Genomic DNA, 56,145 nt, shown 5'->3' with positions numbered 1-56,145 from the left:
CGGAGACATGCCGTGCCGCCATGCCGTCAATGCCTCGGCAACCGCCAGCGCGTGCGGCACGATCTCGGATGCGCCGGTCACTTCGCCCAGGCTGCCGCGGGTCGGCGGCCCGACGACGAACAGGGAGGTGACCGGCCGGCCACCGGCATCCAATGCCCGGTGCCGCCGGTCCACCTCCACCCCCAGACCAAGCGGATCCGGCCGGATCAACCCTTGGGCGGTCAGGGTCGCCAGCAGCGGGTTCCGGCCGAAGGAGGCTCCATGGCCGGCGCCGGTGCAGTTCACCAGGGCATCGTAGGTTCGCCCGGTCAGGGCGTCGCCGCCGCGCGGCCGATAGAGAACCCACAGACCGCCACCCTCATCACCGCGGGTGCCTGACGAATCGGCGTCGGCGTTCGCCCCGACCAACCGTCCGGCCAGGACCGAAAGACGCCCGTCCGTCTGCGCGGACGCCAGCAGCCGGGCAACCTGCGGGGCCGCCTGGAAGCGGTGGGCGTCCCACCAAGGCCGCAGATGGCGCTGGAACCGCCGCTGTTCGTCAACGGGAAGGGCCGCCCACAAGGCACCATTCTGAAGGCGCAGGCTTTCGAGCACATCGGTCCAGGGCCGCCCCTGCCTGCCGGCGTCAGCGACGGTGGCACGCACCCGGCGCAGCAGGTCACGGACACTGGCAGGCGGATTGGCGGCGAAGTCGGTCCAGGATTCAGCCTGCCCGGCCGGACGCGGTCGCGGCACCAGACCATGGCGCGACAGGGCGGTCAGCGGTCCGCGATGGCCCCGGCCAAGCAGGGTCGACACCACGTCACCCATCGTCAGGCCGGTGCCAACGATCAGCACACGGTCGGTCCGCCCGATGGTGTCGAGCGCGCCCGGCGCCCATGGATCGGCGACGACCCGCCCGTGCCCGGCCAGCCCGGCCAGCACACCCGGCAGTTCGGGCCTCGGGTTGCCGGTGCACAGCACCAGCGCATCGGCCTCCAGTACCCTGCCGCCGGCAAGCTCGACGACAAACCCGCTTCCCTGCGGCGATGCCAGCCGGCGGGCGGCGACGGCACGGTCGCGCCGGTGGGTCACCCGCACCGGCCCGGCCGCGGCGAACAACGCGCGCAGCCTCTCGTCGAGATACCGCCCGAACACCGACCGCGCCGGATAATGCAGCCCGTCCGCCCAACCGTCCGGATCGGCCTCCAGCACGCCGCGCTCCAGGCACCAGCGATGGAAATCCTCCTCGCCATCCTCCCCAGCCGACCGGCCGGTCACCGCCGCCATGCGGATGGAGGGAACATTCACCCGGTGGCGCGGGTCGCCGCCCGCGGCGTAGGTCAGTCCGGCCCCGGGCGACGGCCGCGGGTCCACAAGCTCCACCTCGGCGGAGAAGCCACCGGCGGCACCGGCGCGCACCAGCCCGGCGGCGACGCCGCTGCCCGACACGCCGGCACCGACGATGACGATCCGCAACGGCCGCGGCACGGTCACAGCCCTTCGCGATGGACGATCCGTCCGCCGACCAGCGTCAGGCGGCAGCGCAGATCGCGCAACCGGTCCGGGTCGATGGCGGTGGGATCCTCCGACAGCACCGCGAGGTCGGCGGCGAAGCCGGGACGCAGCGGCCCTTTCCATCCCTCGTCGAAGGTCAGGGCGGCGCCGGCCACGGTGAACAGCCGCAGCGCCGTTTCGGCATCCAGCCGCTGGTCGGGGCCGATGACCCGGCCGCTGGACCGTTCCAGCCGGTTGCAGACCGACCACAGGGTGAAGAAGGGATCGTGCGGGATGTTGTCGGTGGCGATGGCGGTCGGAATGCCCAACCGCAGCAGATGGGCGTGCGGCACCACCAGATCGCCGCCATCCGGCTCATCCAGATAGGCGGCACCGCCCTTCCACAGGAAATAGGTCGGGATCGTCGTCACCAGCACGTCCAGCCGCTTCAGCGCCTCAAGATCGGCAAGCCGGGCGCGGCCGATATGCTCGATCACCCAGCGGCGGCCGGACAGCGGATGGCGCTGGTTGACCGCCTCCAGCACCGGCACCACCTCGTGCAGCCTGTCGCTGACGATGGTGTGCAGGCGCAGATCGTGCTCGGCGGCCAGAAAGCAGGCCTCGCGGAAGTCGGCCGGGGTCAGCGCCTGCTCGACAAAGCCGGACCAGCCGGTGTCCGGCAGATTGTCGCGGGCGCAGCAGGCGACCGCCGGGTCGCCGCCATAGGCGATGTGGACGCCCGACAGCCGCAGCCAGGGATCGCCCAGCCCGGCTCCGCGCGCGTGGGCCAGCCAGTCGCGCATGGCGCGGCGCGCCTCGGCGATGTCGGCCCAGCTCGGGCTCACCACCAGCCCGACCCGCACCGTCAGCTCCCCCAGCTCCCACAGGCGGCGGTAGACCGAGATGGTCTGCGGCGCGGAGCCGTGCCCCTCATAGATGCTGGTGGTGCCCTGGGCGTTGTAGAGCCGCTGGGACAGACGCACGCCTTCCAGCCGTTCGGCGAAACCGAAGCGGGGAACCGCCGGCAGCAGGTCGAACTCGACGGTCGGGCGGCTGTTGTGCTCGACGATCACGCCGGTCGGCTCGCCGTGGGAGTCCTTCAGGATCTCCACGCCGCCGCAGGTCGGCACGCTGGCCGCGGTGATGCCGTTCAGCGCCAGCGCCCGGCTGTTCAGGGCGCTGTGCCCCGGCGGTTTGCCCCAATTGCCGAACAGGCCGGGGATGTAGACGGGGTGGTCCGGTGCTGCACGGTCCAGCTCGTGCCGATCCGGCGGCCTCCCCTCGGCCAGCGTCGCCGCACCGTCGAAGAAGAAGGGCGGCGTGCCGATCGGCATGGTGACGATCCACTGGCCGGGCGGCGTCTCCGCCGCAACCGCCCGCACCCGCTCCAGAATGTCGCCGACGCTGCGGGCACCGGCCAGCGAGGGGCGCAGGCGCTTCAGCCCTTCGCGCTCCATATGGGCGTGGGCGTCGTTGAAGCCGGGGATCAGCGTCGCGCCGCCGAGGTCGATCGCCTCGGTGGCGGCGGTGGCGAGTGCCGCGACCTCCTCCCCTCCGACCGCAAGGATGCGGTCGCCGGCCAGCGCCACCGCGCTGGCGCGCGGCCGGGCCGGATCGAAGGTGAGGATGTTGGCGTTGCGCAGGATCAGGGTGGGTGAAGAACTCGGTCCGCTCATCCGGCGACCCTCACGAGGCGGTGGTGTACCAGGGGAACAGGCGGCGGATCAGCGCCACGAACAGGCGGTCGGCGATGAAGCCGAAGGTGCCGAGCAGCACCAGCCCGATCAGCATGATGTCGACCCGGAACATCTGGTGGCCGGTGGACATCATGTAGGCGACCCCCTCCCGCGCGCCGGACAGCTCGGCGGCGACCAGCAGGATCAGCGAGACGGCGATGCCCTGGCGCAAGCCCGCCAGGATCATCGGCAGGGCCGCCGGCAGCACCACCAGAAGCAGCGTCGCCAGCCGCCCGGCGCCCAGGCAGGCGGCGGAGCGCAGATAGGCCGCCGGCACGTCGCGCACGCCGATGAAGGTGGTGATCCAGATCGGGAAGAAGCTGCCCCAGGCGACCAGCGCCACCTTCGAGCCTTCGCCGATGCCGAACCACAGGACCGACAGCGGCACCAGCGCGATGGAGGGGACGGAGCGGAAACCGTGCAGGATCGGCTCGCTGACATGGTGCAGCAGGCCGATGCGTGCGGTCAGCAGCCCGGCCGTCACGCCGGTCGCCGTCGCGATGCCGAAGCCCAGCGCCGCCCGGCGCAGGCTGGCCAGGATGTTGGCCGGAATCTCGCCGGACAGCAGCATCGGGACGAAGGTGTCGAACACCACCGACGGCGGCGGCAGCAGCACCGGATTGACCCAGGTCCCCAGCCGCGGCACCGCCTCCCAGACCGCCAGGAATAGCAGGATGCCGGTCACGTTCAGGAGGGCGCGCAGCCAGGCCGCCCGCCGCAGGCCGCGGCGATGGGCGCGGCGGAACTCTTTAGCGAAGGCGTCCCTGTCGGACGGCGCCTCCAGCGCCGGGCGCCGGGAGGAAGAAAGATCGTTGCCGGTCACGTCATCCGTCGCCGCCGTCACGCCGCTCTCCGTTCACCGTCGCTCTGGTCGGTTCCCCGGCTGCCGCGGGCCAGCGCCGCGGCGATGCGGGCATATTCCCGGCCGAACTCCGCCGAACCGCGGTCGCGCGGATAGGGCAGATCGACCGCCAGATCCTCGCGGATCACCCCCGGCCCGGCCCCCATCACCACGACGCGCTGGGCGAGGAACACCGCCTCGTCGATGTTGTGGGTAACGAACAGCACCGACACCCCGGTCTCCCGCCACAGCCGCAGCAGATCCTCCTGCAGGGTGGTGCGGGTCATGGCGTCGACGGCGGCGAACGGCTCGTCCATCAGCACCACCTCCGGCTCCACCACCAGGGCGCGGGCGACGGCGACGCGCTGGCGCATGCCGCCGGACAGCTCGTGCGGGTAGCGGTCTGCGGCATGGCGCAGCCCGACCCGGTCGAGCGCCTCCAGCGCCCGGCGCCGCCGGACGGGGGCGGAGACCCGCTGCATGCGCAGGCCGAACTCGACGTTCTGGCGCGCGGTCATCCAGGCGAACAGCGCATATTCCTGGAACACCACCCCGCGGTCCGGCCCCGGCCCGTCCAGCGGCCGGCCGCGGAAGCGCACGGCGCCGGACGTCGGCTTGAGGAAGCCGGCCAGCAGATGGATCAGCGTGGACTTGCCGCAACCGGACGGGCCGATCAGGCAGACGAACTCGCCGGCCTCCACCCGCAGCGACACGTCGCTGAGCGCCCAGACCGGAGAGCCGTCGCGCGCCGCATAGATCTGCGACACGCGGTCGAAATCGATCAGCGGCCCGCTCATGACAGGGTGACCCGGTCGGGTGCGACCGCCTTCAATGGGGAATCGACGATCAGGCCGCGGAACAGGGCCCGCAGGTCCCCCGCCGGACGCTTGGCGAGGCCGGTGGCGATGGCCCATTCCGCCTCAGCCACCAGATCGTCGACGAAGCGGTCGTCGAAGGCGATCTTGAAGGTGAACTCGGAGGTCGCCTCCAGAATCTCCTTCGGCGGCGTGTGGATGCGGCGCGAGATCAGGTCGGCCCAGCCGCCGTCGGCCAGGATGCGGCGTTCCGCCCCCTGCAACGCCCGGATGGCGCCGGTCACCAGCTCCGGCTTCTCCTTCACCACCTTTTCGGTGGTCAGCAGCAGCTGGTGGCTCTGGAAGAATTTCTCCAGCCCGTCCTGGGTCATCACCGCGGTCTTGCCGCCGGACTGGCGCTCGGCCACCGCGGCGGACTGGCTGCTCCAGGCGAAGCCGTCGATGTCGCCGCGAACCAGGGCGGAGGTCATGTTGTTCGGGGTGAGGTCGACCACCTCGACGTCGCCCGGCGCCAGCCCGGCGAATTCCAGATATTTCGCCAGCATATATTGCCCGGAGGTGCCGACGCGGGTGGCGATCCTGCGCCCCTTCAGGCTGGCCGGCTTGGCCGGATCGATGCCGCCGTCCTTGCGGACGACGATCTTCATGTCGCGCGAATAGCGGCTGTAATTCACCAGAATCAGCGGCCGCAGCCCCTGCAGCACCGCGAACACCACCGGCGTGTCGGTCGAGGCGGAGAAGTCGGCCGAGCCGGCGAGCAGCGCCTGCATCGAATCGCGCCCGCTCTCGAACTCCATGGTGCTCAGATCGAAGCCGGCCTCGGCCCAGGTGCCGGCGGCCTCGGCGACGAAGGGCACCGCCCAGGTGTAGCCGGTGCTGCCATAGGCCAGCGTCGCCTTGGCCGCGGCGGCCTGCGCGCGGCCGGCCCACAGCGGCCCGGCGGCCAGCGCGCCAGCGGTGACAGCGGCACCGGTCAGCAGGCGGCGGCGGTTCAGGCGAATGCCGGAGGGATCGGACACGGTCATGATCGAAAGGCTCCTGTCGAATGCGGCCGGGCGCTCAATGGGGCGCCAGCAGCCGGAAGGTCTGGTCGGCGGAACGGTTCTCGCGATGGGCGGCAGTCCAGCCGATGGCACGGCGGTAGCTGCCGAACAGGCCGGCGGCGGCGACCGCTTCCTCGGTGATCCCCGTCACCGTTTCGGCATCGGGAGCGACATAGAGGGCGTCGTCCGGGCAATGGGCTTCGCACAGGAAGCAGGTCTGGCAGTCGGACTGCCGGGCGATGACGGGGGCGGCCCCCTCGGCCCGGCCGCCACCGGTCGGCTGGAACACGTCCATCGGGCAGACGGAGACGCAGATGTTGCAGCCGGTGCAGCGGGTCGGGCTGATCAGCTCGATCATGCGGCCAACTCCCGGCCGGCCTCGGCCCGATCCAGGCGGACCGGATCCGCGCGGACCGGCGCCGGGCGGGTCGAGACATGCACCTCGTCCAGGCCGCCGACCGTCAGCAGATGCCGCTGGGCCGGGTCGAGGGCGGCATGGTCGATGCGGCGATGCATGCCGCGCGATTCCGTGCGGGCCAGCGCCGAACGGTACATCCAGCGGGCGGTCGCCAGCATCGCCGCCGCTTCCCGCACGCGCAGGACTGTGTCGGCGGAGGCCGGCATGGCCCCGGCGGCATCGGCCCACAGCCGGTCCAGCCGGCCGAGGGAGCCGGTCAGCCCCTCCTCCGTACGGAAGTAATTGAGGTCGTAGGGGAACACCTCGGCCTGGACGGCACGGGTCAGAGTGCCGGCATCGACCGCAGCACCATGTCCGCCCCGTGGCCTGTCCTGCAATCCGGCACCGCCCGCCCGCCGCAGGGTGCGGGTTCCATTTCCCAGGGCGCGGACCCCCAAGGCGCGGGCATGATCGGCAGCCCCGAGACCTGCCCAATGGCCGGTCGACATCGCCCAGGCGGCGTTGTGGCTGCCGCCGCCGGTGAAGCCGCCGCAGATCGGCTCGCGCGTCGCGGCGTCGCCGGCGGCGAAAAGTCCGGGGACAGCGGTGGCGCAGGTCCCGTCCACCAGCCGCAGGCCGCCGGTGCCGCGCACCGTGCCCTCCAGCCGCAGGGTCACCGGGAAACGCTGGGTGAAGGGGTCGATGCCGGCGCGGTCGAAAGGCAGGAAGAAGTTCGGCTGGGCCTGACGCATCGCCGCCCACAGTTCCGGTTCGGCCCGGTCGAGGCGGGCATAGACCGGTTCGGTCGTCAGCACGCGTGCGATGACGGAGCGGCCGCCCTTGGAGGCCGCCCCCGGAATGGCTTCGCCGTCGGCACGGGTGAAGCTGGCCCACTGGTAGAGCAGCGTCTTGGTCACCGAGCCGAAGGCCGGGGCGATGGCGTAGGCGTTGGAGAACTCCATCCCCGACAGATCGGCCCCGGCCTCCGCCGCCATCAGCAGGCCGTCACCGGTCAGCACGTTGCAGCCCAGCGCCTTGCTGAGGAAGGCGCAGCCGCCGGTGGCGATGACCACCGCCTTCGCCCGCACGGTCCAGCGCCCGCCCTTTTGCCGCTGCAAGCCGACGGCGCCGGCCACGGCGCCGCTGTCGTCGACCAGCAGCTCCAGCGCCGGGCAATGGTCGAGGATCGTCACGCCTGCCTGTTTCACCCGGCGGCGCATCAGCCGCATATATTCCGGCCCCTGCACCGACACGCGGCGCTCACGCCCGTCCGCATCGCGTGGAAAGGGATAGCCCCAGTCGGCGAGCTGGCCGACCGCCGCATGGGTGCGGTCGAGCACGCGGTCCATCCAGCCATGGTCGGCAAGATGGCCGCCCAGCCCTTCGCGCGATGCCTTGGCCGCAGCGCGCTTGGCCGGATCGGGATCGACATACCACAGCGTGGTTCCGGACGCGGCGGTGGCGCCGGACGTGCCGCAGAATCCCTTGTCGGCCAGAATGGTGCGGGCACCGCCGGTTGCAGCGGCGATGGCGGCCCAGGTGCCGGCGGGACCGCCCCCCAGTATCAGGACATCGGTCTCAAGGTCGAGGGATGCGGCGGATGAACTGACAGGAGCGCCGGGCACGTTGGCCATCGGAAAAACCCTCCGGGACTGTCGATCATGCGGATTGAGCGAATCGGCGATTCCGAAACAGCTTTCTATTACTGCTTTCGGTCGCTCTTTCTTCCTGAAATCATACTTACACACTAGAGATAGTGCGCATACCAAAATATGCACATCTGTGAAAAATTTCGGCCAGCACCTCCCGCCGAGGGGATGGTGCCGGCCGCGCAGTGAGACTCTGAACCGCGAGAGACCGCTACCGCTGGACTATGGGCGAGGGACGATGGGCCTTACGCCTCGGCCAGTGCCTGCTCCAGGTCGGCAATGATGTCGTCGGGATGCTCGATGCCGACCGACAAGCGGACATAGCCGGGGGTGACGCCGGTGGCGATCTGGTCTTCCGGCGACAGCTGGGAGTGGGTGGTGGTGGCGGGATGGATCGCCAGCGACCGGGCGTCGCCGATGTTGGCGACGTGGTAGAACAGCTTCAGCGCGTCGATGAAGCGCCGCCCCGCCTCAGCCCCGCCGGCCAGTTCGAAGCCGACCAGCCCGCCATAGCCGCCCTTCAGGTAGGTGTCGGCGCGCCGCCGCGCCTCGCCCTCCTGCAGGCCGGGGAAGATGACCGACGTCACCTTGGCATGCGTCTTCAAATAGTTCGCGACGATGCCGGCGTTGACGTTGTGCTGGCGGATGCGCAACGGCAGCGTCTCCAGCCCCTGGATCAGCTGGAAGGCCGATTGCGGGCTGAGGGCGGCACCGATGTCGCGCAGCAGGGTGACGCGGGCACGCAGCGCATAGGCGATGGGGCCGAGCGGTTTGGCCGCCTCCGTCCAGATCGCACCGTGATAGCTAGGGTCGGGCTGGGTCAGCAACGGGAAACGGGCGGCATGCGCCTCCCACGGGAAGGTGCCGCCGTCGATCAGCACGCCGCCGATGGTGGTGCCGTGGCCGCCGATGTATTTGGTCGCCGAATAGATCGTCACCGCCGCGCCATGGTCGAAGGGCCGCACGGTCAGCGGTGCCGCGGTGTTGTCGACGATCAGCGGCACGCCCAGTTCGAGGCCGATGTCGGCGACCTCGCGGATCGGGAAGACGTTCAGCTTCGGGTTCGGCAGCGTCTCCGCATAATAGGCGCGGGTGCGGTCGTCGGTGGCGCGGCGGAAATTCTCCGGGTCGGCCGGATCGACGAAGCGCGCCTCGATGCCGATCTGCTTCAGCGTGTTCGCGAACAGGTTCCAGGTTCCGCCATAGAGATCGGTGGAGGTGACGATGTTGTCGCCGGCCTGCGCCAGATTCAGCACCGAATAGAAGGATGCCGCCTGTCCGGACGCGACCGCCACCGCCGCCGCACCGCCTTCCAGCACGGCGAGCCGCTGTTCCAGCACCTCGACCGTCGGGTTGGTGACGCGGGTATAGATGTGGCCCAGTTCCTGAAGCGCGAAGAGGCGCTCGGCATGGGCGGTGTCCTGGAACTGGTAGGAGGTCGTCTGGTGGATCGGCACGGCGACGGATCCGGTGACGGGATCGGCGCGGAAGGCGCCGCCATGGACGGCCAGGGTTTCGAAATGCGGCTTGCGGTCGGTCATCGGGCGGTTCCTCTTTCTCGGTTCTTGCTGTCGGTGCCGGTCAGGCGGAGGCGCCGACCAGATCGGCGTAATGGCGGCGGGCCACGTCGGGGTGGGAGCGCAGGCGGCTTTTCAGCGTGTTTTCCCCGACCGAGCTGTAGAGCGGGTTCAGCGGGTCGCGCTCGGGACCTCGCGCTTCGGCGGCGAGATCGTCCGGCAGCGGCAGCACCGGCACCCGGACATCCAGGCCGGCCCCCAGGAAGAAGGCGGTCGACAGCCGGTCCACCCCCGCCGGCGGCGTCACCACCCGGTGCACGGCGGCGCGGAAATAGCCGTCGGTCGCCAGTTCCAGCAATTCGCCGGCATTGACGACGAAGGTGCCGGGGACCGGCGGCACATCGGCCCAGCCGCCATCGGTTTCGATCTGCAAACCGCTCTGGCGGTGCTGGAGAACCAGCGTCAGCAGGCCGCTGTCCTTGTGCGGCCCGACGCCCTGCCCTCCGGCATCATCGGCGGGGGCATCGTCGGCGGGAACCGCGTCATGGCCCGGATAGCGGATCAGCTTGACGAGCTGCGTCGGCTGGTCGGTCAGGATCGGATCGAAGGCATCTTCCGGCAGGCGCAGGGCCACCGCCACCGTCGACAGGATGCGCCGCGACACCGCGGTCAGGTGGTCCTGGAGGCGCAGGACCGCCGGGCGCAACTCCGGCAGGGTCTCCGGCCACTGGTTGGGGCCCTGCAGGCGGACCCAGGGCGGCTGGTCCGGACCTTGGGGCAAGGCCGGCCGTTCCGCACCGACATCCAGCTGCTCGCGCCAATCGGCCAGACCGCGCGTGCGCTCCCAGCCGGCGCGGGTATAGCCGCGGAAATGGGGCGAGTTGACCATCTCGATGGACAGCTTGTCCTGCTCCGGCAGGGCGAAGAAGCCGCGCGACAGGTCGAAGACGGAGTCGATGAAGGCCGGATCGACCCCATGGCCGGTCACATAGAAGGCGCCGAAGCGGCGGATCGCCGCCCGCAGCTCCGACAGGAACAGGGCGCGGTCCGCAGCAGCGCCATCCAGGCGGGCGAGATCGAGAAACGGCAGCGGCGGCCGCTCGGCCGAAGAGGGAAGCGCGGTCACAGGACTCTCCTTTGCGGACATGCGTTCGGGAACGCCCGCTTCGTGCAGCGACATGTGAAATCGGATTTTGTAGAAGCGGGTGCGGCCGCTCAGTCGGTGCGGCTGCGCGCCTTCAGCCAGGTGCCGCGCATCTGCGCCCAGAGCCGGCTGACCGGTGCCTGCGGCGACAGCCCGTCATTCACGGCACACATCCCCATGGCTTCCGGAAGCGGGATCCAGACCATGGTCTGTTCGGACGCTGCGGAGGCGGAGGCCCGGCGGGCGGTCTGAGGATTGGCCATGATAGCGTTCCAGTACAATGACTTGGGAGGTTAGGGCTTGAGGCTTGGCACGGCCGCCGGGGTCACGGAACTCCGGGCGGCCTCCCGGTTTCACATCCGATCATTACGCGGAAGACTCTTATTGTCTACAGAAATTGTGGATTTATGGGCCGGGAAAATTCGTAATCAACAATTTAATGAAGTTAATTTATAGATTTTCACAAAGCCATTGACAGGCGAATTTCCCTATCTGCTAATTAGGGAATAAGCGCTGCCCCTTCGCGGCTGCCCGCCAACCGCCGGTCCGCAAACGGGTCCGGCAGGTCGGGCGCCTTTTCACTGCGGCGCTCCGCGTCTTTCACAAAACAACAAACTCATTGCGGGAAACCACCATGCGCACTCCCTCGCAGGCTCCTTCGCGTCCGTCCTCCCGAAGCGGCCTGTCGCCGCGCTTTCTGATCGCCGGCGCTCTCAGTCTCGCCATCGGCCTCGCCCTGACCGGCGCCGCCAAGGCCGGTCCGACGCTGGACGCGATCAAGGCGCGCGGCAGCATCAAGGTCGGAGTCGGCACCCAGCCGGGCTTTTTCGCCCCCGACAGCAACGGCCGCTGGCAGGGCTTCTTCGTCGATTTCGGACGGGCGCTGTCCATCGCCGTGTTCAACGACCCGGACAAGGTGCAGTTCGTCTCCTCCTCGCCGCAGCAGCGCCTGCCGGCCCTGCAATCGGGCGAGTTCGACATCCTGCTCTCCGGCGTGACCCAGACCTTCACCCGCGCCACCAAGCTGGGCTTCCATTTCGGCCCGGTGGTCTTCTATGACGGCCAGGGCCTGCTGGTGCCGAAGAAGCTGGGGGTGAGCAAGGGCAAGGATCTGAACGGCGCCACCGTCTGCGTCCAGACCGGCACCACCGGCGAGCTGAACATCACCGACTTTTTCCGGCAGAACAAGATCGCCTTCAAGCCGGTGGTGATCGAGGAAACCGCCGAGAACCAGAAGGCCTTCTCCAGCGGCCGCTGCGACGTGCTGACCCAGGACGCCTCCGATCTGGCGATCACCCGCACCCAGCTGCCCAAGCCCGACGATTACGTCCTGCTGCCCGAACGCATCTCGAAGGAACCGCTGGCCCCTGCCATCCGCTACGGCGACGACCAGTGGCTGGAGATCGTCAACTGGGCGGTCTACGCCACCATCCAGGCGGAGGAGCTGGGCATCACCCAGGCCAACATCGACAGCTTCCTGACCAGCGCCGATCCGACGGTCCGCCGTTTCCTGGGCGTCGATCCCAGCCTGGGCGAAGCGGCCAAGCTCGACCCGAAATTCGCCTACACCATCGTCAAGACCGTGGGCAATTACGGCGAGATCTTCGACCGCAACGTCGGGCCGGCGACCAAGGTTGGGCTGGACCGCGGCTTCAACAAGCTGTGGACCCAGGGCGGCCTGCTCTACGCCCCGCCCTTCCGGTGAGCAGCCCCGCGCCGTCCGGCGCCCTGCGCTCCGGTCCGGTCGCCGCGGTCACCCTCTGGTGGGGTGGCCGTAGCGGCCTTCAGGCGGCGATCCTGGCGCTGGTGTTGCTGGGCGGCTTCCTGCTCGGCTCCAACACGCTGGCGAACATGGAGCGCTTCGGCATCACGCCGGGCTTCGCCTTCCTCGGCCGTCCGGCGGGCTTCGAGATCGGGGAGGCGCTGCTCGACTACCGGCCGCAGGACAGCTACGCGCTGGCCCTGCTGGTCGGGCTGCTGAACACCGTCAAGGTCGCGGTGACCGGTTGCCTGATCGCCACCGTCCTCGGCGTGCTGCTGGGGGTGGCGCGGCTGTCCGGCAACGCGCTGCTCTCGGGGCTGGTGCAAGGCTATGTCGAGCTGGTCCGCAGCACGCCGCTGCTGCTGCAACTCTTCTTCTGGAGCGCCACCTTCCAGGCGTTGCCGGCCCCGCGCCAGGCGCTGAACCCGCTGCCGGGCATCTTCCTGTGCAACCGCGGCATCCAGCTGCCGGCCTTCGCCGACGGGCGGGCGGGCGGATGGCTGCTGGCGGCCATCGCCCTTGCGCTGGCGCTCGCCCTTGCCGGGACCGTGCTGCGCCGGCGCTTCTGGCTGCGGGATGCGCTGTCCGGAGTGTCGGTCGCGGCGGTCGCATGCGGCCTGCCCGCGGCACTGCTGCTGGCATCGGGCGTGCCGTTGCAGGTCGAGGTTCCCGAACTGGCCGGTTTCAATTTCAGCGGCGGGACGACGGTGTCCCCGGAATTCTCCGCCCTGCTGGTCGGGTTGGTCGTCAACGCCGCGGCGATGATCGCGGAGATCGTGCGCAGCGGCATCCAGGCGGTGCCGGCCGGGCAGTGGGAGGCGGCGCGCGCGCTGGGCCTGCCGCGCCGCCGGATCATGCGGCTGGTGGTTCTGCCCCAGGCCATGCGGGTGATCGTGCCGCTGCTGACCTCCAGCTATCTCAACCTGACCAAGAATTCGAGCCTCGCCGTCGCGATCGGCTTCCCCGATCTGGTCAGCGTCATCAACACCAGCGCCAACCAGACGGGCCAGGTGCTGGAAACCATGGCGATCATGATGGGCGCCTATCTGACGGTGAATCTCGCGGTCTCGGCGGCGATGAACCTGTACAACCGCCGGCTGGCGGCGAGGGGGGCGCGATGACCGACGGCGTTCTGCAAAGCGCCCCGCCCCTCACCTCGCCACAGCCGCGCTGGCAGCGCCTGTGGGCCGGCCTGTTCGGCACGCCGCTGAATGCCGCGGTGACGCTCTGCTGCCTCGCCCTTCTCGGCTGGGCCGTGCCGCCGCTGCTGCGCTGGACCCTGCTGGATGCCGTGTGGGTGGGGCCCGCCGACCGCTGCGCCGACGCGGCCGGCGCCTGCTGGGCCTTCATCGGCGAGAAGCTGCGCTACATCCTGTTCGGCTTCTACGACCAGGACCGGCAGTGGCGCCCTGCGGCGGCCGGCGCCATCCTGCTGGCGCTGGCCGGGCTCAGCGGCATGCCGCTGTTCTGGCGGCGGGCGACGCTGTGGCTCTGGCTTTTCGGGCTGGCCGCCGCCCTGCTGCTGCTGACCGGCGGTCCCGGCGGACCGGCGGTGCCGACCGAGCGCTGGAGCGGCCTGCCGGTCAGCCTGCTGCTCGCCGTCGTCGGGCTGGTCGGCGCCTTCCCGCTGGCGGTGCTGCTGGCGCTCGCCCGGCGCAGCTCCATGGGCGGGGTGCGGACGCTGGCCGTCCTGTTCATCGAGGTGACGCGCGGCGTGCCGCTGATCGCGGTGCTCTACGTCGCGACCCTGCTGCTGCCGCTGATGCTGCCCGCCGGTGCCGCCATCGACAAGCTGCTGCGGGCACAGATCGCCATTGTCCTGTTCGTCTCCGCCTATCTGGCGGAGATCGTCCGCGCCGGCCTTCAGTCCATCCCGGCGGGTCAGTATGAAGCCGCCCAGGCGCTGGGGCTCGGCTACTGGCAATCGATGCGGCTGGTGATCCTGCCGCAGGCCCTGCGGACGGTGATCTCCTCCATCGTGACCCTGGCGATCGGCCTGTTCCAGGACACCACGCTGATCATCGTCATCGGCCTGTTCGACCTGCTGAACACCGCGCGCACCGCCGCCAAGGACCCGGCATGGCTCGGATTCTACGATGAAGCCTTCGGCTTCGCGGCGCTGATCTACCTGACGGTCTGCGTGATCGCGTCGCGCTACAGCCTGTGGCTGGAGCGCCGGCTGCGGCGGTGAGGCCGCCGCGACCGGCCGGTTCAGGAAAAGGCTCAGGAATAGAAGCCCGGTTCCGGCAGCGCGCCGGTCAGGGCGTGGACGCCCAGCTCCTTCAGCTTATAGTCAAGCGGGTCGTGCAGGGAGTGGGTGCGGACATTGCGCCAGAAGCGGTCGAAGCCATAGCGCCCGGCGGCCCCCCGCGCGCCCGTGATATCGAACAGCCGGCCGGCGGCATCCAGACCGGCACGGGCGGCGGCGACCTTGAAGGTGGCGACGGCGAGGGAGGTTTCGCCCCGCTCCTGCGCCCCCAGCGACCGCCCGCGCTCCCATGCCCGCTGCAGCCGGTCGAGCGCCAACCCGCCCAGCGCGTCGGCCGCGGCGACAGCAAGCTGCACTTCGCCGAAATGATGCAGCAGATAGGGATCCTCGGCGGCGCTGGCCACGCCCGACGCCCGCCACGGCCGCCCTTCCGTCAGGGTGAAGCCGCGCGCCGCCGCCAGCGCCCCTTCGGCGATGCCGAGATAGAGGCTGGCCAGGATCGACTGGGCGATGCAGGGGCGCAGGCTGGAGGCGACGTCGCCGAACGGCCCCGGCGGCCCCAGTATGTCGGCAGCCGACACCGCCACATCGGTGAAGGTGACGGTGCCGCTGTCGGTCTGGCGCTGGCCGATGGCGTCCCAATCGTCCAGCACGGCGATGCCGGACCGGTCGGTCGGCAGAACCATCACCCGCAACACCCCGTCCGGCCCGTCCGCCGACACCAGCAGCAGGTCGGAATCGCTTGCCCCGGAGCAGAAGCTCTTGGTGCCGTTCAGACTCCAGCTCTGCGGCTCCTCCCCGTCCTCCGCCAACTCCCCGGCCGGCGTCAGGTGGGTGCGGCGGTCGAGCGGGTTCAGCGCATTGCCCCAGAACAGGCCGCGCCGGGCGGTTGCGGTCAACAGGCCCGCCCGCTGGGTCGGATTGCCATAGAGCAGGATCGAGGCGACCATCAGGTGATGGAAGGCGAAGAGATGGGCCAGCGAGGAATCGACCTGCGCCAGGTCCCGCACCGCCCCCAGGATGGCCGGCCAGCCTTCCCCCTGCCCGCCATAGGCCGCCGGAACCGCCAGGGTCAGCAGGCCGGACCGGCGGATGGCGTCGCGTTCCGCCTTGGCGGTGCCGCCGGCCCGGTCGCGGGCGACGGCATTCTCCGCCAGCAGGGTCTTGAGGTCGGCCAATGCCCCGCGCAGGGCCGGGCTGGACAGCGGAGCGATGCTCATGAGGCACTCCTGGCCGGCTGGAGGTCGCCGAAGGGGCTGATGAAGGCGACGTCGGGTGCGGCCTGAGCGACGGGCGGCGGGGCCGTCACCGGCAGCAGCGGGAACAGCAGGTCGGCGACGCGGTGCGCCTCCTCCAGATGCGGGTAGCCGGACAGGATGAAGCTGTCGATGCCGAGATCGCGGTATTCCAGCAGCCGATCAGCCACTTGCCGCGGGTTGCCGACCAGCGCGGTTCCGGCGCCGCCGCGCACCAGCCCGACGCCGGCCCACAAATTCGGCGCCACCACCAGATCCGCGCGGGAGGCAAGCTCGGTCATCCGGCGCTGGCCTTCGGATTCGAAGCGGCGGAAGGCGCCGTGCGCGGCCTCGACCGCGCTGCGGTCGATCTTGCTGATGAGTTTCTCGGCGGCGGCCCAGGCTTCCGCCTCGGTCTCGCGCACGATGATGTTGACGCGCAGGCCATAGGACAGGGTGCGGCCACGCGCCGCCGCCCGCGCCCGCACATCCGCGATCTTGGCGGCCACCGCGTCGGGCGGCTCGGCCCAGGTCAGGTAGCTGTCGAAATGCTCGGCCACCGCGGCATGGCCGGCGGGCGACGAGCCGCCGAAGAACAGCGGCGGATGGGGGCGCTGCACCGGCCGCAGCGGCACGGTGGCGCCCTTCACCGTCACGTGGCTGCCGGCGAAATCGACGGTCTCGCCGGCCAGAACCCGCTTCCACACCGTGAAGAACTCGGCCGCCTGGGCGTAGCGGGCGTCATGGTCGAGGAAGACGCCGTCGCCGGCCAGCTCCGCCGCGTCGCCGCCGGCGACCACATTCAGGTAGAAGCGCCCGCCCGACAGCCGGTCTAGTCCGGCGGCGAGCCGCGCCGCGAAGGTCGGCGTCATCGAGGACGGCCGGGTGGCGACCAAGAAACGCAGCCGCTCCGTCGCCGCGATCAGCGCAGCCGACACGATGTAAGGCTCCTCGCAGGCCTTGCCGCAGGGAACCAGCACGCCGTGATAGCCGCGCCGGTCGGCAGCCTGGGCGATCTCCGTCAGATAGGCCAGGGTGGCGGGCCGGCTGTCGACCTGGCTGCCCAGATAAGGGCCGTCGCCATGCACCGGCAGGAACCAGAAGATGTCCATGGATCGGTCCTCCGCTCAGAGATCGAGCGCCAGCAGGCGCCGGGCGTTGTCGAACAGCAGCCCGTCGAGCACCGCCCCGTCGAAGCCGAGTTTCAGGAAATCCTCCACCGTCTGCTTCATCGGGCGGAACGGGTAGGAGCTGCCGAACAGCAGCTGGTCGCGCAGGAAGCCGTTGGCGGCCTCGACATAGAGGCGGCTGCCGGGCAGGAAGAGGTACATGTCCGGCACGATGTGGACGTTGGGATAGCGGAAGGCGATCCCGACGATCTCCGCCACATGCGGCCAGAAGCCGTGGTGGATGACGATGTTCAGGGTCGGGAACGAACGGGCGATGCGGCCGACCGGGGCCGGATCGTTGAAGCGCGGGTCCGGCGTCGTCGGCCCGGTCATCAGGAAGACCGGCACCTTCAGCTGGTCGCAGGCGTCATAGACCGGCAGCAGTGACGGATCGTCGAAGGCAATCGCCGGGTCGAGGAAGCCGGGCTCCAGATTGATGCCCTTCAGTCCCAGCGCGGCGATGGCTCGCCCGGCCTCAGCCACCGCGGCGGCGGTGCCCTGGCGCTGCGGATCGACGGAGCCGATACCGATCAGTTCCGGCCGGCCGGCGACCAGCTCATGCACCCGGTCGTTGGAGGTGCTGACGCCAGGGGTGTCGCGGCCGATGATGGCGGCTGCGGTGATGCCGGCCTCGCGCACATCGGCGAGATAGCCCTCCAGCGTGTGGGAGCGGGTGAAATGGGCATCGTCGCCACGGGTGCCGACGCGCCGGTTCAGCCATCTGGCCGTCTCGAATCCGGGGGTGCCGGGCGTCGCCCCATAGAAATCATGCAGGAAGGCGGGACGGCTGCGCAGGTCGATGATCTTGCGGAACACGGTTGCGGTCTCCGGTTGCAGGGTCTGCCGGATAAGCGCAACATCGGTGCCAACCCGTGTTTTCCTTTGTTCCCAAGAGCTTGAAGAGATGATTCCCCGACGGCTACGCTGCAATTGCAACAGCCGCCGCCGGGGAATTGCTGCATCGGCAACGCCGATTCCACACTTTCTCTTCTATGCCCACGCGCCGGACCACACCGCTTCGCGCACCGATATGCTGGATTTCAGCAGACCGGAAGCGTGGAAGCTGTCGGCGACCGCCTGTTGGCGCCGCACCGCCCGGTCGTCCAGCGGCTTGGCGCCGTAGGTAAGCCGGCTGAAAGCCAGCTCCAGCGCCGGGGCGGCGATGCCGAGGTCTTGGGTCATGCTCCGCGCAGCCTCCGCCGCATGCAGGGCGGCGTATTCGCCGGCCTTGCCCACCTCGTCCAGCAGGATGGCGACGGCCTCCGGGTTGCGGTCGGCAAAGTTCTGGTTGGCAAGATAGAACTGGTGGTTGGGCACCAGCCCGCTGCCGTCGGTCAGCACCCGCGTGTCGTCGCGGATCTGGGCGGAGGACAGCAGCGGATCCCAGATCGCCCAGGCGTCCACCATCTCGTCGAGCAGAGCCTCCAGCGCCGCCGCCGGCTGCATATGGACGATGCGCACGTCGTCCAGCGTCAGCCCATAGGCTTGCAGGGCTCGCAACAGGAAATAATGGACGTTCGATCCGGTGTGCAGCGCCACCGTGCGCCCGCGCAGGTCGGCAGTACTGCGGTACGGGCTGTCGCAACGGACCAGCAGCGCCTCGGCATTGGGAGCCGGCGGGTCGTAGCCGACATAGACCAGCGGCACGCCGGCCGCCTGGGCGAAGACCGGCGGCGCCTCCCCGGTCGCCACGAATTCCACCTGCATGCTGCCGAGGGCGTCCATCATCTGCGGGCCGGACACGAACTCCGTCCAGGTGACGCGGTAGCCATGAGCGGCCAGCCGCCGTTCCACGGCCCCCCGCATCTTCAGGATGCTGGAGGTGCCGAACTTCTGATAGCCGATCGGCAGATCCACGAGTTGGACAGGCAGCCGGGCGGGCCGGGAAGAGAGGGCCGGCACGCAGGGCGTCGAAGCCCGCTCCTCCCCCGGTTCCGCCACACCGGACCGTCGCCGCGGCGCGATGGCGCCGAGATGGGCCAGCTGGGTGCGGAAGGCGTTGCGGGTCATGCCCAGGCTTTCCGCCGCCCGCATCTGGTTGCCGTCGGCCAGTTCGAAGGCGCTGCGCACCGCGGTGCGGACCAGCCGCTCATACAGGTCGGCTTCGCCGTCGGCGATGGCGCGGCCGACCAGCGCCTTGACCGCCCCCTCGAGGTCGCGGGCCGGCGGCTCCACGGCAGCGGACGTCCGACTCTGGCGCTGGCCCTGGCTCTGGCCATGACCGTGTCCCTCGCAGCGCAGGCGGACGTCGTCCGCGCCGATCTCCGGACCGGGCGCCAGCAGCACCGCGTTGTGCAGCACATTCTCCAGCTGGCGGATGTTGCCCGGCCAGGGGCAATGGGCCAGCCGGCGCAGCGCCTCCCCGCTCAGCGACAGCTCCGGCCGGCCGAGCCGCTCCTTGTGGAGGTCGAGGAAATGCTCGGCCAGCGGCGGGATGTCGCCCGGCCGCTCGCGCAGCGGCGCCAGCCGCACCGAGGCGACGTTCAAACGGAAATACAGATCCTCGCGGAAGCGCCTGGCCTCCACCGCCGCCTCCAGATCGACGTTGGTGGCGGCGATGACGCGGACGTCGATGGGAATGGCCTTGCGCGAGCCGACACGCACCACCTCGCGCTCCTGCAGCACGCGCAGAAGCTTGACCTGAAGGGCGGGTGGCAGGTCGCCGATCTCGTCCAGCAGCAGCGTGCCGCCATGGGCGGCCTCGAACCAGCCGGCCTGGGTCTTCAGCGCACCGGTGAAGGCTCCCTTTTCGAAGCCGAACAGTTCGGCCTCGGCCAGCGTGTCGCTGAAGGCGCCGCAATTCACGGCGACGAATGGACCGTCGGCCCGGCGGCTGCGGCTGTGGATATAGCGTGAGACCAGTTCCTTGCCGGTGCCGGTTTCGCCTATGATCAGCACGGTGGCGTCGCTGGGCGCCAGCCGGTCGAGATCGGCCTGGAGCCGTTGCGACTGCGGATCCTCGAACACCATCGCGGTGGCGCGGATCTTCGGCTTGCGGGCCCGGCTGGCCGGGTCGAAGGCGACGATGCGGCGCTGTTCGTAACCGGCGGCGTCGATGCCCGGTCCGCAACTCCCGTCCTGCCCCACGACGACGGACGGCAAGGCGGCGGCGTCGAACCGGCAGGAGGACAGACCGAGCCCCGAACGGGGAGCGGCGTCGAAGGCTGTCGCGGCGGGCCAGCGGTCACTGGGCGGGATCCTGGTCATGGCGGCACCTGCTTCCTGAGGCGGGCATCGTCGGGTCACCCCGATCATTCCCCAGTGTATCAATATGGAAATAGATTCAATATTACAAACTGAATATGTTTTATTTTACGCCTACGGGTGTGTTTCACATGGTTTCTGTTGCATGTGCAGCACCGGTGGGGTGACGGCTGCTGCCTTTGAAGCGGGACCTCGTTGCCCGCCACAGAACTTCATCAACAAATTCAGCATTTTACTGCTTTGGCACACGGCTTGCCCCTATGGCTCCGGACATTCCCGCACTGGAGCTTGTGTAAAATGGGCAAGATCAAGGTCGTCACCGTTTCCGGCAATCTGGGCGCCCGGTCCCGTACCCGCGCCCTGATCGATGCCGTGGTGGAGGGGGTGGAGGCACAGGTTTCCATCCATCGCACCGACATCGTGATCGGCGAACTGGCGCCTGATCTGGGGGCACTGACCGATCCGAAAGCCGCGCCGCCGCGCGTGGCCGACGCGCTGGCCGCCATCGCCGGCGCCGATCTGCTGGTGGTCGGCACGCCCGTCTACAAGGGCTCCTACACCGGGCTGTTCAAGCATCTGATCGACTTCATCGACCCCAACGCCTTGGGCGGCGTGCCGGTGGTGCTGACCGCGACCGGCGGCAGCCCGCGCCACGCCCTGGTGATCGAACACCAGCTGCGCCCGCTGTTCGGCTTCTTCCTGGCCCACACCGTCCCGACCGGCGTCTTCGCCCAGGACAGCGACTTCACCGACTACCGCCTGACCAGCCCGGACATCGCCGCCCGCGCCGCCCGCGCAGCCGACGAGGCGGTGCGCATCGTCGCCCTCGGTCGGCTGACCGCTCCCGCCGCCGCGCCCCTGGTCGCCGCCTGATCCTCCCTTCTTCCGCTCCCGGAGACTTCGCCATGACCGCCACCACGACTGCCAATTCCGACGCCGTGAAGTTCGCCTATTGGGTTCCGAACGTGTCCGGCGGCCTCGTCATCAGCAAGATCGAACAGCGCACCAGCTGGGACATCGATTACAACCGCAAGCTGGCGCAGATCGCCGAGCGGGCCGGGTTCGAGTATGCGCTGAGCCAGATCCGCTTCACCGCCGGCTACGGCGCCGACAACCAGCATGAATCGGTGTCCTTCACCCATGCCCTGCTGGCGGCGACCGAGAAGCTGAACGTCATCGCCGCGGTGCTGCCCGGCCCCTGGCACCCGGCCCTGCTCGCCAAGCAGGTCGCCACCATCAGCCATCTGACCAAGGGCCGCATTGCCGTCAACATCGTCAGCGGCTGGTTCCGCGGCGAGTTCCAGGCCATCGGCGAGCCGTGGCTGGACCATGACGAGCGCTACCGCCGGTCGGAGGAGTTCATCCGCGTCATCCGCGGCGTCTGGTCGGAGGACAATTTCTCCTTCAACGGCGCCTATTACCGCTTCGAGAACTACACGCTGAAGCCGAAGCCGCTGGCCCCGCTGCCGGAGGTCTTCCAGGGCGGCAGTTCCCGTGCCGCCCGCGACATGGCCGCCCGCGTGTCCGACTGGTATTTCACCAACGGCAACACGCCGGACGGCATCAGGGCGCAGATCGACGATATCCGCGCCAAGGAGGCCGGCACCGGCCACCGCGCGAAGATCGGCGTCAACGCCTTCGCCATCGTCCGCGAGACCGAAGAGGAGGCCCGCGCCGTCCTGAACGAAATTCTTGAAAAGGCCGATCCCGATGCGGTGAAGGGCTTCCACCACGAGGTCCAGAATGCCGGCAACGCCTCGCCGGAGCGCGAGGGCAACTGGGCCAAGTCCACCTTCGAGGATCTCGTCCAGTACAATGACGGCTTCAAGACCAACCTGATCGGCACGCCGCGTCAGGTGGCGGAGCGCATCGTCGCCCTGAAAGCCATCGGCGTCGATCTGGTCCTGCTCGGCTTCCTGCATTTCCAGGAGGAGGTCGAGTATTTCGGCCGCCACGTCATCCCGCTGGTCCGCGAGCTGGAAGCGGCCAAGGCACACGAAGCCGTCGCCGCCTGAGCCGCACGCCAACGGGGGAGGTCTCGCCTCCCCCGCCCCACAACCCGAGGTCTCCAGCGGAGCGCGCCCATGCCGGCCGTCCTTTCTGAAGCTTTTGTCTCGCCCGCGGCGGGGACCGTTCCGTCCGCCCTGGCGGTGGAGGCGCTGTCGCTGTCCTTCGGCGGCGTCACGGCGCTGAGCGACATCTCCTTCGCCGTCGCGCCGGGGGAAATCCGGGCGGTCATCGGTCCGAACGGCGCCGGCAAAAGCTCGCTGCTCAACGTCGTCAGCGGCCTGTACCAGCCCGACCGCGGCCGGGTCTGGCTCGGCGGGCACAGCTTCGCTGCCGTGCCGACCGACCGGCTGGCGAAGCTCGGCGTGTCCCGCACCTTCCAGAATCTGGCGCTGTTCAAGGGTTTGTCGGTGCTGGACAACGTCGCCGCCGGCCTGTCGCACCGGCTGCGCGCCGGGCTATTCGCCCAGGTCATCGGCCTGCCGGCCGCCCGGCGGGAACGGGCGGAGGGCTATGCCAGGGCGGAGGAGCTTCTGGCCTTCCTGCATCTCGACGGTGTCCGCGACCGCCCGGCCGGCACCCTGCCCTACGGGATGCAGAAACGGGTCGAGCTTGCCCGCGCTTTGGTGGCGCGGCCCCGCCTGCTGCTGCTGGACGAGCCGATGGCCGGCATGACCCTGACCGAGAAGCGGGATCTCAGCGGCCACATCCGCGCCGCCCGCGACGATCTCGGCACCACCATCGTGCTGATCGAACATGACGTCGGCGTCGTGATGGGGCTGTCCGACCGCATCGCCGTGCTGGATTACGGCCGGCTGATCGCCGACGGCACACCCGATCAGATCCGCAACGACCCGGTGGTGATCGACGCCTATCTCGGCGTCGCCCACGACCTCGAAGCCGGAGAGGGCATCTGAGCCATGGAGTGGCAATTCTTCACCGAGGTGCTGGTCGGCGGCCTGCTGTCGGGGGTGATGTACTCCCTGGTCGCCATCGGCTTCGTCCTGATCTACAAGACCTCCGGCGTGCTGAACTTCGCCCAGGGCGCGCTGCTGCTGTTCGCGGCGCTGACCTTCGTCAGCCTGACGGAACGCGGCCTGCCCGGCTGGGCGGCGATCCTGCTGACGCTGGCGGCGATGACCGTCATCGGCGCCGCGATCGAGCGCGCCGTGCTGCGCCCGCTGGTCAACCAGCCGCCGATCACCCTGTTCATGGCGACGCTCGGCGTGTCCTACGTCATCGAAGGAGCCGCACAGCTGCTGTGGGGCACCCAGGTGCACGGGCTCGATCTGGGCATCGACGACCTGCCGCTGGAGTTCGGCGGCGTGCTGGTCAGCAGCTTCGACCTGTTCGCCGCGGCGGTGGCCGGGGCGATGGTGGCGGCGCTGACCCTGTTCTTCCGCTACACCCGCATCGGTCTCGGCTTCCGCGCCGTCGCCGACGACCAGCTCGCCGCCCTGGCGGTCGGGCTGAGCCTCGACCGCATCTGGACCGCGGTGTGGACAGCGGCCGGGGTGGTGGCGCTGGTCGCCGGGCTGGTGTGGGGGGCGCGGCTGGGCGTGCAGTTTTCGCTGTCGCTGGTGGTGCTGAAGGCGCTGCCGGTCCTTGTCCTGGGCGGCTTCGATTCCATCGCCGGAGCCATCGTCGGCGGGCTGATCGTCGGCGCGGTGGAGAAGCTGGCGGAGGTCTATATCGGGCCGTTCGTCGGCGGCGGGATCGAGGGGTGGATCGCCTATGTCGCAGCTCTTGGCTTTCTGCTGATCCGCCCCTCCGGCCTGTTCGGCGCCAAGCTGGTGGAAAGGGTCTGAGCCATGACCGATCTCGCACTCGAAAAGACCGCAGCAGCGGCCCCGCACCGTGCCTCCCCTGCCCTGCTGGGCATTGGCGCCTTGTTGATCGTCGCCTACGGCGTGCTGCCGCTGGTCGCCAGCGAATATCTGTTCGACGCCATCCTGACGCCTTTCTTGGCACTGGCACTCGCTGGACTGGGGCTGAACATCCTGACCGGCTATGCCGGGCAGGTATCGCTGGGGTCCTCCGCCTTCATGGCGGTCGGCGCCTATGCCGCCTACAATCTGGCGCTCCGCCTGCCCGGCGTGCCGTTCCTGGTCGACATCCTGCTGGCCGGTCTGGTCGCCGCCGCGGTCGGGCTGCTGTTCGGCCTGCCCAGCCTGCGGCTGCGCGGCTTCTACCTCGCCGTCTCGACGCTGGCCGCCCAGTTCTTCGTGCAGTGGGTGTTCAACAAGGTCGGCTGGTTTTCCAACAACAGCCCGTCGGGCATCGTCACCGTGCCGCCGCTGTCGGTCGCCGGCCTGCCGCTCGACAGCTCCGCCGGCCGCTACCTGTTCGCGCTCGGCGTGGTGACGGCGGTGACGCTGGCGGTGTGGCGGCTGGTGGAAAGCCCGACCGGCCGTGCGCTGGTCGCCCTGCGCGACCATGAGACGGCGGCGCGGGTGATCGGGATCCCGGTGCTGCGGGTCAAGCTGCTGGCCTTCGCCGTCTCCTCCTTCATCATCGGGGTGGCCGGCGTGCTGTGGGCCTTCGCCTATCTGCGCACGGTGGAGCCGGCCGGCTTCAACCTCGACCGCTCCTTTCAAATCCTGTTCATCGTCATCATCGGCGGGCTTGCCTCGCTGCGCGGGGCCTTCCTGGGGGCGGCGCTGATCGTCGTCTTCCCGCTGCTGCTGTCCCGGCTGGGCGAGGCGCTGCTGGGCGGGCTGTTCGACAGCGGCGTGCTGGAGATGAGCCAGCGCATCGTGCTCGGCCTGCTGATCGTCACCTTCCTGATCGCCGAACCGGCCGGTCTGGCCGCCCTTCTCGATCGGCTGTGGAACCGGGCCTGGAATTGGATTTCCGGGCGTTTCCGCCGCACCGGCTGACCGCAAAAAATCCGGGGCATCCCGCCTCTTTCCAAAATCTGTCCTTTCCAACGGAGACACACCAGATGTCGCGTCCGAACACCCGAACCTTGTCCCTGAGAGCCGCCCTGCTCGGCGCACTTCTCGGCACCGCCGCCCTGCTGCCCGCTGCCGCGCAGGCGGACGAGCAGTATTTCCCGCTGCAAAGCTACCGCGTCGGCCCCTATGCCGCCGGCGGCACCGGCTTCTTCGGCGGTTTCATCGACTATCTGACGCTGGTCAACACCCGCGACGGCGGCGTCAACGGCGTCAAGCTGACCTGGGACGAGTGCGAGACCCAGTATGAGGTCGAACGCGGCGTCGAATGCTACAAGCGGCAGAAGAACCGGCCCGGCGTCGCGGCCTGGAACCCGCTGTCGGTCGGCATCGCCTATGCGATGATCGACGATGTCGGCCGCGACAAGGTTCCGCTGATCACCGTCAACCATGGCCGCACCGACAGCACCGACGGCCGCGTCTTCAAATACGTTTTCCCGCTGCTGCTGAACCCCTACAGCGAAAGCTCGGGCATCGTGAACTACATCGGCACGCGGGAAGGCGGGCTGGAGAAGCTGAAGGGCAAGAAGATCGTGGTGCTGTACCACGGCTCGCCCTACGGCAAGGAGACCATCCCGATCTACCAGCTGCTGGCGGAGAAATACGGCTTCTCGGTGGAGCAGGTCGAGGTGCCGCATCCCGGCAACGAACAGCAGTCGCAATGGCTGTCGATCCGCCGGACCAAGCCCGACTATGTCGTCCTGCGCGGCTGGGGCGTGATGAATCCGGTGGCGCTGAAGACGGCGCAGAAGGTCGGCTTCCCGGCCGACCGCATCATCGGCAACGTCTGGTCCAATTCCGAGGAGGACGTCATCCCGGCCGGCGACGCCGCCAAGGGATACACCGCCATCACCACCCAGGCGTCGGGTGCGGACTATCCGGTGCTGCAGGAGATCGCGAAGACGGTCTACGGCGCCGGCAAGGGCAATCTGGACGACAAGAAGCGGATCGGCAGCGTCTATCACAATCTCGGCATCGTGAACGGCATCCTGAATGTCGAGGCGGTGCGCATCGCCCAGGACAAGTTCGGCAAGCGGACCCTGACCGGCGACGAGGTGCGCTGGGGCTTCGAGCATCTGCGGCTCGATCCCGCACGGGTCGAGGCGCTCGGTGCCAAAGGCCTGTTCCATTCCATCAACGTCAGCGTCGCCAACCATGAGGGCGAAGGGCGCGTGACCTTCCAGCAGTGGGACGGCGCCAAGTGGAAGGTGGTGTCCGACTGGATCGCCCCGGACTGGGCCCTGCTGCGCCCGATCATCGAGAAATCGTCGCTGGCCTACGCCGCCGAGCACGGCATCCAGGTCCGCGACCCCGCCGCCGAAGACGCGAGCAACTGAGCCCGGAGGAGTCCCGCCGCCATGACCATTCACGAGGTGCTGCTGTCGCTGGACGGGGTCGAGGCGACCTACAACCACGCCATCCGTGCGCTGTCGGGCGTCAGCCTGACCGTGCGGACGAAGGAGATCGTCGCCCTGCTCGGCGCCAACGGGGCCGGCAAGACCACCGCCCTGAAGGCACTGTCCGGCCTGCTGCCGGCGGAGCGCGGCCAGATCGCCGCCGGCAGCATCGTCTATGACGGCGAGGACGTCACCCGCCGCAGCCCGGCCGAACTGGTGCGCGCCGGGCTGGTGCAGGTTCTGGAGGGCCGGCACTGTTTCCGCTCCCTGACCGTCGAGGACAACCTCATCGTCGGCGGTCAGGTGCGGGGCCTGGACCGCGCCGCCCTGCGCTCCGAGCTGGAGCGCATCTATGCCCTGTTCCCCCGGCTGCGCGACAGGCGCAGGATCCCGGCCGGCCTGACCTCCGGCGGGGAGCAGCAGATGACGGCGATCGGCCGGGCGCTGATGGCGCGGCCCCGGCTGCTGGTGCTGGACGAGCCGTCGATGGGCCTCGCCCCGATGGTGGTCGAAGGCATCTTCGCCGCCCTGAAGCGCCTGAACCGCGAAGAGGGGCTGTCGATCCTGGTGGCCGAACAGAATTCCACCGTCGCCCTGCGCCACGCCGACCGCGCCAGCGTGCTGGAGACCGGCCGCACCGTGCTGGACGGCTCCGCCGCCGACCTGCGCGACCGCGACGACATCAAGGCCTTCTATCTGGGCTTCGGTGTCGGCAGTTCCACCGCCGCCGCAACCACCCCTACCGCTGCCTGAGCGGACCAACCCGAAACCGATAAAGGATACGAGACGATGAGCACTGCCGTTCTCGACACAGCCCCCAAAACCGCCGACGACAAGACCGCCGATCCCGCGCCGCAGGGCGTGCCGGGCCTGCCGCGCCCGGCCAAACCCGCCCACATCGTCAAGGACGATGCCGAAGCCATCGCGGTGGCGGAAGCGCTGGCCCGCGAAGTCGCCGGCAGCGCGTCGAAGCGCGACCGCGACCGCATCCTGCCGGTGGCCGAACTGGACGCCTTCTCGCAGAGCGGCCTGTGGTCGATCAACGTGCCGAAGGCGTTCGGCGGGCCGGAGGTCTCCTACGCGACGCTGGCAAGGGTGGTGCAGATCGTGGCGGCGGCGGATCCGTCGCTGTCGCAGATCTCGCAGAACCATCTGGGCGTGGTCGCCGCCATCCGCACCGTCTCGGACGAGGCGCAGCAGCGCCTGCTGTTCGGCGAGGTGCTGAAGGGCATCCGCTTCGGCAACGCCTTTTCCGAATTCGGCACCAAGCGCGCCGCCGACTTCGCCACGAGCTTCAGCGACGAAGGCGACCATGTGCTGGTGACCGGCCGCAAATTCTACTCGACCGGCGCACTGCTCGCCCATCTGGTGCCCATCGTCACGGTGGACGACCAGGGCCGCGCTTGGTACGCCATCGCCGACCGCAACGCCCCCGGCCTGACGGTGATCGACGACTGGTCGGGCTTCGGCCAGCGCACCACCGCCAGCGGCACTGTGATCCTCGACAAGGTGAAGGTGCCGAAGACCCATCTGGTGCCCGGCTACAAGGGCTATGAGGTGCCGACCGCCGACGGCGCCATCTTCCAGATCATCCAGGTCGCGGTCGACAACGGCATCGCCGAGGCAGCGATCCGCGACACGCTGGAGTTCGTGCGAAGCCGCAGCCGCCCTTGGGTGGACAGCGGGCAGGACCGGGCGTCGGACGATCCCTACACCATCCAGGCGGTCGGCCGCCTGACGCTGCGGCTGCACGCCGCCGAAGCATTGCAGGAGAAGGCGGGCCTCGCGGTGGATGCCGCCGTCGCCGCCCCCGGTGCCGAAACCGTCGCCAAGGCCCAACTGGCGGTGGCCGAGGCCAAGATCCTCAGCACCGAAATCGCCCTTGAGGCGAGCAGCACCCTGTTCGAACTGGCCGGCACCCGTTCCGTCCTGGCCGAGCACAATTTCGACCGGCACTGGCGCAACGCCCGCACCCACACGCTGCACGACCCGGTGCGCTGGAAATACGCCATCCTCGGCAACCATGCCCTGAACGGCGTCAACCCGCCGCTCCATGCCTGGAGCTGACGGGACTGGACAGGTGCGGTGGCCTCCCTCCGGGCATCGTCCCGATGGTCAGGCCGCTGCCGTGTCCCGGAAGAGGCAGCGGGCGTCGCCAGCGGTTCCGATGGTCAGCACGGCGGCTTGCAGGCGCTCGACCGCCGGTTCGGCCAGCACCCGTGCCGCGTTGGCGCGGAACTTCGCGATCACGGCCGCGTCGTCCATCGGTCGTTCGCGACAGCCGCGCGGATGGGACAGCCGCGGCCCCTCGAACCAGCGTCCGCGTGCGCGCACCCGCACCTGCCCGGCGGGCCGGCGCGTCTCCCCGCTCATCGCCCCGTCGATCTCGCGGTCGACGGTCGCGGTCACGCGGGCGGCCAGAGCCGCGCGGTCATCATCAGCAAGGGCTCCGGCGACATGCCAATCCGGCGATGGCAGCCCCAGCGCGAGGCAGGCAAGACAGTAAGGCAGGCTGAACTGGGCATCGACCATGGTGGCGGGGGCCGCATCCATGAAGTCGCGCGACAGACCGGCGGAGGTCAGAACCTCGATCCGCTCGATCTCGCCGGCCGCCAGCCCGTGGCTGTCGCGCAGCGTCTCGAAGGATTCCAGCGCCGTGTGCATCCAGCGGCAGGCCGGATAGGCCTTGAAGCTGGCATGGCGCGCCCACCAGACCTCTCCCAGCCCGTCGCACAGGACGTCCGGATCGAAACGGTCAGAACCGATCATCCGCCAGAACCCGGTCGGCCCGTCGAGCACATCGGCGGCACCGACCAGCCCCGCCATGGCGTAGCCGACGGCACGCAGCCCGGCCTCCGTGGCCGGGGCGTTGAAGTCCTTGAAGGACACCAGCGGGCGGGCATCCCAATTGTAGCGCCGCAGGCTCGGCACCGGCGCCAGCGTCCCGGCGAAGCCGAAGGCATTGGCGAGATCGGTGCCATCGAGTCCGAGAAGGCGGCCGTAGACCGCCGCCGCCGCCAGCGACTGGTGCTGGCACACGCCATAGACCTGCCGGAACCTCTCCTGGCTCGGCTGGATCGACAGGATGATGCGGGCGTTGATCTCGTAGGCGGCGGCAAGCGCCGCCAGCAGCGTTGCGCCGTCGGCACCGGACACGGCCACGCCGCTCAGCGCGGCGGCGACCAGCGTCGCCCCCGGATGCCCCATGCCCTTGCCGTCGACCTCGAAGCCGTCGTCATGGTCGAGCGCGTTCATCGCCGTGGAATTGACGAAGGCGGCTCCGGCCGGCGCGAGCGAGACTCCCATGCCCGGCACCGGACAGGGGCCGTCGGCACAGTCCACCCGCACGGTGGCCAGCACGCGCCGGGTCAGGTCGGTGCCCGCACCGGCGAGGCCGCAACCGAGCGCGTCGAGCAGATGCAGCTTGATCTTGGCGAGGACGTCGGCGGGGATGTCCGCCACCGACAGCCCCGCCGCGAAATCGGCCAGACGCCGTGTCAGCGAGGTCATGGCGTGCGCATCGGCGTGGAAACGGGTTGCATGGGCGAACCGTCAGAATCGGAAGGCGGTGAAACGGTCGAGGAAACGCCGCGTGCGCTCCTCGCGCGGGGACTTCAGCACCTGCTCGGGCGGGCCGTCCTCCAGGATGCGGCCCTCGTGCAGGAACAGGATGCGGGTGGCGAAGTGGTAGGCGAAGCCCAGCTCATGCGTCACCAGCAGCATGGTCCGCCCGTCCTCCGACAGGTCGTTGATGACGCCGAGCACCTCCCCCACCAACTCCGGATCGAGCGACGAGGTCGGCTCGTCGAACAGCAGCACTTCGGGGTCCATCGCCAGGGCGCGGGCGATGGCGACGCGCTGCTGCTGGCCGCCGGACAGGCGGGCCGGATGGGCCTCCGCCTTGCCGCCGAGGCCGACCCGCTCCAGATGCCGCTGCGCCGTCCTCCGCGCCTCGGCCCGCGAGCGGCCGAGCACCGACAGCGGCCCCTCCATCACATTCTCCAGTGCGGTCATGTGGGGGAAAAGGTTGAACTGCTGGAAGACCATGCCGACCCGCGCCCGCAGGCGGTTCAGCTCGGCCTCGCGATAGCGGGTGCCGCCGCCGGCCGCCGGCTTGCCCACCGCCTCCCCGTCGAGGATCAGGCGCCCCCTGGTCGGCATCTCCAGAACGTTCAGGCAGCGCAGAAGCGTGCTCTTGCCCGACCCGCTGGAACCGAGGATCGCGATGCGCTCGCCCCGGCGCACCGAAAGGTCGATGCCCTTCAGCACCTCGGTGGAGCCGAAGCTCTTGTGCAGATCCTCGACCTGCAACACGACGTCGCCGGCCACGGTCATGCCCGTCCCGCCGCGAAGCGCCGTTCCAGCGCGTAGGATGCCAGCGTGAAGGGGTAGATCAGCAGGAAATAGATCATGGCCACGACGGTGAAGGTTTCCATGGGGATGTAGTTCTGGCTGCTGAACAGCCTTGCGGTGTACATCAGTTCGTGCACGGTGATGATCGAGGCGACCGAGGTGTTCTTGGCGAGTTCGACCGCGCGGTTGGTGAAGGCCGGCACCATGCGCCGCACCGCCAGGGGCAGGATGATGCGGCGCAGCAGCCGCAGCCGCCCCATGCCGAGCGCCCGCCCCGCCTCCCATTGCCCGGCCGCAACCGACTGGATTCCGCCACGGTAGATCTCGGCGCAATAGGCAGAGGCGTTCAGGCTCAGGGCCAGCGCCGCGGCGGCGAAGGCCGGCAGCTGGATGCCGCTCAGCACCGGCAGCGCGTAGTAGAACCAGATGAGCTGGACCAGCACCGGCGTGTTGCGGAACAGCTCGACATAGCCGCGCGCCGGCCATGCGATCCAGCGCCGTGGCGAGATGCGGGCGAGGCCGACGAGCAGGCCACCCGACAGGCCGGCGGCGAGCGCCACCGCCCACAGCGCCAGCGTCAGGCCGCAGGCTTCGAGAAGCAGGTCGATGTTGGCGAAGACCTCGCCGAATTGAAGCTCCGGCATCGTGATCGTCGGCATGGTCAGCGCGCTCCCGCCCGGCGGCCGCGGGCCTCCAGCCACTCCGCGACCTGACTGGCGGAGAACAGGACGATGAAGAACAGTCCGGCGACCACCGTGTAGACCTCAAGAGGGCGGTAGGTCTGGGTGACGATGACCATGGCGCTGTAGATCGTCTCGTGGAAAGCCAGCGCTGCGGCCAGCGTCGTGGTCTTCACCAGTTCGAAGCTGCGTTCGACGAAGGGCGCAGCCATCCGGCGGGCGGCCTGGGGCAGGATGATCCGCCGCATCAGCCGCGCCCGCCCCATGCCGAGCGCCCGGCCGGCCTCCCACTGGCCGGTCTCGACCGACAGGATGCCGCCGCGGAACACTTCGGCGAAGAAGGCGGCGGACTGGACGCCCAGCGCCGCCAGGGCGGCGGCGAAAGGCGGCAGCGTCAGCCCGAACGCCATCGGCAGGCCGTAGAAGAACCAGAAGAAATGCACCAGCGGCGGCGTGTTGCGGTAGAATTCGGTGAAGGCCAGCGCCGGCCAGGACAGCGTCCGCCGGCCCGACAGGCGCATTGCCGCCAGCACGCCGCCGATCGCCACCCCCACCGCGATGCCGCAGACCGACAGCAGCAGCGTCTGGCCCAGCCCGGCCAGCAGGATGTCGGCATTGCGGGCAACGGCGAAGAAATCCCAGACATAGCCCATAAGGCGTTCCTGCGCTCCCGTTCCTGCGCTGCGAGACCGCCCCCGGACCGGCCGGGGGCGGATGACTAGGTCAGGTCCGGGACCATTGCTCGCGCACGAGGGCCGGAGCCTCCTTGGGATCGATCCCGCGGAAGGCGAGGAACTCCTCGTAGATCTTCTGGATCCGGCCCGACTCATAGAGCGACTGGATGGCGATGCCGACCCAGTCGCGCCACGACTTGTCCACGTCGCGGCGCACGCCGGCGCTGGTCGAGGCGGCACGGACCGGGTCGGGCAGCAGCACGGTGCCGCGCTTCACGCGGCTGCGCAGCATGACCAGCGCCGGATGGAACAGCGAGACCGCGTCGACACGGCCGGAGACGAAAGCGGCCCCCACCTCGTCGATGTTGGGAAAGCGCTCCAGCTTGGCATTGGTCAGGCGCACGGTCAGTTCGCGGTCCGGCGAGGTGCCGAGCACGACGCCGATGCGCACATCGGGCTTGTCGAGGTCGCTCCAGCTCTTCGCTGCCAGACCGTCGCGGGCCAGGACGCCCAGCGCATAATAGAACATCGGCTGGACCGGGAAATCGACGGCGAGCGCACGCTGGGGGGTCGCGTCCATGGCGAACAACACGTCGAACTGCCCCGCCTGGAGGCCGGCGACCGCGGTACCCCAGGTCGTCTCGACGGCGACCGGCTTGACGCCGAGTTCCTCGGCCAGGGCGACACCGGCGCCCCAGCCGATCCCCTTCCACTCGCCTGACCGTTGATCCTTGAAGAACCAGGGCTCGCCCGGCGGCGTTCCGATCCGCAGTTCGCCGCGGTTGCGAACCTGCTGGAGCGTATCGGCGGATTGCTGCGCCGCCGCCGGTGCCGGCGTGACCGCGACCAGCGAGGCCCCGGCCCCCGCACCTGTCAGCATGATCGCACCGAGCGCCCTGCGCCGCTGAATCTTAACTTCATCCATGTTCTGCACTCCCTTTTCCCAAGGGTTATCGGCGGATTTGTTGTTTCGCAACATAAAAGCGTATGTATCATGTGAATTCTGGTATTTAGCAATTTTTTAATGTGCTTTATCCGCCGTTTCGGGAGCGCCGGTCCGCTACGCAACGCCGATGGATGCGGCTCCACGGCTCAGCTCACGCTCCATTGCGTCATTTCCTATTAATGAGATATAGTTTAAGAATGAACAACCAATTCATATGGTGAATTCTATGATCGACGTGGCCGTGCCCTCCTCCAGCCGACGGGCACGCTTGCGCAGCCTGCCGGAAGCGCCGACCTGGATTCTGGCGCTGGTCATTTACGGGGGTTGGGGACTGCTGACATGGTTCGACCATGCCCTGCCCTGGTGGGTGGTGCTGCCGTTGGGGTCCTGGCTGATCGCCTGGCACATGTCGTTGCAGCATGAGGTCATCCACGGCCACCCGACCCGCTCGGCGAGGATCAATGCGGCGCTGGGCTTCGCCCCGCTCAGCCTCTGGCTTCCTTATGAGCGCTACCGTCAGCAGCACACCACCCATCACCGCGAGGAGTGGCTGACCGATCCGGTCGAGGATCCGGAATCCCGTTACGTCACCCCGGCGCATTGGGCGGCGCGCGGTCCGCTGGCGCGGACCCTTCTGCGGGTCGACAACACGCTGGCCGGCCGCCTGACCATCGGCCCGGCCCTCGCCATCGCCAGCTTCCTGCGCGGCGAGGCCGTCCTGCTGGCGCGCGGCGACCGCGAAGCCTGGACCATCTGGCTGACACATGGCGCGGCAGCAGGGGTGGTCGCCGCCTGGGTGACGCTGGTCTGCGGGATTCCGCTCTGGGCCTATGCGCTGCTCTATGTCTATCCCGGTTTCGCCCTGGCCCTGGTCCGGTCCTTCGCCGAGCACCGCGCCGCCGGGGACAGCGACCACCGCACCGCCATCGTCGAGCGCGCGCCGCTGTTCGGGCTGCTGTTCCTCCACAACAACCTGCATGTCGTCCATCATCTGCGGCCGGACCTGCCCTGGTACGCCATCCCCGCCTATTACCGTGCGAACCGGAGCGCACTGATCGCCCGCAACAGCGGTCTGGTCTACCGGGGGTACGGCGAGGTGGCCCGGCGCTATCTGTTCACGCCGCACCACCAGCCGCCCCACCCCTTCACCCATTGATCGGAACGAAAGGGCGATCACGCAAAACGAAGAGTCTGCCCGACGCCCAGCCGGGCAGCCTTCTCCAGCAGCGCATGGCCGAGCGCGATGTCGCTGAGGCTGAGGCCGCGATGCCAGAACAGGATGGTCTCCTCGTCGCTTTCGCGGCCCGGCCGCAGGCCCGCGACGATCTGGCCGAGTTCGGCATGCAAATTCTCCTCGCTCAGCCGGCCGCTGTCGACATGGGCGCGGAGCGCGCCAAAGGGCAGCCCCTTGCGGCACTGGCCCCAGTCGTCCACCACCATCTTGTCCATGATGTCGGTCAACGACAGCTCGACCGCGCTCATGGTGCCGTAGGGCACGACCAGCGCCCCCTTGGCGATCCAGCCGGTCTTCAGCAGCGGCGCCGGTTCCGGCAGGCGCGAGGCCTCGACCACGATGTCGGCGCCGCGCACGCAGGTCTCCCAATCCTCCGTCGCCACCACCGGCTTGCCGAGGTCGCGCGACAGCCGCTCGGCGAAGCCGTCGCGGCTTTCGGGACGGCGCGAAAGGACACGAATCTCGTCGAAGTCGAACAGCCGGTCGAGCAGCCGGACGTTCCAATAGGCGGTGCCGCGCGCGCCGATGTGGCCGAGGATCCGGCTGTCCTTGCGCGCCAGATGCTTGGCCCCCAGCGCGGTGACGGCGCCGGTGCGCATCTCGGTGATGCCGGTGGCGTCGATGAAGGCCTTCGGCATCCCGGTCTCGGGATCGAACAGGTTCAGCACCGCCATCTCCGACGGCAGGCCGCGCTTGTAGTTGTCGACGAAGTCGCCAACCACCTTGACCCCGGCGACGCCAAGCGGCTTCACCACGCCGCGCAGCACGTTGAAATGCCCCTTGGCCGAGCTTTCAGGGATCAGGTGGACGCGCGGCTCGATCACCGTCCGGCCGCTGCCCTGGGCGTGGAGCGCCTGCTCCACCGCCGCCAGGATCTCGTCATCGGTCAGCGCCAGCCGTTCGACGTCCGGGCCGTTCAGGTAGGAAATGCTGATGTCCGCCATCGCGGGAACTCCGTTCACGCTGCCGCCAGGGAGGCGAGCAGGGGTTTATGGCAGGCGACGCGGCGCCCGTCGGTCAGGATGCGTTCCGCCGGCTCCTCGGTGCGGCAGCGCGCATCGGCCAGCGGGCAGCGGGGGTGGAAGGCACAGCCGGACGGGGGGTTGCGCGGACTGGGCACCTCGCCGGGCAGGGGCGGCGCGCGGTGCCGGTTGCCGGGATCGAAGCGGGGAACCGCCGCCAGCAGCGCCCGCGTATAGGGGTGCGCGGGGGCGTTCAGCACATGCTCCGCCGGCCCAACCTCCACCGCACGGCCAAGATAGAGCACCAGCACCCGGTCGGACATGGCGCGCACCACGTCGAGATTGTGCGACACCATCAGGATGGTCAGGCCGAAATCGCGCTGGAGATCGACCAGCAGATTGACGATGTCGCCCTGCACCGACAGGTCGAGGCCGGCGGTCGGCTCGTCGGCGACCAGCAGGCGCGGCCGCAGCACCAGCGCGCGGGCGATGCCGACCCGGCGCGCCTGACCGCCGCTGATCTGGTGCGGATGCTTCTCCAGCACCGACTCCGGCAGTCCGACCCGGCGCAGCAGGTCGAGCACGCCCGGCCACGCCGACCGCTCCGCCACGCCATGGATGCGCAGCGGCTCGGTCAGCAGAGTGCGGACGGTCATGCGCGGCGACAGGGCGGCGGCCGGATCCTGGAAGATCATCTGGGCGTCGCGGCGGAACGCCTTCGCCTCGCGCCCGCGCAGGTCCCCGAGGCCGCGCCTGTCGAAGCGCACCGTTCCCGCCGTCGGCGGCACCAGCCCCAGCGCGGTGCGGATCAGCGAGGATTTGCCGGAGCCGCTCTCCCCCACCACGCTCAGGGTTTCTCCCGGATGGAGGTCGAACGACACCGCGCGCACCGCCGGGACGGTGCCGTAATTCAGCGACAGACCATCGAGCGACAGCAGGGCGAGCGACCGCAGGGGATGATTCACGGCCAGTTTCCTCAGACCAGGGTGCAGGCGACGGATCGGCCGCCGCCGAGCGCGCGCAACGGCGGCACCGCGGCACGGCAGGGCTCCGCCGCCTGCGGGCAGCGCGGGGCGAAGACACAGCCCTGCGGCAGGCGCGTCGCGTCCGGCACCTCGCCGGGGATCGAGGCCAGCGTGGCGCGCCGGGCGACGCCGGCGCCGATCTCGCAGGCCAGCAGGGCGCGGGTGTAGGGGTGGCGGGGATCGCCCAGCACGGCGGCGGCCGGACCGCTCTCCACCACCGTGCCGGCATAGAGCACCGCCACGTCGTCGCACAGCTGCGACACCAGCCCCAGGCTGTGGGCGATCAGCAGGATGGTGCCGCGATAATCCTGCCGAAGCTCCTCGATCAGGGCGACGATCTGCCCTTCGATGGTGGGGTCGAGCGCAGTCGTCGGCTCGTCCGCGATCAGCAGGTCGGGTTCGGCCAGCAGGGCTGCCGCGATCATGATCCGCTGGCGCATGCCGCCGCTGAACTGGTGCGGGTAATTGGACAGCCGGCGTTCGGCGTCGGGAATGCCGACACGGGCCAGCATCGCCGCCGCCCGCGCCAGCAGGGCACCGCGCCTTTCCTTCGGGCGCTTGGCGCGTTGCAGGTCGACCAGCTGGGTGCCGATGCGAAAGACCGGGTTCAGCGCCGCCATCGGGTCCTGGAAGATCATCGCGAAGCGGGTGCCGCGCAGTGCCGCCAGCTCGTGGTCGGGCAAGGCCAGCAGGTCGCGCCCGCCATAGGCTATCGAGCCCTCCAGCCGCGACAGGTTGCGCGGCAGCAGGCGCGGGATGGCCGAGGCCAGGGTCGATTTCCCCGAACCGGATTCCCCGACCAGCCCGACGACGCGCCCGCGCCCAAGGTCCAGCGACACGTTGCGCAGCACGTCTGCCGGGCCGGCGCCGGTCGCGAAGGAAACCGACAGGTTGCGGATGGCGATCAGCGGCTCCGCCTCTTGTGGGGAAGCGGTCACGGTTCGGTCCTCAGCTTCGGATCTGCTTTAGGATCCGCTTTGGGATCCAGGGCATCGCGCAGCGCTTCGCCGAACAGGGTGAAGCCCAGCGTCGCCAGCGTCAGCACAGCACCTGCGGCGATCACCGGCCAGGGCGATTGCGACAGCGTGATGTAGCCGTCATGCAGCAGCGTTCCCCAGCTCGCCCGCGGCGGCGGCACCCCGACGCCGAGGAAGCTCAGGCCCGCCTCGATGGTGATGACGACGGGCACGTCCATGCTGGCCAGCACCACCAGCGGCCCCAGGATGTTGGGCACCAGATGATGCAGCGCGATGCGCAGCGGCGAGGCGCCCAGCACGCGCTCGGCCTCCAGGAAAGGGCTGTTGCGCAGGCTCAGCGTCTGTGCCCGCGCCACCCGGCCGAAATGCGGGACCAGCGTCACGGCGACGATCAGGATCACCTTGTCCAGCCCCGGCCCCATCAGCGCCACCACCGCCAGCGCGAAGACGAGGCTGGGAAAGGCGCTGACGATGTCGAAGACGGCGAGGATCGCCCGCTCCGCCGCCGGCGGCGCATAGGCGGCGGCGATGCCGAGCAGGGTACCGGCGGCGAGCGCCACGGCGATGGTCGAGAGCGCCACCAGCAGCGCCACCCGCCCGCCGTCGGCAAGCCGGCTCAGCAGGTCGCGGCCGAGATGGTCGGTGCCGAGCCAATGCGCCGCCGACGGCCCGCAGAAGCGGGCCAGGATGCTGAGCTTGTTGGGGTCATGGGGAACCATCCACGGCCCGGCCAGCCCGAGCAGCAGCACCGCCGCGACCAGCAGCAGCCCGGCGCGCCCGCCCGGATCGCGCCAGATGCGGTTCAGAACACCGATCATCGGGTGTCCCCCGCCCGGCGGATGCGCGGGTCGAGCCAGGCATAGCTGAGATCGACAGCCAGGTTGGTCAGGGTGAACAGCGCCACCACCACCAGCACGCAGGCCTGCACCACCGGGTAGTTGCGCGAGGAGATCGCGTCGTAGACCAGCGTGCCGATGCCCGGCCGGGCGAAGACGATCTCGGCGAAGATGGCGCCGCCGAGCAGCCGGCCGACGCCGAGGCCCAGGATCGCCACCGTCGGGATCGCCGCCGGCTTCAGGGCGTATTTGTAGACGATCACCCGGTCCGGCACGCCATAGGCGCGTAGCGTGCGGATGTGCGGCTCGCCCAGCACCTCCAGCAGCGAGGCGCGCAGCAGCCGGGCGATGTAGCCGATCCAGCCGAGCGCCAGCGACACCGCCGGCAGGGCCAGCCGTGCCAGCTGGTCGCCGACGTCCCCCGACCGGCTGACGCCCAGGACCGGGAACCAGTCGAGCCAGATGGAGAAGACCATCAGCAGCAGGATCGCCACCACGAAGTTCGGGATGGCGATGAAGCCGATGCTGACAACCGCCGCCGCGCGGTCCACGGCACTGCCGGGGTGGGTCGCCGCGTAGCAGCCGAGCGGCACGCCGAACAGCACGGCGATGCCGATGGCCGACAGGGTCAGGGTGACGGTGTAGGGCAGCACCTCCGCCACCAGCGCCGCCACCGGGCGTCCCGACACCACGTCGGTGCCGAGATCGCCGTGCAGCACGTTCCAGACGAACAGGGCGAAGCGCTCGTGCACCGGACGGTCGAGTCCCATCGCCTGGGTGAAGGCCTGCACCGCCTCCGGCGTGGCGCGGGGGCCGAGCAGCACCTGCGCCGGGTTGCCGGAGATGAACAGGGTCAGCACGAACAGCAGGGCGACCGCCCCGGCCAGCACCAGCAGGGTGGTGGCGAGGCGCTGCCCGGCATGCCGCAGCAGGACCGGCACGGCTACCGCCACGGTCAGGCCGCGCCGAAGCGGTTGAACAGCTGGTCGTCGCCGTTGGGCAGGATGCCGGGCACCAGCCAGTCCTTCAGCGCATAGACATTGACCTCGTGGGTCAGCCAGATGAAGGCGGCGGACTCGTCGATCAGCTTCTGCGCCTCGATGTAGAGGCGGGCGCGCTCGGCTGCATCGGTGATGGCACCGGCCTTGGTGAACAGCGCGTCATAGTCCGGGTTGTTCCAGCGCTGCCAGTTCCAGCTGCCGATCTGGGCTGCGGTGAACCATTGCAGCTGGAAGGACGGGTCGGCCTTGCCGCCGAAACGCTGGAGCGACAGCTCCAGGGTCTTGCCGGTCTCGCCGTTGCCGGCCGACCAGTAGCTGCCGCCCTCCTGCACGTCGAGGTCCAGCGTGATCCCGACCTCGGCAAGCTGGGCCTGGATGATGATGCCGGCATTCTGGTAGGCCGGCTTGTTCAGCAGCGTCAGCCGGGTGCGCAGCCCGGAGACGCCGGCCTCGGCCAGCAGCTTCTTCGCCGCGGCGACATCGCGGGCGCGGCGCGGCGCGTCCTTCCAATAGCCGAGCAGCCCCGGCGTCACCGGGGCGTAGGCCCGGCCGACCGCGCCGTTGTAGGCGCCCTCGATCACCTGATCGACGTCGATGGCAAGCCGGATCGCCTGACGGACGCGCAGGTCGGTGAAGGGCGCCTTCTCGACATTGATGCCGATCCACACGAAGTTGATCGAGTCCTGCTTGAGGATCTTCGTGCCCGGTATCTTGGCCACGTCGGCGGCGTTCGCCGGCTCGATGGCGGTGAATTGCAGCTCGTCGGCACGGAAGGCCAGCTCGGCGGTCTTGGGATCACGCACCGGGCGCAGGACGATCTCCTCGAAGCCGGGCTTCGGCCCCTGGAAATCCGGGTTGGCGCGCAGGACGACGCGCTCGTTGGGACGCCATTCGGCCAGCCGGTAGGGGCCGGTGCCAATCACCTTCGTGGGCTGGTCGGCACGGTAGGCCCCGGCCTCGAACGCCTTGCGCGAGACGATCAGGCCGGAATTGTCGGGCAGCACCACCTGCCACAGCGCAGGCGCAGGGGTCTTCAGTTTGATCCGGCCGGTGTGGGTGCCGGTGACCTCGACCTCCTCCAGCGCCGCCAGATCCTTGCCGTGCAGCGGAAGCTTGCCGTCGGGACCGGGCTTGATCGCCCGCTCGAACGAGAACTTCACGTCGTCGGCGGTCAGTTCGCCGAAGCCGTCGTGGAATTGCAGGCCGGGCTTCAGTTCGAACTCGATGACGGTGTCCGACACCTGTTCGATGCGCTTGGCCGCCGACAGCTCCCACTCGAAGCTGCCGGGCTTGAAGGCGATCAGCCCCTGCAGGACGGAGCGCAGGATGTTGCCCTCCGGATAGCTCAGCCGGTTCAGCGGATCGAAAGGCGGCTGCACGTCGCGCGGCAAGGCCAGCGTGATGCTTTTGCGCCCTGCCGCCTTGCCCGGCTGCCCGCCGGATTGGGCGAGAACCGGCAGGGAGAGGCCGGTTCCGGTAACCCCGAACGCCGCCCCGGCGGCCAGAAGGCGGCGCCTCGTCACATCGGCCATGGTGATGTCCTCTTCATATAATTGGGGGTGATCGCGCGTTTCGGATGAATGGGAGGTCAGGCCGGCGCCGGATAGCCGGCGGCCAGCGCCTCGGCGGCCCAGCGTTCGGTCAAGGCGTAGTCCGCCGGATCGGTGACGGCGAATCCGGCCAGCACCAGCGCCTCGCGCACCGCCGCCAGGGCCGGCGCCTCGCCGCTGGCCAGGAAGGCGGCACGCAAGGCCTCCACCACCCCGTCCGGGACCGACGGGCTGGCGACCAGCGGCGGCATCGGCACCGGATCGGTGCTGGCGACGATGCGGATGCGCGGTCCGAGTTCGGGATCGTGGCGCAGCATCAGCTCCAGCGTGTAGCCGTCGAGCGGCGCCACATCCGCGCTGCCGTCCAGCACGGCGTCGAGCACCCGTTTCGGCGTCACGCAGGGGCCGACCGTGGCGGCGTAGAGCGTCGGGCGGTCCGCCTTGCGGAAGCGCAGAAGATGGTGGCGCGGGGCGTTGTAGCCCGAATGGGAATGGTCCACCGTGAAGGCCAGCCGCCCGCCGAAACTGTCCTCCAGCCGGTGGATGGCGGACTCCGCCCGCACCACGAAGTCGGTCCGGTATTCCGCCCGCCCGCCATAGCGGGCCGCCGCCGGCACCGGGGCGGCAACGATCCGGTGCCGGGACCCGGCGCGCACGAAGGGCCAACCACACATGAAGGCGGCGCCGAGATCGTCACGGCTCCACAGATCCTCCAGCCGGGCCGGAAAGCCATGGTCGAGCACCACGAGCGGCACGCCGGACCGCGCCGACACCCAGTCGAACAGCGCCCGCCATGCGTCGGCAGCCTGGGCGTTCGGCGCGTACATCCGCGCATTGGCGGCCAGCGCCCCGCCCTTCCCGCTTTCCCCCGCGACCGCCATATTTCACCATCGATCTGTGTTTTTCATATTTTAGCCGATTAAATTGATAGACAAATAGCGTGCCAATCAATAGGAAAATGATTAGGAAACTACAGATGTGAACTGGAAATGCGGCAGGACTCTCTGGCGCTCGGCGCCGGCCCGTTGACGATCGAGGCGGTGGTCGCGGTGGCGCGGCAGCGGCGGACCGTCACCCTCGCTCCCCAAGTGGCGCCGCGCATCGCCGCAGCCCGTGCAGTGGTCGAACGGCTGGCCGGGGCCGAGGTCCCGGTCTATGGCCTGACCACCGGGCTTGGGGCCGGCGTGGACACCCGGCTGACGGCTGACGATCTCATCGCCTTCCAGCACCGGGCGGTTCCGGCCCGCGCCGTCGGGGTGGGGCCGCGCCTGCCGACCGACATCCTGCGCGCGCTGATGCTGGTCCGCGCCGCCGGCTATGCCGCGGGCGGCAGCGGGGCGTCGCCGTCGATGCTGCAGGCGCTGGTCGCCGCGCTGAATGCCGGCTTCCATCCGCTGGTGCCGTCCAAGGGCTCCATCGGCGCCGACGACCTTGCCCCGCTCGCCCATCTCGGCCGCGCCCTGCTCGGCGACCCGGAGGCCGAGGCGGAGGTCGGTGGAGACATCCTGCCGGCCGACACCGCGCTGGCCCGCGCCGGGTTGACGCCGCCGGTCCTCGGCCTCAAGGACGGCCACGCCGTCGTCGTCGCCAACGCCCTGTCGGTCGGCCAGGGCTGTCTGGTGCTGGAGGATGCCCGAGTGGCGCTGGACGCGCTGGACGCGGCGGCGGCGCTCAGCTGCGAAGGGTTCCGGGCACAGCTGGAGCCGCTCGACCCGCGCGTCCAGCAGGCACGGCCCGCCCCCGGACAGGCGCAGGCCGCGGCCCGGCTGCGGGCCCTGCTCGCCGGCAGTGCCCTGGAGCAGCCGGGGGCCGCGAGGCGCCTTCAGGACCCTCTGAGCTTCCGCTGCCTCGCCCCGGTCCACGGTGCCGTCCGCGTGACGCTGGAGGCCGCGCGCGAACCGGTCGCTATCGAACTGAACGCCGCCGCCGACAACCCGCTGGTGGTGGCCGAAGCGGGAACCGGGGAGGATGCCGGGGAGGGAATGCTGCACAACGGCAATTTCGACATGACCGCCCTGGTCCTGCGCTTCGAGGCGCTGGGACAGGCGCTGGCCCAGGCAGCGACCATGGCGGCCCACCGCACGATGAAACTGATGTCGCCCACGGTGTCCGATCTGCCGCGCTTCCTCACCCCGCAGGGCCAGAGCCGCACCGGCTTCGCCACCGTCCAGAAGACGATTGCTGCGCTGGAGGCGGAAATCCGCCATCTCGCCTTGCCGGCCTCGCTTGGCGTCCTGCCGGTGGCCGACGGGATCGAGGACCATGCCTCGATGGCGCCCGCCGTCGTCGCCAAGACCGGCGAGATCGTTGAACGGCTGCGCTGGCTGACCGCCATCGAACTGACGGCGGCAGCCCAGGCGGTGGATTTGCGCGGCCCCCTCGTTCTCGGCGCCGGCACCGGTACGGTGTACGCTTTCGTCCGCGGCCTCGTGGCGACGCTGGACGAGGACCGCTCGCTAGGACCGGACTTCGAGCGGCTGGAGAGAGCGATCGCCGCCGGCAAGCTTCAGCAGGCCGTTGCGGCCATTGCCTGATTGCCGGACCATGCCCTCAGGTCGATGTCCCTTCGTCCATGCGGCCGGCAAGACCGGACTCCGCGAAGGCGCCGGACGGCATCGCAAAGAAGTCGGCCAGACCGATTGGAAAGCTGTCGAGAATTTTCTCCAGGGAGGAAACGGACGGACTGATCTTGTCCTTTTCGATCAATGAGATCAGTCCATTGCTGAGTCCCGACCGTCTGGCCAGGGCACGCTGCGACAGCCCGTGGGTCCGGCGCAGGCTTTGAAGCTTCTTTCCAAGATCGGTCATTTCGATAACCCGATTGCCCCCGATTGCCGAAGATCAGGTTTCTGGAAGGCCGGCCGGATCGGCACCGCAGTTCCGGGTTCGAGCCGGCCCCGATCGACTCAGCGGATGTCCGGACGCCTGTCGTGCCAGGGGCGCGCCCGCTCCAGCTGCCCGGCAAGGCTGAACAGCAGGGCGTCCTCGCCCAGCCGGGTGGCGATCTGCACGCCGATCGGCAGATTCTCGGCGTTCCAGTGCAGCGGCACCGACGCGGCAGGCACGCCTGTGCAGTTGTACAGCGAGGTGAAGGCGCTGTAGCGCCGCAGCCCCTCGTAATAGGCGTCGAGGTCCGTGCTGCTGGTGTCCACGGTGTAGAGAGGCAGTGGCGGCGCGGCGAAGGTGCTGGTCAGCAGCACGTCGTAACGCTGGAAGAAGCTGCCCAGCACCCGCGCCAGCCGATGGATCGTCCACACCGAGCGCGCCAGATCCTCGCCGCTGTAGGACTGCGCCTCCTGCGCCCACAGCCATGTGATCGGTTCGACGTCCTCGGCAATCACGCGGCGACCCAGCGCCTCGCCGCGCAGGCGCAGCACGTTGGCGATGTTCGAGGCCACGATGATTCGGGTCGCGCGCTTCATCGCCTCGGCGTCGATGGCGGGGCGTGCCTCCTCCACCTCGTGGCCGAGATCGGCGAGCAGCCTGGCCGCCGCGTGCACCGCCTCCACGCAATCCGGGTGTATCGCGCCGCCGCCATGGTCGGTGGTCTGGAAGGCGATGCGCAGCCGCGGCGGCTCCTGCGTCACCGCGTCGAGGAAGCGCCCGGCGAAGGCCGGGGCGGCGTAGGGGTCGCCCGGTTCCGGACCGTGGGTGGCGTCGAGCAACGCCGCGTTGTCACGCACCGAGCGGGTGATCGCGTGATGGACCGACAGGCCGTTCCACCCCTCGCCGTTGTCGGGACCGAAGGGGTTGCGGGCGCGGGTCGGCTTCACCCCGAACACGCCGCAGTTCGACGACGGGATGCGGATGGAGCCGCCGCCGTCGGTGCCATGCACGGCGGGAACCAGACCGGCGGCGACCGCCGCCGCCGCACCGCCGCTCGACCCGCCAGCGCTGCGCGACAGATCCCACGGATTGCGGGTCGGCCCGAAAGCCGAAGGTGCCGTCTCGCAGGCCAGCCCCAACTCGGCGGTGTTGGTGTAGCCGAGCACGACCAGCCCCGCCGCCCGATAGCGCGCGGTGATGGTGGAATCATGGTCGGCGACGTTGTCCTGCCACAGCCGGCCGCCGTTGCTGGTCCGCTGGCCCTTGTAGAGGATGTTCAGATCCTTCAGCAGGAACGGCACCCCGGCCAGCGGGCCGGCCAGCGGATCGGAGGGGTCCGTCGCGGCCGCCACCCACCGGGCCTCGTCATAGAGGGTGTGGACGACCGCGTTGATCGCCGGGTTGATCAGTTCGATGCGCCGGATCGCCTCCTCGATCAGTTCCAGCGGGCTGATCGCCCGGTCGCGCACCAGCCCGGCCAGCCCGATGGCGTCGTAGCGTTCGTATTCGGGGAAAAGCGACATGATCGGCGGTGTCTCCTGTGTATCGGTTTCGGGCATCCCACCTTGCCGTTTAACTCTCGCTGCGAAATTTTCTAATTTCCTATTTTTGAACTATGGAAGTTCAAATCTGCACAGCCGGCCCCATAGGCGGGGGTGGAGACGGTGCCGCCAGGGGGCTGAAGGCCGGCCTCGAACAGCGCGACGAGGTGGTCGATCACCGCGCGGACGCGCGGCACCTCCTTCATGTCGCGGTGGAGGACCAGCCAGAGTTCCCGCGTCAGCGGCGGTCCCGCCATCGCCACAGGCTGCAGCTCCGTCTCCCCCGCCGCCAGCCAGACCGGCAGCAGGGCCGCGCCGAACCCGGCCCTGGCCGCCGCCAATTGCGCCTGCACGCTGTTCGAGCGGAAGGAAACGCGCCGGCCGCTGGCGTGGCGGGCCAGCCAGACGGCTTCGGGAAGGTCGGCCAGCGCCTCGTCGTAACCGATCAGCGCGTCCGGGGCGCCGGCGATCGCGAACAGGCCATAGGCGACCGTCGACAGGCGGCGCGCGACCAGATCGCCATGCTCCGGCCGCGCCATGCGGATGGCCAGATCGGCCTCGCGCCGCGCCAGGCTGAGCGTGCGGTTGTCCACCGTCACCTCCAGATCGATGCCGGGATGGCGGGCACGGAACGGCCCCAGCCGGGGCACCAGGAAACGGTCGGTCAGGGCCTGGGTCGCCGTCAGGCGCACGGTGCCGGTCAGCCCCTCCTCCCAACCGCCGCGGCGCAGGATGGCGAGAGCGCGCTCGTCCATGCCGTCGGCCAGGCGGAAGACCGCCTCCCCCTCCACCGTCAGGGCGTAGCCGTCTGCCCGCCGCTCCACCAGGGTGCGCCCGAGATCGGCCTCCAGCGCGGCGACGCGGCGGCCCACCGTGGCGTGGCTGATCCGCAGGCCCCGCGCCGCCGCCGACAGGCTGCCGGTGCGGGCCAGCTCCAGAAAGATCCGCACGTCGTCCCAGCTGAGCGACGCTGTCTGTTTCTGCACAGTCATCGCGCAAACCTGGCGGATGGCCGGGCGGGCTTGAACACAGCAGACTGACTCATCCGTTCCCCCTCTTCCGGAATGTCCCCATGCCCGAACCCAAGACCCTGCTGGCCCTGGCCGGCGCCCAGCAGACCCCCAGCCCCCTCGACAAGGCCGCCCTGGTGCTGATCGACGCCCAGCGCGAATACACCGAGGGCGGCCTGCCGCTGTCCGGCGTCGAGGATGCCGTCGCCGAGGCCGGCCGGCTGCTGGCCCTGGCGCGCAAGGCCGGAGTGCCGGTGTTCCACATCGTCCATCACGGCAAGCCGGGCGGCGCGCTGTTCAACCCGGAAGGCCCGTTCTCCGCCATCGTCTCGGCGCTGATCCCGCATGACGGCGAGACGGTCGTGGTGAAGGGCCTGCCCAACGCCTTCGCCGGCACCGATCTCGACGCACGGCTGCGCGCCACCGGCCGGACGGAGCTGATCGTCGCCGGCTTCCAGACCCATATGTGCATCAGCAGCACGGTGCGCGCGGCGCTCGATCTCGGCTGGCGCACGACGATGGTCGACGCCGCCAGCGCGACGCGCGACCTGCCCGCCCCCGGCGGCGGCACAATTCCGGCCGAGGCGCTGCACCGGGCCGTGCTCGCCGCGCTCGCCGACCGCTTCGCGGTGGTGGTGAGGGACAGCGGCGCCTGGGCCTGACGCCCCCATCGCACACAAATACCCCACGCCCATTGCGCCCACACTCATTGCGCCCACACGGCCTGGACCGCGTCGCGCATCGCCTGGATCGCCGGCTCTTGCTCCTTCCCGGACGGAAGGATGAAATGGAGGTGGCTTTCCAGGCACTCCCCCGGCCACAGGGCGACCTCGCCCGCCGCCTCGGCCGCCAGCGCCTGGTCCTCGCGCAGCAGGGCGAGCCCAAGCCCATCCATCACCAGGCCCTTCAGCGCGCCTTCCTGGTCGACCTCGATGACGGTGCGGGGAACCGCGCCGTGCCGCGCGAAGGCGCGGGCAGCGATCCGATGGAAGCTGCATCGCGGTGGCGTGCCGATCCACGGCAGCGCGGCGAGATCGCCCCAGCTCGCGTCCTCGATGCCGGCGCGCCACGCGACCGGGCCGGCGATGCGCAGCCGCACCGTGGCGATGCGGACATGGCGGAGCGCGCCGTCCGGCCGCTCTTCGAGAACGAATCCCGCCTCCAGGCGTCCATCGAGCACCCGCTCGACCACGTCGGCCGAGACATGGTGCGACACCTGGACCTTCAGTCCGGGATGCGCGCTGCGCAGGCGCGACAGCAGGAGGCCCAGGCGCAGCGCCACCGGATCGCCGGCGATGCCGAGAGCCACCGGTCCCGCCACGTCGCTCCGCAAGGTCCGGGCATGGGTGACGAGGGCCTTGGCCGCCGCCAGGGTGCGCTCGGCATCCTCCAGCAGGAGGTTTCCCTCCCGCGTCAACTGCATGCCCTTGGCCGTGCGCTCGAACAACGCGGTGCCGAGTTCATCCTCCAGCACCTTGATATGGCCGCTGACGGCGGGCTGGCTCAGCAGGAGCAGCTGCGCAGCGCGCGTCAGGCTGCCCTCGCGGGCCACGGTGGTGAAGGTCTTCAAATGATGGAGTTCCATGAACGCCTCCGTGGATGCCCTCCATGGGCACGGCGCCGAAGCGGGGAAGTGGCAATTCCAGGCTGTGCAACCTTCGCCCACAGCCTTTTCCCGAGATATTGGAGGGGCGGGCAACCCGGCTCCCGCCCTGGGGAGCACCAATTTACCGACTGAAAATATTATTTTGCAAGCTATCACACCAAAATAAGTGATAGATGTTTATATTTTACATTTAGTTATGATGTTATCGCCCGGGCCGTTATTGCCAGGTTTCGGAGACGTGGCGAGCCGGGCAGCGTGTGCCCCTCCTGCGTGCGGCGCGATCCGCTCCACACCGCAACACACAATCGTCACCATTCAAAATTCCCAAAATAAAATACGAATGAATTCTCGGAACTCCCGTTCCATACGGAATATACAAAAAGCTCATTGACGGCAAATCGCGTCAAATACTTTTTGTTTCTCTGACGCATCATTTCTGCCGATGCTTGGCTTCAGAATTTTTTATTGGACAAGCGGCTGGCCTGCGTTCGTTATTCCTACAAAACAAGTATAGATACGACAATAATAACACCGATGTTTCGTTGAAACTGGCCGCATCGGATGCGCGACCAACCAAGAGCGAGCTCCATCCCATGTCCGAACCAACCGACCAAATCACCACCCGGTCCGCGGGCCAACCGGCCGCCCGGCCCGCGGTCGAGACGCCGCTCGCCGACGCCCTGCTGGCGGCGAGCGCCGGCACGCGGGCGTCGTTCCATGCCCTGCCGATCGGCCGGCGCGCCTCCATCCGGACCTCGCCGCTCGCCCCCTCGTTCGACGCGCTGTTCGGCAGCGGGCTGTACAGCGAAACGACGATCACGGCGCCGCCGCTCGACACCTTCTTCTTCCCCCACCGCTCGCTCGCCAGAGCCGAGGAGCTGGCTGCCCGCGCCTTCGGCGCCACCGGCACGCTGTTCGTCACGGTGGGAACGACCGCGTCGAACCAGATCGCGCTGGAAGCCCTGGTCACCAAGCCCGACGCCCGCGTGCTGGCCGACAAGGGCACCCACCAGTCCATCCACTTCGCCCTGTCGGACAAGCATGCGGCGGTCGACTACATCGAACCGCGCGTGTTCTGCGAGCATTCCGAACGCGCGGCCCTGGCGCTGTCCGACATCGTCGACCGCGCCGCCGCGGCCGAGCGGGCGGGCGCGCCCTACGACCTGCTGGTCCTGAACGGCCAGTCCTACGACGGCGTCGTCTACGACATACCGGCGATCCTCGCAGCGCTCGCCGAGGCCAGCCCGTCCCTGACCGACATCTTCATCGACGAGGCCTGGGGCGCCTGGAGCTATTTCCACGAGAGCACGCGGGTCCGCACCGCGCTGCACGCCCGCAGCACCGGGCCGGCGCTCGAACGCTTCAACGTCGTCGCCACCCACTCCGCCCACAAGTCGTTGAGCGCGCTGCGCCAGGCGTCGCTGATCCATTACGCCGGCGATCCGGCCCTGGGGGAGCGGCTGCGGCTGGCGCGCTACCGCCACCACACCACCTCGCCCAACCAGCAGATCCTGGCCTCGCTCGACCTCGCGCGCGCCCAGATGGAGCTGGAGGGCGACGCGCTGGTCGAACGCTCCCTGCGCCTCGCCCGCCTCGTCGCCGACAGCGTCGCCGCCGACCCCGACCTCGGCGCCTTCTCGGTCAACGCCGCCGCCCCTCCCGTCGCGCTGGCCGGGCATGTCGCCATCGACCCGACCAAGCTGTCGCTGCGGGTGTCCGGCCTGTCGATCGGCGCCCCGGAACTGCGCGAGCGCCTGTACAGCCAGCACGCCCTCTACGTGAACCGCTGCACGCCGACCTCGCTGCTGCTGAACATCCACATCGGCGTGCTCGAAGAGGACGTGCTGGCCCTGCTCGACGCCCTGAGGGCGATCCAGCGAAGCCTGCGTCCGCCGCCGGCGGAGCGGCGCATCTCGACCTCCTTCATCATCCCCTACCCGCCGGGCGTGCCGCTGATCGTCCCGGGCGAGGAGATCGGAGACGACACGCTGCGCCGGATCGAGGCCGTGCAGTCGGCCGGAGCCCGCATCTACACCATCGAAAACCGCGCACGCTAAGGGACGAGCCATGATTCCCCTTTCCCGGATCGAGGAAATCGCCGCTTCGCGGCCCGACCACGCCGCCGTCATCGCCGGCCGCACGGTGCTGAGCTGGAGCCAGTACGCCGACGCCGTGCGCGACGCCGCCGAGGGGCTGGCCGGCTCCGTCGCCATCGACGAGCTGCGGACCATCGCCTTCCTCTCGCACAACCGGGCGGAGCTGGTGGTCGCCGCCTCGGCCGCCGCCACCCTGAAAAGCACGCTGTGCGGGCTGGACTATTCGCTGACGCAGGAGGCGCTGGCCGATCTGCTCGACCGCATCGAGGCGGATTGCCTGATCGTATCCTCGGGCTTCCTGGCCGACCGCGGCCTGAACGCCCGCGCCCTGGCCGGCGGACGGCCGGTCATCGACCTCGACGACCAGCTTCCCGGCGCCACCGGCTACGCCGCCTTCCGCGGGCTGTCGGCCGGGCGGCGCCCGCCCAGCGCGCCGGCCCGGCCGTTCCGCGCGATCTCCTTCACCTCGGGCACCTCCGGGCGGCCCAAGCCGGTGATCCGCAACGGGTCCTTCGATGCCCGCCGCTTCGCCTACTTCACCGCGCGCTACGGCTTCTCCTCGGCCGACCGCCACCTCGCCACCATCCCCTTCTACCACGCGGCGGGCGGCGGCTGGGCGCGGCTGTTCCTCCAGCTCGGCGCCACGCTGGTGCTCGCCCCGCCCGACGACGCGGTCGAGACCGCCGAGCTGATCCGCCGCGAATGGATCACGTCGAGCACGATGACCCCGCCGATCCTGTCCGGCGTGCTGCGCCACGTCGCCCAGAACCGCGCGCGCGTCACCCCCAACCAGCTGCGCTTCGTGCTGGTCGGCGGCAAGCATTTCCCCGCCCCCGCCAAGCAGGAGGCGCTCCAGGTTCTCGGCCCGGTCGTCTACGAGTATTACGGCACCACCGAGACCGGCGTGAACACCATCGCCGAGCCGGCGGATCTGTTGACCCATCCGGCCAGCGTCGGCCGGGTCTATGACGGCAACCGCATCCTGATCCTCGACCCCGAGCGCCGCCCGGTGCCGGCCGGCATCGTCGGATCGGTGGCGATCGCCAGCTACATGAACATGGACGGCTATCTCGGCGCCGCCGCCAACAAGGTGCAGATCGACGGCGAGCGCTATCTCGTCACCTCGGAGGCGGGCTATCTCGACGAGGACGGGCGGCTGTTCCTGCTGAACCGCTCGCAGGGCGCCGACAGCGTCAACCTCTATGCGCTGGAGAACGCGATCCGCCAGATCCGCGGCGTCGACGACGTGGCGCTGGTCCGCAGCGCCGCCCCCGGCCCGGTGGCCGTCCATTGCGCCGTGGTGCTGAAGGCGTCGACCGCGGTCCCGGCCGGGGAGGTGGAGGCGCGCGTCGGCGAGATCGTCCGGCGCGAGCGCGTCGCGCTGGCCCGCTTCGAGCTGCTCGACCAGATCCCCTACAGCCCCTCAGGCAAGGTCCGCGCGGCGGAGCTGGAAAACGCCATCCTCCGGGCCGGCGACCGGACGGACAAGCGGACGGCCGGGGGAACGGCGAGGGGAACGGCACCGCCCAAGCCGGCAAAGCCCGGCGGCAAGGCCGATGGCGTGCTGCTCGGCATCGCCCTCCTGGCGCTGACCGCCATCTCCTGGGGCGGCATGTTCCCGGTCGCCAAGGCCGCGCTCGCCAGCATCGACGGCTTCCACCTGACGCTGCTGCGCTACGGGCTGGCCTCAATCATCCTGCTGGGCATCCTCGCCAAGGTCGAGGGCCTGCGCGCCTTCGCCCTGGAGGGCCATGGCGGCAAGCTGTTCTTCTACGGCTCGATGGGCTTCGCCGGCTTCAGCATCCTCGCCTTCGTCGGGCTGGCGAACTCCAAGGCCGAGCATGGTGCCATCATCATGGCGCTGATGCCGCTGATCACCGCCCTGCTGACCTGGGCGATCAAAGGCGTGAAACCCGGCCGCGTCACCTTCCTGTGCATCGCGGCGGCGCTCGCCGGGGTGGCTCTGGTGGTCACGCGGGGCAGCCTGTCGGCGCTCGGCGGCGGCGCCCTGCTGCCCGACCTGCTGATCCTCGCCGGGGCGGCGAGCTGGGTGGTCTACACCCTGGGGGCGGCATCGGTCCCCGGCTGGTCGGCGCTGCGCTACACCGCGCTCAGCGCGGCGCTCGGCACCGTCACCATCGTCGCCGTGACGGGGCTCGCCACCGCCAGCGGCTTCATCACGGTGCCGACACCGGAGACGGTGTGGACGGTGCGTGGCGAGATCGCCTACCTCGTGCTGATCGCCGCCGTGCTCGCGGTGTTCAGCTGGAACATCGGCATCCGGCTGCTCGGCCCGATCAACGGCGTCCTGTTCATCAACCTCGTGCCCATCACCGCCTTCGCCATCGGCCTCGCCCAGGGCCGGGAGTTCGGACAGGCCGAGCTGGCGGGGGCCGGCCTGACCATCGGCGCCCTCGTCGTCAACAACCTGAACAGCCGCGGCCTCTTCCGCCTCCAGTGGCAGGCCCCGGCAAAGCCGGTCGGCTTCGGGCGGACGGCGGCGGAAACCCCGTAAGCGGGACGGGAAGGCGGCTGTTCAGCGCTGAACAGCCGCCGTCCGGATTTGTGCGGTCGCCTATTTCCTATTCAGCAAGTATGATTTTCCCATCGATTTGACGGGATGCCTTTGGATGATCCGCCTCCTCTCTTTCGCTTCCTGTCCAGCCAATCGCAGCGCGCCGGCCTGACGCCCGCGCCGCGCACCTGGCACCCTCTGCCGGCTGCCCCATTCCCCTGGAGACCATCATGGATCGCCGCACCTTCCTGGGTGCGATGGCCGGACTCGTGCCGACCGCCGCCTTCGCCCAGACCACGACCGCGCCGGGCGCCAGCCCGACAGGCACGGCCCCGACAACGACTGCATCAAGCCCCCGCTCGCTCTCCATCGGCGCGATCTCGGCGCCGAACTCGCTGGACCCGCAGTTCTACCAGTCACCCACCAACAACCAGACCCTGCGGCAGATCTTCGATCCCCTCGTGACCGAGGACGCCGAGGGCCGGGTCCGGCCATTGCTGGCGCAGTCCTGGCGGGCGGTGGACGAGCTGACCTGGGAGTTCAAGCTGCGGCCCGGCATCCGCTTCCACGACGGCACGCCGCTCACCCCGGACGACATCGCCTTCACGGTGGAGCGGGTTCCGGCCGTCCCCAACAGTCCGGGCTCCTTCGTGCCCTACGTCCGCAACATCGCGGCGGTGGAGCCCATCGACGCCACCACCTTCCGCATCCGCACCAAGACGCCCAACCCCTACCTCGACCGCGACTTCACCAACCTCTACATCCTGTCGCGCAGGATCCACGCGGGGGCGGCGACGGCGGATTTCACTGCCGGCAAGCTGGCGGTCGGCACCGGCGCCTTCCGCTACGCCGGCTTCACGGTGGGTCAGCAGATCGAGCTTGAACGCAACCCGGATTTCTGGGGCACGCCCACCGGCTGGAACCGGGTGCGCACCCGCTTCATCCCCGACGCCGGCGCCCGCGTCGCCGGACTGCTGTCGGGGGATCTCGACCTGATCGACGGCGTGCCGGTGCAGGACGTCGCCCATCTCGCGGCCGACCCGCGTCTGGCGATCTTCAGCGTCGCCAGCGCCACCAGCGTCTATCTGTTCCCCGACGCCAGCCGCGACCAGTCGCCCTTCGTCACCGACAGAACCGGCAAGCCGCTGGACCACAACCCGCTGAAGGACGTCCGGGTGCGCCAAGCCCTGTCGCTGGCCATCGACCGCAAGGGGATCGTCGAGAAGCTGCTGCTCGGCCAGGGCACCGCCGCCGACCCGGCACGGGCCAGGCAGCTTCTCGCCGAGGCGGGCTATCCCGACGGCTTCGGCCTGACCATCCACGGGCCGAGCGGCTTCTTCACCAGCGACGTCGCGGTGCTGCAGGCGGTGGCGCAGGGCTTCTCGCGCATCGGCGTGGACACCAAGGTTGAGACGCTGCCCATCGCCACCTTCTTCTCGCGCGCGACCAACCGCGAGTTCGCCCTGTTCATGACGACCTACGCCACCACCAACAGCGCGGAGCTGCTGCGCCAAGTGGCGCTGACCAGGAATCCCGACACCGGCGCCGGCCCCTTCAACCGCCAGCACTACTCCAACCCGAAGGTCGACACCCCGCTGCTGGAGGCTCTGCGCACGTTCGATCCCGAGCGTCGCGTCGGGCTGATCCGCGAGGCGCTTGCGGCGCTGGACGAGGATGCCGGCATCATCCCGGTCTTCTTCCCCCGCTTCAACTGGGCGGGCCGCAAGACCCACGTCCGCTTCATTCCCGGCAACGCCTTCGGCCACACCAACGCCGTCTTCACCGAGCCGGTCTAGGATTCCCGCCATGCTTGCATGGATGTTGCGGCGCTCGTTCCAGGCCGGGCTGGTGGTGCTGGCGATGACGCTTCTCGTCTTCGCCGGGCTGCACGTCGCCGGCAATCCGGTGGACATCCTGGTGCCGCCCGACGCCGACGCGGCCGAGCGCGCCCGGATCGCGGTGGCCTTCGGCCTCGACCGTCCGCTGTGGCGGCAGTACCTCCTGTTCCTCGAACGGGCGGCCCAGGGCGATCTCGGACGCAGTTTCATCTACAACCGCCCTGCCCTGTCGTTGGTCTTCGAACGGCTGCCGGCGACGCTGGAACTGTCGGTGCTGGCCCTGCTGATCGCCGCCGGTTCCGGGATTTCCCTGGGGCTGTTCGCCGGGCTGCGCCCGCAGGCCCTCCTCTCGCGGCTGATCATGGCCGGCAGCGTGGTGGGGCTGAGCCTGCCGACCTTCTGGGTCGGGCTGATGCTGGTGGTGGGCTTCTCGGTCCGGCTCGGCTGGCTGCCCAGCTCGGGACGGGGCGACACGCTGGCGCTGCTCGGGGTGGACTGGTCGTTCCCGACGCTGGACGGGCTGCGCCATCTGGCCCTTCCGGCCGCCAACCTCGCTTTGTTCAAGGTCGCGCTGATCCTGCGGCTGACGCGGGCCGGCGTGCGCGAGGTGGTGCATCTCGACTATGTCCGCTTCGCCCGCGCCCGCGGGCTGGCGCCGTCGCGGGTGGTCGGCGTCCACATCCTGCGCGCCATCATGATCCCGATCGTGACGGTGATCGGGCTGGAGTTCTGCTCGACCATCGCCTTCTCCATGGTGACCGAGAGCATTTTCGCCTGGCCGGGCATGGGCCGGCTGATGATCGAAAGCATCCAGGTGCTCGACCGGCCGGTGATCGTCGCCTATCTGGTGGCGGTCGTGCTGCTGTTCGTCACCGTCAACCTGCTGGCCGACCTTCTCTACCGGCTGCTCGACCCGCGCGTCGGCCCGGCGGACGCCGCGACGGGAGCCGGCAGATGAGCCTCGCCGCGGGGGCCCCGCCGCAAGGGGAGCAGCAGCAGGGAGAGCGGCAGCACGGCCCGCATTCCTCCGTCGGGACGGTCTGGCGCGGCTTCGCCACCTCCGGCGTGGCGCTGGGCAGCCTCGCCGTCTTCCTCCTGCTGGCCGGCGCGGCACTGCTGGCGCCGTGGATCGCGCCGCAGAACCCCTTCGACCTCACGCAGCTCGACGTTCTGGACGGACGGCTGGCACCGGGCTCGCCAGGCGGTGCCGGCGGCACCTATTGGCTGGGCACGGACGACCAGGGGCGCGACATGCTGTCCGCCATCCTCTACGGCCTGCGCCTCAGCCTGCTGGTCGGCATCGGGTCGGCGTTGGTCGCCGGGTCGGCCGGGACCTTCGTCGGGCTGGCCGCCGCCCAGGCCGGCGGCCGGACCGACAGCGCGCTGATGCGGCTGGCGGACCTGCAGCTGGCCTTCCCGTCGATCCTGATCGCCCTGATGGTGATCGCCTTCCTCGGCCGCGGGATTGGCAATGTGCTGCTGGCGCTGATCCTGGTGGAGTGGGCCTATTACGCCCGCGCCGCCCGCTCCGCCGCCCTGGTCGAGCTGAAGAGCGAGTATGTCGAGGCCGCCCGCTGTCTGGTGCTGCCGGAATGGCGCATCCTGCTGCGCCATGTGCTGCCGAACTGCCTGCCCTCACTGGTGGTGATCGCCACGACCCAGGTGGCCCGCGCCATCGCGCTGGAGGCGACCTTGAGCTTCCTCGGGCTCGGCGTGTCGGTGACGGAGCCGTCGCTCGGCCTGCTGATCGCCAACGGCCGCAATTACGTGCTGTCCGGCGAGACCTGGATCAGCCTCTACCCCGGCGTCGCCCTGCTGGCCGTGATGGCTGCCATCAATCTGGCCGGCGACCATCTGCGCGACACCCTGAACCCGAGGCTCGAACGATGAGCGCCCCGCCGTCCCCCGCGCCGTACCCCG

49 protein-coding genes (1 of these 49 only partly in view) are annotated in these 56,145 nt (G+C 69.6%); 19 read left to right on the top strand and 30 right to left on the bottom strand.

The window, feature by feature from the left end:
• The 10 genes from GBZ48_RS07585 to GBZ48_RS07540 all read right to left on the bottom strand — a co-directional run.
• A protein-coding gene (locus GBZ48_RS07585) for an FAD/NAD(P)-binding protein (protein ID WP_174470466.1) crosses the window boundary here: on the bottom strand, positions 1 to 1,470 show its 5' portion. 12 nt of this gene lie to the left of the window's left edge; the window shows 1,470 of its 1,482 coding nt (coding positions 1–1,470); its start codon is at positions 1,468 to 1,470; its stop codon lies off the left edge, out of view.
• A gap of 2 nt (positions 1,471 to 1,472) precedes the next feature.
• On the bottom strand, positions 1,473 to 3,152 hold the full coding sequence (locus GBZ48_RS07580; RefSeq protein ID WP_209798213.1) for an amidohydrolase: 1,680 nt from the start codon (positions 3,150 to 3,152) through the stop codon (positions 1,473 to 1,475).
• A 10-nt stretch (positions 3,153 to 3,162) separates the two neighbouring features.
• Positions 3,163 to 4,056: an ABC transporter permease gene (locus GBZ48_RS07575; RefSeq protein WP_209798212.1), complete on the bottom strand. Its 894-nt coding sequence runs from the start codon at positions 4,054 to 4,056 to the stop codon at positions 3,163 to 3,165.
• On the bottom strand, positions 4,053 to 4,850 hold the full coding sequence (locus tag GBZ48_RS07570) for an ABC transporter ATP-binding protein (protein WP_174470465.1): 798 nt from the start codon (positions 4,848 to 4,850) through the stop codon (positions 4,053 to 4,055). The genes GBZ48_RS07575 and GBZ48_RS07570 overlap by 4 nt, the downstream gene beginning before the upstream one ends.
• Positions 4,847 to 5,893, bottom strand: a complete 1,047-nt coding sequence (locus GBZ48_RS07565; RefSeq protein ID WP_174470464.1) for an ABC transporter substrate-binding protein — start codon at positions 5,891 to 5,893, stop codon at positions 4,847 to 4,849. Before GBZ48_RS07565 ends, GBZ48_RS07570 begins: the two co-directional genes overlap by 4 nt.
• Positions 5,894 to 5,927: 34 nt before the next feature.
• Positions 5,928 to 6,269, bottom strand: a complete 342-nt coding sequence (locus GBZ48_RS07560; protein ID WP_174470463.1) for a 4Fe-4S dicluster domain-containing protein — start codon at positions 6,267 to 6,269, stop codon at positions 5,928 to 5,930.
• Positions 6,266 to 7,942 (bottom strand): FAD-binding protein, encoded by a 1,677-nt coding sequence (locus tag GBZ48_RS07555; protein WP_174470462.1) that lies wholly within the window; start codon positions 7,940 to 7,942, stop codon positions 6,266 to 6,268. Before GBZ48_RS07555 ends, GBZ48_RS07560 begins: the two co-directional genes overlap by 4 nt.
• A gap of 260 nt (positions 7,943 to 8,202) precedes the next feature.
• Positions 8,203 to 9,498 (bottom strand): O-acetylhomoserine aminocarboxypropyltransferase/cysteine synthase family protein, encoded by a 1,296-nt coding sequence (locus tag GBZ48_RS07550; RefSeq protein ID WP_174470461.1) that lies wholly within the window; start codon positions 9,496 to 9,498, stop codon positions 8,203 to 8,205.
• 40 nt (positions 9,499 to 9,538) lie between these two features.
• Positions 9,539 to 10,600, bottom strand: a complete 1,062-nt coding sequence (locus tag GBZ48_RS07545; RefSeq protein ID WP_343049405.1) for an isopenicillin N synthase family dioxygenase — start codon at positions 10,598 to 10,600, stop codon at positions 9,539 to 9,541.
• A gap of 89 nt (positions 10,601 to 10,689) precedes the next feature.
• Positions 10,690 to 10,881 (bottom strand): hypothetical protein, encoded by a 192-nt coding sequence (locus tag GBZ48_RS07540; protein WP_174470460.1) that lies wholly within the window; start codon positions 10,879 to 10,881, stop codon positions 10,690 to 10,692.
• A 371-nt stretch (positions 10,882 to 11,252) separates the two neighbouring features.
• Between GBZ48_RS07540 and GBZ48_RS07535 the strand changes: the two genes are divergently transcribed.
• Genes GBZ48_RS07535 through GBZ48_RS07525 form a run of 3 tightly spaced genes read left to right on the top strand, consistent with a single transcriptional unit; the run spans position 11,253 to position 14,571 of the window.
• Positions 11,253 to 12,323 carry an amino acid ABC transporter substrate-binding protein gene (locus GBZ48_RS07535; RefSeq protein ID WP_246307049.1) on the top strand — a complete coding sequence of 357 codons (1,071 nt, stop codon included), beginning with the start codon at positions 11,253 to 11,255 and terminating at the stop codon, positions 12,321 to 12,323.
• Positions 12,320 to 13,501 (top strand): amino acid ABC transporter permease, encoded by a 1,182-nt coding sequence (locus tag GBZ48_RS07530; RefSeq protein WP_343049404.1) that lies wholly within the window; start codon positions 12,320 to 12,322, stop codon positions 13,499 to 13,501. The genes GBZ48_RS07535 and GBZ48_RS07530 overlap by 4 nt, the downstream gene beginning before the upstream one ends.
• Positions 13,498 to 14,571, top strand: a complete 1,074-nt coding sequence (locus GBZ48_RS07525; protein ID WP_174470458.1) for an amino acid ABC transporter permease — start codon at positions 13,498 to 13,500, stop codon at positions 14,569 to 14,571. The genes GBZ48_RS07530 and GBZ48_RS07525 overlap by 4 nt, the downstream gene beginning before the upstream one ends.
• Positions 14,572 to 14,603: 32 nt before the next feature.
• On the opposite strand, the gene GBZ48_RS07520 is transcribed toward GBZ48_RS07525, so the two are convergent.
• From GBZ48_RS07520 to GBZ48_RS07505, 4 genes are all read right to left on the bottom strand, one after another.
• A complete protein-coding gene (locus GBZ48_RS07520; protein WP_174470457.1) occupies positions 14,604 to 15,809 on the bottom strand; it encodes an acyl-CoA dehydrogenase family protein in 1,206 nt (401 codons plus the stop codon).
• Entirely contained in the window at positions 15,806 to 16,936 is a 1,131-nt protein-coding gene (gene ssuD / locus GBZ48_RS07515) for an FMNH2-dependent alkanesulfonate monooxygenase (RefSeq protein WP_174470456.1), read from the bottom strand. The genes GBZ48_RS07520 and ssuD overlap by 4 nt, the downstream gene beginning before the upstream one ends.
• Positions 16,937 to 16,951: 15 nt before the next feature.
• Positions 16,952 to 17,809, bottom strand: a complete 858-nt coding sequence (locus tag GBZ48_RS07510; protein ID WP_174470455.1) for an amidohydrolase family protein — start codon at positions 17,807 to 17,809, stop codon at positions 16,952 to 16,954.
• 174 nt (positions 17,810 to 17,983) lie between these two features.
• Positions 17,984 to 20,200: a sigma-54-dependent Fis family transcriptional regulator gene (locus GBZ48_RS07505; RefSeq protein ID WP_246307048.1), complete on the bottom strand. Its 2,217-nt coding sequence runs from the start codon at positions 20,198 to 20,200 to the stop codon at positions 17,984 to 17,986.
• A 294-nt stretch (positions 20,201 to 20,494) separates the two neighbouring features.
• Between GBZ48_RS07505 and msuE the strand changes: the two genes are divergently transcribed.
• The 8 genes from msuE (at position 20,495) to GBZ48_RS07465 (ending at position 28,622) form a co-directional block, all read left to right on the top strand.
• On the top strand, positions 20,495 to 21,070 hold the full coding sequence (gene msuE / locus GBZ48_RS07500; protein WP_174470453.1) for an FMN reductase: 576 nt from the start codon (positions 20,495 to 20,497) through the stop codon (positions 21,068 to 21,070).
• A gap of 32 nt (positions 21,071 to 21,102) precedes the next feature.
• Positions 21,103 to 22,212, top strand: coding sequence for a dimethylsulfone monooxygenase SfnG (gene sfnG, locus GBZ48_RS07495; protein ID WP_174470452.1), 1,110 nt, complete (start codon positions 21,103 to 21,105; stop codon positions 22,210 to 22,212).
• Positions 22,213 to 22,281: 69 nt separating this feature from the next.
• Positions 22,282 to 23,121 (top strand): ABC transporter ATP-binding protein, encoded by an 840-nt coding sequence (locus tag GBZ48_RS07490; protein WP_174470451.1) that lies wholly within the window; start codon positions 22,282 to 22,284, stop codon positions 23,119 to 23,121.
• A 3-nt stretch (positions 23,122 to 23,124) separates the two neighbouring features.
• Positions 23,125 to 24,012 (top strand): branched-chain amino acid ABC transporter permease, encoded by an 888-nt coding sequence (locus tag GBZ48_RS07485; protein ID WP_174470450.1) that lies wholly within the window; start codon positions 23,125 to 23,127, stop codon positions 24,010 to 24,012.
• 3 nt (positions 24,013 to 24,015) lie between these two features.
• On the top strand, positions 24,016 to 25,083 hold the full coding sequence (locus GBZ48_RS07480) for a branched-chain amino acid ABC transporter permease (protein ID WP_174470449.1): 1,068 nt from the start codon (positions 24,016 to 24,018) through the stop codon (positions 25,081 to 25,083).
• Positions 25,084 to 25,148: 65 nt separating this feature from the next.
• A complete protein-coding gene (locus GBZ48_RS07475) occupies positions 25,149 to 26,495 on the top strand; it encodes an ABC transporter substrate-binding protein (protein ID WP_174470448.1) in 1,347 nt (448 codons plus the stop codon).
• 21 nt (positions 26,496 to 26,516) lie between these two features.
• Complete coding sequence (locus GBZ48_RS07470) at positions 26,517 to 27,308, top strand: ABC transporter ATP-binding protein (protein WP_174470447.1); 792 nt, start codon at positions 26,517 to 26,519, stop codon at positions 27,306 to 27,308.
• A gap of 36 nt (positions 27,309 to 27,344) precedes the next feature.
• Positions 27,345 to 28,622, top strand: a complete 1,278-nt coding sequence (locus tag GBZ48_RS07465) for an SfnB family sulfur acquisition oxidoreductase (RefSeq protein ID WP_174470446.1) — start codon at positions 27,345 to 27,347, stop codon at positions 28,620 to 28,622.
• 48 nt (positions 28,623 to 28,670) lie between these two features.
• On the opposite strand, the gene GBZ48_RS07460 is transcribed toward GBZ48_RS07465, so the two are convergent.
• The 5 genes from GBZ48_RS07460 to GBZ48_RS07440 all read right to left on the bottom strand — a co-directional run bounded on the left by GBZ48_RS07460 (position 28,671) and on the right by GBZ48_RS07440 (position 33,187).
• Entirely contained in the window at positions 28,671 to 30,065 is a 1,395-nt protein-coding gene (locus GBZ48_RS07460) for an MmgE/PrpD family protein (RefSeq protein WP_174470445.1), read from the bottom strand.
• Between the two features lie 42 nt (positions 30,066 to 30,107).
• Positions 30,108 to 30,890, bottom strand: a complete 783-nt coding sequence (locus tag GBZ48_RS07455; RefSeq protein ID WP_211105669.1) for an amino acid ABC transporter ATP-binding protein — start codon at positions 30,888 to 30,890, stop codon at positions 30,108 to 30,110.
• A complete protein-coding gene (locus GBZ48_RS07450) occupies positions 30,887 to 31,567 on the bottom strand; it encodes an amino acid ABC transporter permease (RefSeq protein WP_246307047.1) in 681 nt (226 codons plus the stop codon). Before GBZ48_RS07450 ends, GBZ48_RS07455 begins: the two co-directional genes overlap by 4 nt.
• A gap of 2 nt (positions 31,568 to 31,569) precedes the next feature.
• Entirely contained in the window at positions 31,570 to 32,241 is a 672-nt protein-coding gene (locus GBZ48_RS07445) for an amino acid ABC transporter permease (RefSeq protein WP_174470444.1), read from the bottom strand.
• Positions 32,242 to 32,311: 70 nt separating this feature from the next.
• Positions 32,312 to 33,187 carry a transporter substrate-binding domain-containing protein gene (locus tag GBZ48_RS07440; protein ID WP_246307046.1) on the bottom strand — a complete coding sequence of 292 codons (876 nt, stop codon included), beginning with the start codon at positions 33,185 to 33,187 and terminating at the stop codon, positions 32,312 to 32,314.
• Positions 33,188 to 33,434: 247 nt separating this feature from the next.
• Between GBZ48_RS07440 and GBZ48_RS07435 the strand changes: the two genes are divergently transcribed.
• Positions 33,435 to 34,364: a fatty acid desaturase gene (locus tag GBZ48_RS07435; protein WP_174470442.1), complete on the top strand. Its 930-nt coding sequence runs from the start codon at positions 33,435 to 33,437 to the stop codon at positions 34,362 to 34,364.
• A gap of 17 nt (positions 34,365 to 34,381) precedes the next feature.
• On the opposite strand, the gene GBZ48_RS07430 is transcribed toward GBZ48_RS07435, so the two are convergent.
• The 7 genes from GBZ48_RS07430 to GBZ48_RS07400 are packed head-to-tail and all read right to left on the bottom strand — an operon-like array spanning position 34,382 to position 41,674.
• The gene (locus tag GBZ48_RS07430; RefSeq protein WP_174470441.1) at positions 34,382 to 35,386 is read right to left on the bottom strand and encodes an ornithine cyclodeaminase family protein; all 1,005 of its coding nucleotides are present in this window, start codon (positions 35,384 to 35,386) and stop codon (positions 34,382 to 34,384) included.
• Positions 35,387 to 35,400: 14 nt separating this feature from the next.
• Entirely contained in the window at positions 35,401 to 36,369 is a 969-nt protein-coding gene (locus GBZ48_RS07425) for an ABC transporter ATP-binding protein (RefSeq protein WP_343049401.1), read from the bottom strand.
• A gap of 11 nt (positions 36,370 to 36,380) precedes the next feature.
• Entirely contained in the window at positions 36,381 to 37,367 is a 987-nt protein-coding gene (locus tag GBZ48_RS07420) for an oligopeptide/dipeptide ABC transporter ATP-binding protein (RefSeq protein ID WP_174470440.1), read from the bottom strand.
• Positions 37,364 to 38,224 (bottom strand): ABC transporter permease, encoded by an 861-nt coding sequence (locus tag GBZ48_RS07415; protein WP_174470439.1) that lies wholly within the window; start codon positions 38,222 to 38,224, stop codon positions 37,364 to 37,366. The genes GBZ48_RS07420 and GBZ48_RS07415 overlap by 4 nt, the downstream gene beginning before the upstream one ends.
• Complete coding sequence (locus GBZ48_RS07410) at positions 38,221 to 39,195, bottom strand: ABC transporter permease (protein WP_343049400.1); 975 nt, start codon at positions 39,193 to 39,195, stop codon at positions 38,221 to 38,223. The genes GBZ48_RS07415 and GBZ48_RS07410 overlap by 4 nt, the downstream gene beginning before the upstream one ends.
• 2 nt (positions 39,196 to 39,197) lie before the next feature.
• Entirely contained in the window at positions 39,198 to 40,775 is a 1,578-nt protein-coding gene (locus tag GBZ48_RS07405) for an ABC transporter substrate-binding protein (RefSeq protein ID WP_174470438.1), read from the bottom strand.
• Between the two features lie 56 nt (positions 40,776 to 40,831).
• On the bottom strand, positions 40,832 to 41,674 hold the full coding sequence (locus tag GBZ48_RS07400) for a phosphate/phosphite/phosphonate ABC transporter substrate-binding protein (RefSeq protein WP_174470437.1): 843 nt from the start codon (positions 41,672 to 41,674) through the stop codon (positions 40,832 to 40,834).
• A gap of 108 nt (positions 41,675 to 41,782) precedes the next feature.
• Between GBZ48_RS07400 and GBZ48_RS07395 the strand changes: the two genes are divergently transcribed.
• Entirely contained in the window at positions 41,783 to 43,327 is a 1,545-nt protein-coding gene (locus GBZ48_RS07395) for an HAL/PAL/TAL family ammonia-lyase (protein ID WP_174470436.1), read from the top strand.
• Between the two features lie 16 nt (positions 43,328 to 43,343).
• Here GBZ48_RS07395 and GBZ48_RS07390 read toward each other — a convergent pair whose 3' ends face one another.
• The 3 genes from GBZ48_RS07390 to GBZ48_RS07380 form a co-directional block, all read right to left on the bottom strand.
• The gene (locus tag GBZ48_RS07390) at positions 43,344 to 43,601 is read right to left on the bottom strand and encodes a helix-turn-helix domain-containing protein (protein WP_174470435.1); all 258 of its coding nucleotides are present in this window, start codon (positions 43,599 to 43,601) and stop codon (positions 43,344 to 43,346) included.
• Between the two features lie 98 nt (positions 43,602 to 43,699).
• Complete coding sequence (locus tag GBZ48_RS07385) at positions 43,700 to 45,142, bottom strand: amidase (protein WP_174470434.1); 1,443 nt, start codon at positions 45,140 to 45,142, stop codon at positions 43,700 to 43,702.
• A gap of 71 nt (positions 45,143 to 45,213) precedes the next feature.
• Positions 45,214 to 46,152 (bottom strand): LysR family transcriptional regulator, encoded by a 939-nt coding sequence (locus GBZ48_RS07380; protein ID WP_174470433.1) that lies wholly within the window; start codon positions 46,150 to 46,152, stop codon positions 45,214 to 45,216.
• Between the two features lie 80 nt (positions 46,153 to 46,232).
• On the opposite strand from GBZ48_RS07380, the gene GBZ48_RS07375 reads away from it, so the two are divergent.
• On the top strand, positions 46,233 to 46,832 hold the full coding sequence (locus GBZ48_RS07375; RefSeq protein WP_174470432.1) for a cysteine hydrolase family protein: 600 nt from the start codon (positions 46,233 to 46,235) through the stop codon (positions 46,830 to 46,832).
• Between the two features lie 44 nt (positions 46,833 to 46,876).
• Here the strand turns inward: GBZ48_RS07375 and GBZ48_RS07370 are convergent, their stop codons facing one another.
• The gene (locus GBZ48_RS07370) at positions 46,877 to 47,755 is read right to left on the bottom strand and encodes a LysR family transcriptional regulator (protein ID WP_174470431.1); all 879 of its coding nucleotides are present in this window, start codon (positions 47,753 to 47,755) and stop codon (positions 46,877 to 46,879) included.
• Positions 47,756 to 48,369: 614 nt separating this feature from the next.
• Here GBZ48_RS07370 and GBZ48_RS07365 point away from each other — a divergent pair.
• The 5 genes from GBZ48_RS07365 to GBZ48_RS07345 all read left to right on the top strand — a co-directional run bounded on the left by GBZ48_RS07365 (position 48,370) and on the right by GBZ48_RS07345 (position 56,115).
• Complete coding sequence (locus tag GBZ48_RS07365) at positions 48,370 to 49,833, top strand: Orn/Lys/Arg family decarboxylase (protein WP_174470430.1); 1,464 nt, start codon at positions 48,370 to 48,372, stop codon at positions 49,831 to 49,833.
• A gap of 10 nt (positions 49,834 to 49,843) precedes the next feature.
• Positions 49,844 to 52,387, top strand: coding sequence for an AMP-binding protein (locus GBZ48_RS07360; RefSeq protein WP_174470429.1), 2,544 nt, complete (start codon positions 49,844 to 49,846; stop codon positions 52,385 to 52,387).
• Between the two features lie 230 nt (positions 52,388 to 52,617).
• A complete protein-coding gene (locus GBZ48_RS07355) occupies positions 52,618 to 54,183 on the top strand; it encodes an ABC transporter substrate-binding protein (RefSeq protein ID WP_174470428.1) in 1,566 nt (521 codons plus the stop codon).
• 10 nt (positions 54,184 to 54,193) lie between these two features.
• Complete coding sequence (locus GBZ48_RS07350; RefSeq protein WP_174470427.1) at positions 54,194 to 55,183, top strand: ABC transporter permease; 990 nt, start codon at positions 54,194 to 54,196, stop codon at positions 55,181 to 55,183.
• The gene (locus GBZ48_RS07345) at positions 55,180 to 56,115 is read left to right on the top strand and encodes an ABC transporter permease (protein ID WP_174470426.1); all 936 of its coding nucleotides are present in this window, start codon (positions 55,180 to 55,182) and stop codon (positions 56,113 to 56,115) included. The genes GBZ48_RS07350 and GBZ48_RS07345 overlap by 4 nt, the downstream gene beginning before the upstream one ends.
• Positions 56,116 to 56,145 lie beyond the last annotated feature (30 nt).

This window comes from Azospirillum melinis, from assembly GCF_013340935.1.
Lineage (GTDB): Bacteria > Pseudomonadota > Alphaproteobacteria > Azospirillales > Azospirillaceae > Azospirillum > Azospirillum melinis.
The sequence above is the reverse complement of the archived record's forward strand: the minus strand, read 5'-3'. Positions and strand labels throughout refer to the sequence as shown.

What these genes read in the sequence shown, in the direction of transcription:
- GBZ48_RS07580 (WP_209798213.1), bottom strand. Translation starts at nt 3,152, where the DNA reads ATGAGCGGACCGAGTTCTTCACCCACCCTGATCCTGCGCAACGCCAAC.
- GBZ48_RS07570 (WP_174470465.1), bottom strand. Translation starts at nt 4,850, where the DNA reads ATGAGCGGGCCGCTGATCGATTTCGACCGCGTGTCGCAGATCTATGCG.
- GBZ48_RS07565 (WP_174470464.1), bottom strand. Translation starts at nt 5,893, where the DNA reads ATGACCGTGTCCGATCCCTCCGGCATTCGCCTGAACCGCCGCCGCCTG.
- GBZ48_RS07560 (WP_174470463.1), bottom strand. Translation starts at nt 6,269, where the DNA reads ATGATCGAGCTGATCAGCCCGACCCGCTGCACCGGCTGCAACATCTGC.
- GBZ48_RS07555 (WP_174470462.1), bottom strand. Translation starts at nt 7,942, where the DNA reads ATGGCCAACGTGCCCGGCGCTCCTGTCAGTTCATCCGCCGCATCCCTC.
- GBZ48_RS07550 (WP_174470461.1), bottom strand. Translation starts at nt 9,498, where the DNA reads ATGACCGACCGCAAGCCGCATTTCGAAACCCTGGCCGTCCATGGCGGC.
- GBZ48_RS07540 (WP_174470460.1), bottom strand. Translation starts at nt 10,881, where the DNA reads ATGGCCAATCCTCAGACCGCCCGCCGGGCCTCCGCCTCCGCAGCGTCC.
- GBZ48_RS07535 (WP_246307049.1), top strand. Translation starts at nt 11,253, where the DNA reads ATGCGCACTCCCTCGCAGGCTCCTTCGCGTCCGTCCTCCCGAAGCGGC.
- GBZ48_RS07525 (WP_174470458.1), top strand. Translation starts at nt 13,498, where the DNA reads ATGACCGACGGCGTTCTGCAAAGCGCCCCGCCCCTCACCTCGCCACAG.
- GBZ48_RS07520 (WP_174470457.1), bottom strand. Translation starts at nt 15,809, where the DNA reads ATGAGCATCGCTCCGCTGTCCAGCCCGGCCCTGCGCGGGGCATTGGCC.
- ssuD (WP_174470456.1), bottom strand. Translation starts at nt 16,936, where the DNA reads ATGGACATCTTCTGGTTCCTGCCGGTGCATGGCGACGGCCCTTATCTG.
- GBZ48_RS07505 (WP_246307048.1), bottom strand. Translation starts at nt 20,200, where the DNA reads ATGACCAGGATCCCGCCCAGTGACCGCTGGCCCGCCGCGACAGCCTTC.
- msuE (WP_174470453.1), top strand. Translation starts at nt 20,495, where the DNA reads ATGGGCAAGATCAAGGTCGTCACCGTTTCCGGCAATCTGGGCGCCCGG.
- sfnG (WP_174470452.1), top strand. Translation starts at nt 21,103, where the DNA reads ATGACCGCCACCACGACTGCCAATTCCGACGCCGTGAAGTTCGCCTAT.
- GBZ48_RS07490 (WP_174470451.1), top strand. Translation starts at nt 22,282, where the DNA reads ATGCCGGCCGTCCTTTCTGAAGCTTTTGTCTCGCCCGCGGCGGGGACC.
- GBZ48_RS07485 (WP_174470450.1), top strand. Translation starts at nt 23,125, where the DNA reads ATGGAGTGGCAATTCTTCACCGAGGTGCTGGTCGGCGGCCTGCTGTCG.
- GBZ48_RS07480 (WP_174470449.1), top strand. Translation starts at nt 24,016, where the DNA reads ATGACCGATCTCGCACTCGAAAAGACCGCAGCAGCGGCCCCGCACCGT.
- GBZ48_RS07475 (WP_174470448.1), top strand. Translation starts at nt 25,149, where the DNA reads ATGTCGCGTCCGAACACCCGAACCTTGTCCCTGAGAGCCGCCCTGCTC.
- GBZ48_RS07470 (WP_174470447.1), top strand. Translation starts at nt 26,517, where the DNA reads ATGACCATTCACGAGGTGCTGCTGTCGCTGGACGGGGTCGAGGCGACC.
- GBZ48_RS07465 (WP_174470446.1), top strand. Translation starts at nt 27,345, where the DNA reads ATGAGCACTGCCGTTCTCGACACAGCCCCCAAAACCGCCGACGACAAG.
- GBZ48_RS07460 (WP_174470445.1), bottom strand. Translation starts at nt 30,065, where the DNA reads ATGACCTCGCTGACACGGCGTCTGGCCGATTTCGCGGCGGGGCTGTCG.
- GBZ48_RS07455 (WP_211105669.1), bottom strand. Translation starts at nt 30,890, where the DNA reads ATGACCGTGGCCGGCGACGTCGTGTTGCAGGTCGAGGATCTGCACAAG.
- GBZ48_RS07450 (WP_246307047.1), bottom strand. Translation starts at nt 31,567, where the DNA reads ATGCCGACGATCACGATGCCGGAGCTTCAATTCGGCGAGGTCTTCGCC.
- GBZ48_RS07445 (WP_174470444.1), bottom strand. Translation starts at nt 32,241, where the DNA reads ATGGGCTATGTCTGGGATTTCTTCGCCGTTGCCCGCAATGCCGACATC.
- GBZ48_RS07440 (WP_246307046.1), bottom strand. Translation starts at nt 33,187, where the DNA reads ATGGATGAAGTTAAGATTCAGCGGCGCAGGGCGCTCGGTGCGATCATG.
- GBZ48_RS07435 (WP_174470442.1), top strand. Translation starts at nt 33,435, where the DNA reads ATGATCGACGTGGCCGTGCCCTCCTCCAGCCGACGGGCACGCTTGCGC.
- GBZ48_RS07430 (WP_174470441.1), bottom strand. Translation starts at nt 35,386, where the DNA reads ATGGCGGACATCAGCATTTCCTACCTGAACGGCCCGGACGTCGAACGG.
- GBZ48_RS07415 (WP_174470439.1), bottom strand. Translation starts at nt 38,224, where the DNA reads ATGATCGGTGTTCTGAACCGCATCTGGCGCGATCCGGGCGGGCGCGCC.
- GBZ48_RS07405 (WP_174470438.1), bottom strand. Translation starts at nt 40,775, where the DNA reads ATGGCCGATGTGACGAGGCGCCGCCTTCTGGCCGCCGGGGCGGCGTTC.
- GBZ48_RS07400 (WP_174470437.1), bottom strand. Translation starts at nt 41,674, where the DNA reads ATGGCGGTCGCGGGGGAAAGCGGGAAGGGCGGGGCGCTGGCCGCCAAT.
- GBZ48_RS07395 (WP_174470436.1), top strand. Translation starts at nt 41,783, where the DNA reads ATGCGGCAGGACTCTCTGGCGCTCGGCGCCGGCCCGTTGACGATCGAG.
- GBZ48_RS07390 (WP_174470435.1), bottom strand. Translation starts at nt 43,601, where the DNA reads ATGACCGATCTTGGAAAGAAGCTTCAAAGCCTGCGCCGGACCCACGGG.
- GBZ48_RS07385 (WP_174470434.1), bottom strand. Translation starts at nt 45,142, where the DNA reads ATGTCGCTTTTCCCCGAATACGAACGCTACGACGCCATCGGGCTGGCC.
- GBZ48_RS07380 (WP_174470433.1), bottom strand. Translation starts at nt 46,152, where the DNA reads ATGACTGTGCAGAAACAGACAGCGTCGCTCAGCTGGGACGACGTGCGG.
- GBZ48_RS07375 (WP_174470432.1), top strand. Translation starts at nt 46,233, where the DNA reads ATGCCCGAACCCAAGACCCTGCTGGCCCTGGCCGGCGCCCAGCAGACC.
- GBZ48_RS07370 (WP_174470431.1), bottom strand. Translation starts at nt 47,755, where the DNA reads ATGGAACTCCATCATTTGAAGACCTTCACCACCGTGGCCCGCGAGGGC.
- GBZ48_RS07365 (WP_174470430.1), top strand. Translation starts at nt 48,370, where the DNA reads ATGTCCGAACCAACCGACCAAATCACCACCCGGTCCGCGGGCCAACCG.
- GBZ48_RS07360 (WP_174470429.1), top strand. Translation starts at nt 49,844, where the DNA reads ATGATTCCCCTTTCCCGGATCGAGGAAATCGCCGCTTCGCGGCCCGAC.
- GBZ48_RS07355 (WP_174470428.1), top strand. Translation starts at nt 52,618, where the DNA reads ATGGATCGCCGCACCTTCCTGGGTGCGATGGCCGGACTCGTGCCGACC.
- GBZ48_RS07350 (WP_174470427.1), top strand. Translation starts at nt 54,194, where the DNA reads ATGCTTGCATGGATGTTGCGGCGCTCGTTCCAGGCCGGGCTGGTGGTG.
- GBZ48_RS07345 (WP_174470426.1), top strand. Translation starts at nt 55,180, where the DNA reads ATGAGCCTCGCCGCGGGGGCCCCGCCGCAAGGGGAGCAGCAGCAGGGA.